This window comes from Nitrosomonas sp. Nm58, assembly GCF_900107335.1.
In the GTDB taxonomy this organism is placed as follows: domain Bacteria; phylum Pseudomonadota; class Gammaproteobacteria; order Burkholderiales; family Nitrosomonadaceae; genus Nitrosomonas.
The window spans coordinates 1-57671 of record NZ_FNPQ01000018.1 but is presented as its reverse complement, the minus strand read 5'-3'; the positions used below and the strand labels follow the sequence as shown (position 1 = coordinate 57671).

51 protein-coding genes and 3 pseudogenes (1 of these 54 running past the window's edge) are annotated in these 57671 nt (G+C 45.2%); 26 read left to right on the top strand and 28 right to left on the bottom strand.

Annotated elements, in window-relative coordinates:
- Nucleotides 1-327: the 5' portion of a GMC oxidoreductase gene (locus BLW34_RS08680; protein ID WP_218138816.1), read on the bottom strand. The gene continues 1875 nt to the left of window position 1, outside the view; 327 of the gene's 2202 nt are visible here — the first part of the coding sequence; it begins with the start codon at nucleotides 325-327; its stop codon lies off the left edge, out of view.
- 286 nt (nucleotides 328-613) lie between these two features.
- On the opposite strand from BLW34_RS08680, the gene ligA reads away from it, so the two are divergent.
- Genes ligA through def form a run of 4 tightly spaced genes read left to right on the top strand, consistent with a single transcriptional unit; the run spans nucleotide 614 to nucleotide 4492 of the window.
- The gene (ligA, locus tag BLW34_RS08675) at nucleotides 614-2656 is read left to right on the top strand and encodes an NAD-dependent DNA ligase LigA (protein ID WP_090578320.1); all 2043 of its coding nucleotides are present in this window, start codon (nucleotides 614-616) and stop codon (nucleotides 2654-2656) included.
- Between the two features lie 7 nt (nucleotides 2657-2663).
- Nucleotides 2664-3209, top strand: coding sequence for a hypoxanthine-guanine phosphoribosyltransferase (locus BLW34_RS08670; RefSeq protein WP_090578317.1), 546 nt, complete (start codon nucleotides 2664-2666; stop codon nucleotides 3207-3209).
- A 13-nt stretch (nucleotides 3210-3222) separates the two neighbouring features.
- Entirely contained in the window at nucleotides 3223-3969 is a 747-nt protein-coding gene (locus BLW34_RS08665) for an S-methyl-5'-thioinosine phosphorylase (RefSeq protein WP_090542439.1), read from the top strand.
- Entirely contained in the window at nucleotides 3959-4492 is a 534-nt protein-coding gene (gene def / locus BLW34_RS08660; protein WP_090578314.1) for a peptide deformylase, read from the top strand. Before BLW34_RS08665 ends, def begins: the two co-directional genes overlap by 11 nt.
- A 23-nt stretch (nucleotides 4493-4515) precedes the next feature.
- Here def and BLW34_RS08655 read toward each other — a convergent pair whose 3' ends face one another.
- Nucleotides 4516-4929 (bottom strand): CopD family protein, encoded by a 414-nt coding sequence (locus BLW34_RS08655; RefSeq protein WP_090542443.1) that lies wholly within the window; start codon nucleotides 4927-4929, stop codon nucleotides 4516-4518.
- 291 nt (nucleotides 4930-5220) lie between these two features.
- Here BLW34_RS08655 and BLW34_RS08650 point away from each other — a divergent pair, with 291 nt between their 5' ends.
- Together BLW34_RS08650 and BLW34_RS08645 are read left to right on the top strand one after the other, a co-directional pair.
- A complete protein-coding gene (locus BLW34_RS08650) occupies nucleotides 5221-7386 on the top strand; it encodes a VanZ family protein (RefSeq protein WP_090578311.1) in 2166 nt (721 codons plus the stop codon).
- Nucleotides 7387-7511: 125 nt separating this feature from the next.
- Entirely contained in the window at nucleotides 7512-8948 is a 1437-nt protein-coding gene (locus BLW34_RS08645; protein ID WP_090578308.1) for a lipopolysaccharide biosynthesis protein, read from the top strand.
- Nucleotides 8949-9173: 225 nt separating this feature from the next.
- Here the strand turns inward: BLW34_RS08645 and BLW34_RS08640 are convergent, their stop codons facing one another.
- The 4 genes from BLW34_RS08640 to BLW34_RS08625 all read right to left on the bottom strand — a co-directional run bounded on the left by BLW34_RS08640 (nucleotide 9174) and on the right by BLW34_RS08625 (nucleotide 12877).
- Nucleotides 9174-9908: a class I SAM-dependent methyltransferase gene (locus BLW34_RS08640; protein ID WP_090578306.1), complete on the bottom strand. Its 735-nt coding sequence runs from the start codon at nucleotides 9906-9908 to the stop codon at nucleotides 9174-9176.
- A gap of 107 nt (nucleotides 9909-10015) precedes the next feature.
- Nucleotides 10016-10663: a hypothetical protein gene (locus BLW34_RS08635; protein WP_090578303.1), complete on the bottom strand. Its 648-nt coding sequence runs from the start codon at nucleotides 10661-10663 to the stop codon at nucleotides 10016-10018.
- Between the two features lie 123 nt (nucleotides 10664-10786).
- Nucleotides 10787-11866 carry a hypothetical protein gene (locus BLW34_RS08630; RefSeq protein ID WP_143037895.1) on the bottom strand — a complete coding sequence of 360 codons (1080 nt, stop codon included), beginning with the start codon at nucleotides 11864-11866 and terminating at the stop codon, nucleotides 10787-10789.
- A gap of 45 nt (nucleotides 11867-11911) precedes the next feature.
- Nucleotides 11912-12877, bottom strand: coding sequence for a GNAT family N-acetyltransferase (locus BLW34_RS08625; RefSeq protein ID WP_090578298.1), 966 nt, complete (start codon nucleotides 12875-12877; stop codon nucleotides 11912-11914).
- Between the two features lie 419 nt (nucleotides 12878-13296).
- On the opposite strand from BLW34_RS08625, the gene BLW34_RS08620 reads away from it, so the two are divergent.
- Genes BLW34_RS08620 through BLW34_RS08605 form a run of 4 tightly spaced genes read left to right on the top strand, consistent with a single transcriptional unit; the run spans nucleotide 13297 to nucleotide 17687 of the window.
- Complete coding sequence (locus BLW34_RS08620) at nucleotides 13297-14562, top strand: glycoside hydrolase family protein (RefSeq protein WP_090578295.1); 1266 nt, start codon at nucleotides 13297-13299, stop codon at nucleotides 14560-14562.
- A 54-nt stretch (nucleotides 14563-14616) separates the two neighbouring features.
- A complete protein-coding gene (locus BLW34_RS08615) occupies nucleotides 14617-15975 on the top strand; it encodes a putative O-glycosylation ligase, exosortase A system-associated (RefSeq protein ID WP_090578292.1) in 1359 nt (452 codons plus the stop codon).
- Nucleotides 15947-16726 carry a class I SAM-dependent methyltransferase gene (locus BLW34_RS08610; RefSeq protein WP_090578289.1) on the top strand — a complete coding sequence of 260 codons (780 nt, stop codon included), beginning with the start codon at nucleotides 15947-15949 and terminating at the stop codon, nucleotides 16724-16726. Before BLW34_RS08615 ends, BLW34_RS08610 begins: the two co-directional genes overlap by 29 nt.
- Nucleotides 16727-16736: 10 nt before the next feature.
- The gene (locus tag BLW34_RS08605) at nucleotides 16737-17687 is read left to right on the top strand and encodes a polysaccharide deacetylase family protein (RefSeq protein WP_090578286.1); all 951 of its coding nucleotides are present in this window, start codon (nucleotides 16737-16739) and stop codon (nucleotides 17685-17687) included.
- An 89-nt stretch (nucleotides 17688-17776) separates the two neighbouring features.
- Here BLW34_RS08605 and BLW34_RS08600 read toward each other — a convergent pair whose 3' ends face one another.
- Nucleotides 17777-18301 (bottom strand): protein tyrosine phosphatase family protein, encoded by a 525-nt coding sequence (locus BLW34_RS08600; protein ID WP_090578282.1) that lies wholly within the window; start codon nucleotides 18299-18301, stop codon nucleotides 17777-17779.
- 77 nt (nucleotides 18302-18378) lie between these two features.
- Here BLW34_RS08600 and BLW34_RS08595 point away from each other — a divergent pair, with 77 nt between their 5' ends.
- Nucleotides 18379-21096, top strand: a complete 2718-nt coding sequence (locus tag BLW34_RS08595) for a cation-transporting P-type ATPase (protein ID WP_256203702.1) — start codon at nucleotides 18379-18381, stop codon at nucleotides 21094-21096.
- A 268-nt stretch (nucleotides 21097-21364) separates the two neighbouring features.
- Here the strand turns inward: BLW34_RS08595 and rffA are convergent, their stop codons facing one another.
- Genes rffA through BLW34_RS08560 form a run of 7 tightly spaced genes read right to left on the bottom strand, consistent with a single transcriptional unit; the run spans nucleotide 21365 to nucleotide 27867 of the window.
- Nucleotides 21365-22489 carry a dTDP-4-amino-4,6-dideoxygalactose transaminase gene (gene rffA, locus BLW34_RS08590; protein WP_090578276.1) on the bottom strand — a complete coding sequence of 375 codons (1125 nt, stop codon included), beginning with the start codon at nucleotides 22487-22489 and terminating at the stop codon, nucleotides 21365-21367.
- Nucleotides 22473-23366 carry a class I SAM-dependent methyltransferase gene (locus BLW34_RS08585; RefSeq protein ID WP_090578274.1) on the bottom strand — a complete coding sequence of 298 codons (894 nt, stop codon included), beginning with the start codon at nucleotides 23364-23366 and terminating at the stop codon, nucleotides 22473-22475. The genes rffA and BLW34_RS08585 overlap by 17 nt, the downstream gene beginning before the upstream one ends.
- Nucleotides 23363-23728: an EamA family transporter gene (locus tag BLW34_RS08580; RefSeq protein ID WP_218138815.1), complete on the bottom strand. Its 366-nt coding sequence runs from the start codon at nucleotides 23726-23728 to the stop codon at nucleotides 23363-23365. The genes BLW34_RS08585 and BLW34_RS08580 overlap by 4 nt, the downstream gene beginning before the upstream one ends.
- Complete coding sequence (locus tag BLW34_RS08575) at nucleotides 23725-24465, bottom strand: WbqC family protein (RefSeq protein WP_090578271.1); 741 nt, start codon at nucleotides 24463-24465, stop codon at nucleotides 23725-23727. The genes BLW34_RS08580 and BLW34_RS08575 overlap by 4 nt, the downstream gene beginning before the upstream one ends.
- On the bottom strand, nucleotides 24462-26141 hold the full coding sequence (locus BLW34_RS08570) for an HAD-IA family hydrolase (protein ID WP_090578268.1): 1680 nt from the start codon (nucleotides 26139-26141) through the stop codon (nucleotides 24462-24464). Before BLW34_RS08570 ends, BLW34_RS08575 begins: the two co-directional genes overlap by 4 nt.
- Nucleotides 26138-26899 (bottom strand): class I SAM-dependent methyltransferase, encoded by a 762-nt coding sequence (locus tag BLW34_RS08565; protein WP_090578265.1) that lies wholly within the window; start codon nucleotides 26897-26899, stop codon nucleotides 26138-26140. The genes BLW34_RS08570 and BLW34_RS08565 overlap by 4 nt, the downstream gene beginning before the upstream one ends.
- 11 nt (nucleotides 26900-26910) lie before the next feature.
- Complete coding sequence (locus BLW34_RS08560; RefSeq protein WP_090578262.1) at nucleotides 26911-27867, bottom strand: glycosyltransferase family 2 protein; 957 nt, start codon at nucleotides 27865-27867, stop codon at nucleotides 26911-26913.
- Between the two features lie 1156 nt (nucleotides 27868-29023).
- Between BLW34_RS08560 and BLW34_RS08555 the strand changes: the two genes are divergently transcribed.
- The 4 genes and pseudogenes from BLW34_RS08555 to BLW34_RS08545 all read left to right on the top strand — a co-directional run.
- Nucleotides 29024-30589 (top strand): hypothetical protein, encoded by a 1566-nt coding sequence (locus BLW34_RS08555; protein WP_090578259.1) that lies wholly within the window; start codon nucleotides 29024-29026, stop codon nucleotides 30587-30589.
- A 59-nt stretch (nucleotides 30590-30648) separates the two neighbouring features.
- A complete protein-coding gene (locus BLW34_RS15590; protein ID WP_143037894.1) occupies nucleotides 30649-30867 on the top strand; it encodes a hypothetical protein in 219 nt (72 codons plus the stop codon).
- A gap of 13 nt (nucleotides 30868-30880) precedes the next feature.
- On the top strand, nucleotides 30881-31426 hold the full coding sequence (locus BLW34_RS08550) for an endonuclease V (protein ID WP_090578256.1): 546 nt from the start codon (nucleotides 30881-30883) through the stop codon (nucleotides 31424-31426).
- 64 nt (nucleotides 31427-31490) lie between these two features.
- Nucleotides 31491-31592 (top strand): annotated as a pseudogene (locus BLW34_RS08545) (PhnA domain-containing protein); the annotation flags it as partial.
- Between the two features lie 33 nt (nucleotides 31593-31625).
- Here BLW34_RS08545 and BLW34_RS08540 read toward each other — a convergent pair.
- Together BLW34_RS08540 and BLW34_RS08535 are read right to left on the bottom strand one after the other, a co-directional pair.
- A complete protein-coding gene (locus BLW34_RS08540) occupies nucleotides 31626-32429 on the bottom strand; it encodes a hypothetical protein (protein ID WP_090578253.1) in 804 nt (267 codons plus the stop codon).
- Between the two features lie 242 nt (nucleotides 32430-32671).
- Entirely contained in the window at nucleotides 32672-33631 is a 960-nt protein-coding gene (locus BLW34_RS08535) for a 2-hydroxyacid dehydrogenase (protein WP_090578250.1), read from the bottom strand.
- Between the two features lie 651 nt (nucleotides 33632-34282).
- Between BLW34_RS08535 and BLW34_RS08530 the strand changes: the two genes are divergently transcribed.
- Nucleotides 34283-34777, top strand: a complete 495-nt coding sequence (locus BLW34_RS08530; RefSeq protein ID WP_177165992.1) for an SRPBCC family protein — start codon at nucleotides 34283-34285, stop codon at nucleotides 34775-34777.
- Here BLW34_RS08530 and BLW34_RS08525 read toward each other — a convergent pair.
- Nucleotides 34769-36751 (bottom strand): DNA repair helicase YoaA, encoded by a 1983-nt coding sequence (locus BLW34_RS08525; protein ID WP_090578248.1) that lies wholly within the window; start codon nucleotides 36749-36751, stop codon nucleotides 34769-34771. The genes BLW34_RS08530 and BLW34_RS08525 overlap by 9 nt on opposite strands.
- Before the next feature lie 289 nt (nucleotides 36752-37040).
- Here BLW34_RS08525 and BLW34_RS08520 point away from each other — a divergent pair, with 289 nt between their 5' ends.
- Genes BLW34_RS08520 through rsmA form a run of 4 tightly spaced genes read left to right on the top strand, consistent with a single transcriptional unit; the run spans nucleotide 37041 to nucleotide 42536 of the window.
- Nucleotides 37041-39296, top strand: coding sequence for an LPS-assembly protein LptD (locus tag BLW34_RS08520; RefSeq protein WP_090578245.1), 2256 nt, complete (start codon nucleotides 37041-37043; stop codon nucleotides 39294-39296).
- 41 nt (nucleotides 39297-39337) lie between these two features.
- Nucleotides 39338-40702, top strand: a complete 1365-nt coding sequence (locus BLW34_RS08515) for a peptidylprolyl isomerase (protein ID WP_256203701.1) — start codon at nucleotides 39338-39340, stop codon at nucleotides 40700-40702.
- A complete protein-coding gene (gene pdxA / locus BLW34_RS08510) occupies nucleotides 40668-41708 on the top strand; it encodes a 4-hydroxythreonine-4-phosphate dehydrogenase PdxA (RefSeq protein ID WP_090578242.1) in 1041 nt (346 codons plus the stop codon). The genes BLW34_RS08515 and pdxA overlap by 35 nt, the downstream gene beginning before the upstream one ends.
- Nucleotides 41709-41762: 54 nt before the next feature.
- A complete protein-coding gene (rsmA, locus tag BLW34_RS08505) occupies nucleotides 41763-42536 on the top strand; it encodes a 16S rRNA (adenine(1518)-N(6)/adenine(1519)-N(6))-dimethyltransferase RsmA (RefSeq protein WP_177165991.1) in 774 nt (257 codons plus the stop codon).
- A 261-nt stretch (nucleotides 42537-42797) separates the two neighbouring features.
- Here the strand turns inward: rsmA and hemF are convergent, their stop codons facing one another.
- Nucleotides 42798-43694: an oxygen-dependent coproporphyrinogen oxidase gene (hemF, locus tag BLW34_RS08500; RefSeq protein WP_090578236.1), complete on the bottom strand. Its 897-nt coding sequence runs from the start codon at nucleotides 43692-43694 to the stop codon at nucleotides 42798-42800.
- A gap of 200 nt (nucleotides 43695-43894) precedes the next feature.
- Here hemF and aroC point away from each other — a divergent pair, with 200 nt between their 5' ends.
- Entirely contained in the window at nucleotides 43895-45067 is a 1173-nt protein-coding gene (gene aroC, locus BLW34_RS08495; RefSeq protein WP_090578233.1) for a chorismate synthase, read from the top strand.
- Between the two features lie 13 nt (nucleotides 45068-45080).
- Here the strand turns inward: aroC and BLW34_RS08490 are convergent, their stop codons facing one another.
- The 4 genes and pseudogenes from BLW34_RS08490 to BLW34_RS08475 form a co-directional block, all read right to left on the bottom strand.
- Complete coding sequence (locus BLW34_RS08490) at nucleotides 45081-45884, bottom strand: TrmH family RNA methyltransferase (protein ID WP_090578229.1); 804 nt, start codon at nucleotides 45882-45884, stop codon at nucleotides 45081-45083.
- A gap of 22 nt (nucleotides 45885-45906) precedes the next feature.
- Nucleotides 45907-46719 (bottom strand): annotated as a pseudogene (locus BLW34_RS08485) (IS982 family transposase).
- A gap of 170 nt (nucleotides 46720-46889) precedes the next feature.
- Complete coding sequence (gene murU / locus BLW34_RS08480) at nucleotides 46890-47576, bottom strand: N-acetylmuramate alpha-1-phosphate uridylyltransferase MurU (RefSeq protein WP_090578338.1); 687 nt, start codon at nucleotides 47574-47576, stop codon at nucleotides 46890-46892.
- A gap of 27 nt (nucleotides 47577-47603) precedes the next feature.
- A complete protein-coding gene (locus tag BLW34_RS08475) occupies nucleotides 47604-48605 on the bottom strand; it encodes an aminoglycoside phosphotransferase family protein (protein ID WP_090578335.1) in 1002 nt (333 codons plus the stop codon).
- Nucleotides 48606-48790: 185 nt separating this feature from the next.
- Between BLW34_RS08475 and BLW34_RS08470 the strand changes: the two genes are divergently transcribed.
- Complete coding sequence (locus BLW34_RS08470; protein WP_090578227.1) at nucleotides 48791-49072, top strand: accessory factor UbiK family protein; 282 nt, start codon at nucleotides 48791-48793, stop codon at nucleotides 49070-49072.
- Nucleotides 49073-49185: 113 nt separating this feature from the next.
- Entirely contained in the window at nucleotides 49186-50700 is a 1515-nt protein-coding gene (locus tag BLW34_RS08465) for a YifB family Mg chelatase-like AAA ATPase (RefSeq protein ID WP_090578223.1), read from the top strand.
- Nucleotides 50701-50743: 43 nt separating this feature from the next.
- Here the strand turns inward: BLW34_RS08465 and dnaB are convergent, their stop codons facing one another.
- The 5 genes from dnaB to rpsF all read right to left on the bottom strand — a co-directional run bounded on the left by dnaB (nucleotide 50744) and on the right by rpsF (nucleotide 53767).
- The gene (gene dnaB / locus BLW34_RS08460; RefSeq protein WP_090543156.1) at nucleotides 50744-52138 is read right to left on the bottom strand and encodes a replicative DNA helicase; all 1395 of its coding nucleotides are present in this window, start codon (nucleotides 52136-52138) and stop codon (nucleotides 50744-50746) included.
- A gap of 108 nt (nucleotides 52139-52246) precedes the next feature.
- On the bottom strand, nucleotides 52247-52702 hold the full coding sequence (gene rplI / locus BLW34_RS08455) for a 50S ribosomal protein L9 (RefSeq protein WP_090543154.1): 456 nt from the start codon (nucleotides 52700-52702) through the stop codon (nucleotides 52247-52249).
- 18 nt (nucleotides 52703-52720) lie between these two features.
- A complete protein-coding gene (gene rpsR / locus BLW34_RS08450; RefSeq protein ID WP_090543152.1) occupies nucleotides 52721-52999 on the bottom strand; it encodes a 30S ribosomal protein S18 in 279 nt (92 codons plus the stop codon).
- Nucleotides 53000-53024: 25 nt separating this feature from the next.
- The gene (gene priB, locus BLW34_RS08445; protein WP_090578220.1) at nucleotides 53025-53321 is read right to left on the bottom strand and encodes a primosomal replication protein N; all 297 of its coding nucleotides are present in this window, start codon (nucleotides 53319-53321) and stop codon (nucleotides 53025-53027) included.
- Between the two features lie 14 nt (nucleotides 53322-53335).
- A complete protein-coding gene (gene rpsF, locus BLW34_RS08440) occupies nucleotides 53336-53767 on the bottom strand; it encodes a 30S ribosomal protein S6 (protein WP_090578217.1) in 432 nt (143 codons plus the stop codon).
- Between the two features lie 532 nt (nucleotides 53768-54299).
- On the opposite strand from rpsF, the gene hemE reads away from it, so the two are divergent.
- The 3 genes from hemE to BLW34_RS08425 are packed head-to-tail and all read left to right on the top strand — an operon-like array spanning nucleotide 54300 to nucleotide 57392.
- Nucleotides 54300-55367, top strand: coding sequence for a uroporphyrinogen decarboxylase (gene hemE, locus BLW34_RS08435; protein ID WP_090543146.1), 1068 nt, complete (start codon nucleotides 54300-54302; stop codon nucleotides 55365-55367).
- A gap of 41 nt (nucleotides 55368-55408) precedes the next feature.
- Nucleotides 55409-56092, top strand: a complete 684-nt coding sequence (locus BLW34_RS08430) for a response regulator transcription factor (protein WP_090578215.1) — start codon at nucleotides 55409-55411, stop codon at nucleotides 56090-56092.
- A complete protein-coding gene (locus BLW34_RS08425) occupies nucleotides 56079-57392 on the top strand; it encodes a sensor histidine kinase (protein ID WP_090578212.1) in 1314 nt (437 codons plus the stop codon). Before BLW34_RS08430 ends, BLW34_RS08425 begins: the two co-directional genes overlap by 14 nt.
- 48 nt (nucleotides 57393-57440) lie before the next feature.
- Here BLW34_RS08425 and BLW34_RS08420 read toward each other — a convergent pair.
- A pseudogene (locus BLW34_RS08420) lies at nucleotides 57441-57671 on the bottom strand (hypothetical protein); the annotation flags it as partial.

Here is a 57671-nt window from a genome sequence, read left to right as displayed (position 1 = left end):
ACCAGCTAAATAATAATCTTGCCCTTTATGCTGAAACGCTAGCTCATAGACCATATAGGTCATGTCGGGGTCATCGGTAGGTTTGAACAGGTTGAATACCCCGGAGCTCGCTGCGATTCCGGCTCCAAAGGGGAGGAAATCTATGGTGCCAGTCAATGATCCTAGATGGTTCGGGTCACTTAAGAAGCGATCCAGGTTATCTAGGCTGACCTTGGCGTGCATCGCCAGCTGAGTACTGTTTTGTTTACCTACATTGGCTCCTTCAACCGGATCAGTTACCCCGAGGGCAAAATAACCCGACATCGTTTCTTTGAACGTCAAAGACATATTGATAACCCTTTTCCAGCTTGGGAATTAAAAGATTTAAATTTCAATGAGTTTAATAACAGATTCTCGCCAAATAGTGCTTTTCGAATAAATTGCTATCAAGTGATGGTTTATTCCAATAACGAAAACATAAGCTTGCTAGAAGTACTTAGGCATTCCAGAGAAAATCGCTATTCTAGGCTTATGATTAATGGGAAAATGCTTCAAATAAATATAATTCGTACTGCTATTTGTAACTTGACTTGATACAGAAAATACTATTACACGCGAATATCTCAGAATTGATATGAATCAGCCGCCCGAAACAATTCAGCAACAAGTGAAAGCATTGCGTGAAGCGATTGATATGCACAATTATCGTTATTATGTCCTGGATGCACCGATCATCCCGGATGTTGAATACGACCGGATGTTTCGCGAATTGCAGCAGTTCGAGCAGCATTATCCTCAGCTGGTCACACCTGATTCGCCTACTCAGCGTGTGGGCGCCGCGCCTCTGAAAGAGTTTATCCAGGTGACGCACCGTACTCCCATGCTTTCACTTAATAATGCGTTTGAAGATACCGAAGTGGAAGCATTTGACCGCCGGATACGAGAGGAACTCAAGGCCGATAGCGTCGAATATACGGTAGAACCTAAATTCGATGGGCTAGCTGTTGGTTTAACCTACGAGAATGGCGTATTGACGAGTGGCGCGACGCGGGGCGATGGTTACACAGGTGAAGATATCATGCTCAATTTGCGTACCATTAAATCGATTCCATTGCGGTTGCCCATTGAGCATTCTCCTGCGCTGCTCGAGGTGCGGGGCGAAGTGCTGATATTGAAGGCGGATTTTGAGAAGCTTAATCTGGAACAGCAGAACAAAGGTGAGAAGATCTTTGCCAATTCACGCAATGCCGCTGCGGGTTCGCTCAGACAACTAGACCCGGGTATTACAGCGAAGCGCAGGCTGACTTTTTTTGCTTATGGTGTGGGTGTTCATGAAGGTGGAGTTACTCCTTATACCCGACACAGTGAAATTATCGCCTACCTGACTTCATTGCATTTCCCGGTAGCGCGAGAGCATAAAGTGGTTACCGGTGTCACAGCATTACTGGCTTACTACCGCCAGATGGCCATTTTGCGTGATAAGCTGCCTTACGATACCGATGGTATCGTTTATAAAGTGAACGATTTAGCGCAACAGGAAAAACTGGGTTTCGTTTCGCGCGCTCCTCGTTTTGCAATTGCGCATAAATTCCCTGCGCAGGAAGCGATGACCGAATTACTGGGAATCGATGTGCAAGTCGGCAGAACAGGGGCATTAACACCGGTTGCGCGATTGGCGCCGGTTTTTGTTGGCGGCGTAACCGTGACCAATGCAACCTTGCATAACGAAGATGAAATCAAGCGTAAGCAAATTATGATTGGCGACAAGGTCATCGTGCGTCGAGCGGGAGATGTCATTCCAGAGGTGGTGGCGGTTATCCCTGAGCAACGGCCACTTCACGTAAAATCTTTTTTAATGCCTGATCACTGTCCAGTTTGCGGTGCCCGTGCAGTGCGCCTGCCGGGAGAAACAGTCATGCGTTGTACCGGCGGGTTGTTTTGTCCTGCGCAGCGAAAGCAAGCGGTTTTACATTTTGCTTCGCGCCGCGCCATGGATATCGAGGGGTTGGGTGAAAAACTGGTAGATCAATTGGTGGATCACTCTGTCGTGCGTACCCCTGCTGATCTTTATAAGTTGGGTATTACAGCGTTGGTCAATTTGGAGCGTATGGCCGAAAAATCTGCGAATAATGTACTGCTGGCGATTGAAAAAAGTAAGCAGACCACGCTCGCCCGCTTTATTTACGCACTGGGTATTCGTCATGTGGGCGAATCTACGGCCAAAGAACTGGCACGTCATTTTGGTCAACTCGATCGATTAATGACTACCAATATGGAACAATTGCAGCAGGTATCCGATATCGGTCCAGTGGTTGCTCAGAGTATTGCCGACTTTTTTGCCGAACAACACAATCGCGAAGTGATCGAGCAATTACGTAGCTGTGGCGTCAGATGGGAAGAAAGCTCAGAAGTGGTTACACCTGTTAGTAGCTCCATTCATGGCAAGACTTTTGTTCTGACTGGGACATTACCCAACATGGCACGCGAGCAAGCAAAGGAAAAAATCGAGCATCTGGGGGGTAAAGTCACGAGTAGTGTTTCCTCAAAAACCGATTACGTAGTGGTGGGTGTCGATCCAGGCAGCAAATATGACAAGGCTGTCGAGTTGGATATCACGATACTGGATGAAGCAGGGCTGGTGAAATTGCTGCAGGATAGCGCCGGATTCAGTATTTGATATTTACATGTTAACCGCTAACGAAGCAGAACAACTCCTGAAGAATGCAGAGTTGATCGTTTCCGCTCAAGTACTGATGGAAACGATAGAACGTATGGCTAAAGAGATTACGCTGGCATTATCGGGTCAATATCCATTGGTATTCTGTGTGATGGGCGGTGCCGTGGTCTTTACTGGACAATTACTGCCCTTGCTTCATTTTCCGCTGGATTTCGATTATCTGCACGTGAGTCGCTATAATCGTACCCTTCGAGGCGGGCGCATTGACTGGAAAGTGCCGCCCCAAATTGATTTAAAGGAAAGAGTCGTGCTGGTTCTGGATGATGTACTGGATGAAGGTGTTACACTTGCCGCGATTCGTGAGCGCATGATGGAAGGAAAAGCAAAAGCATTTTATAGTGCCGTACTCGCAGATAAAGCTATTGGTCAAGCAAAACCGATTCGTGCAGATTTTATAGGCATGACATTGCCAGATCGGTATGTATTTGGTTATGGCATGGATATACAGGGGTTATGGCGAAATTTACCCGCAATCTATGCCATTAAGGAATGAGGTAGAAAGAAATATGCTCGCAATTATTGGTGGAAGCGGAATGACTAAGCTTGCTTGCCTGGAAATATCACATCGCCAGATCGTGAGAACGCCTTATGGTGAGCCATCTGGACCCTTAACCTTTGGCAAAATCCAGGATCAGGAGATCGTGTTCCTGGCACGACATGGTCATGGCCATACCATTCCACCACATGCTGTCAATTACCAAGCTAATCTTTGGGCACTGCATTTATTTAAACCAAAACGAATTATCGCGGTCGTATCGGTAGGTGGCATCCGTGCAGATTTGATACCTGGCAGGTTGGTTGTGCCGGATCAAATCATTGATTATACCTATGATCGGAAATTCACTTATTTTGATAAAACCGATAGACCCATTACGTATACTGATTTTACCCATCCCTTTTGTCTGGAAACGCGCAGCCATCTTTTGTCAGCAGCGAAACAGGCGAACGAGAACATTATCGATGGGGGAGTTTATGCGGTGACTCAAGGGCCGCGGCTTGAAACGGCTGCAGAAGTGAATCGATTGGAGCGAGATGGGGCAGATATGATAGGCATGACGGGTATGCCGGAAGCTGTGCTCGCGAAGGAACTAGGGCTGCCTTATGCTGCAATTGCGGCTGTTGCGAACTATGCGGCAGGGCGTGGTGCAAGCGCACATGCAATTCCACTAAAGGAAGTTTACGCTGTTTTGGAAGAAACCATGATAAGCGTACGAAACATATTAGAACATTTGGTAAAAATAAATGACGATTAGAACTGTTTTGAAAATGGGCGATCCACGTCTGCTGCAAGTAGCGAAGAAAGTGGGCAAATTCAATACACCCGAACTTGAAGCACTGATTCAGGATATGCAGGATACGATGGCAGCGCTCAATGGTGCGGGCTTGGCTGCACCGCAAATTGGTGTTGATCAGCAAGTGGTTATATTTGGCGTGGAATATAATCCACGCTATCCAAGGGCGGAAACAGTCCCTTTCACTGTATTGATCAATCCTGTTTTGACGCCATTGACAAAAAAAATGGAAGAAGACTGGGAAGGGTGTTTAAGTGTTCCCGGGCTGCGCGGTATAGTACCGCGCTATACCCAGCTACGTTATCAGGGGGTCGATCAGTTCGGTAATGTAATCGATCGGAGTGTGGACGGTTTTCATGCGCGTGTGGTGCAACATGAATGTGACCACCTGCAAGGAATACTCTACCCAATGCGTATTACTGATCTTCGCAAGTTTGGCTTTACAGAAGTGCTGTTTCCTGGTGAAGAAGTCATGGATGAGTAAATTACGCCCGAAAATGGGTGACATTACCAGGGTTTGACCACGACGAGCATGACTACTGCAAATAAAATAATGACGGGGATCTCATTGAACCAGCGATAATAAACATGACCGTGTTGATTGCGATCATGTTTGAAATCGATCAGTAATTTGCCGCAGTATATATGGTAGGCAATCAACAGGATGACCAGAGCTAATTTAGCATGCAGCCAGATCCCAGAGAAACCGTAACCGAGCCATAACCAGATTCCAAATAGCAGCGTCAATAGCGCGCCAGGTGTCATGATACCGTAGAAGAGTTTACGTTCCATCACTTTGAAACGATCAATCCCAGCTTGATCAGTACACATGGCGTGGTAAACAAACAACCGGGGTAAATAAAATAGGCCAGCAAACCAGGTAACCATAAAAATAATATGTAATGATTTTATCCAGAGCATAGGGTGATCCTTATTTTTGAGAAAAATAAAAGCTGGCGAGGCACCATTAATAGATGCGATCAGGCTATTTAAAAAATGATCGCATTCTTGTGTAATTATAATATAACCATTGGTTAGCTAGATTTAACTAGCTAGGCATAGGACTTTTCATATTATTGGTTACGTCTACAGTTTTTGCTGGAAAAAAATCTATATAGAAAACTTAAGTACCTACTGCACAAAGTTAAGAATGCTTTAGCCTGGTGATCATCTTCACTAACTGATAAAAGTATAAAATTTTGATGGAATGAAATGCGAATACTCTTGGTGATAGCACTACTCATCATTTATGGGTCACTTTACCCAGGAAATTTTTCTCAACCTGAGCCAGGTGTATTGGAGAACTTTTTTTCTGATTGGCGTTGGATGACTTCTCTAAGCGATATGCTTGGCAACGTTGTGTTGTTTATCCCATTTGGTCTTGCCAGCGGATTGGTTACGGGAATCGGCCGCAATACGGTCGCTCGTATGCTTGGGTTATTTGTTCTCGGTTTATTGCTTGCTTTTATCCTTCAGCTAGCACAAGTATGGTTACCTTCTCGATCAGCAGCACTCGCTGACGTTGTCTGGAACGTGGTTGGTATGCTATTGGGGATTGTAATAGCACTTTTGATGAAGAAATGTTTGCGAGCAGGCGTGCTGCCATCATTTGATTCCAAACTAATTGTTCCTTCTGCAATACTGGTTTTGTGGCTGCTGACCGAGTTATTGCCGTTAGTTCCTACATTGGATTTGCAAAAATTCAAAGATGCCATAAAGCCGCTTTTATTGCAGTTCGATTTTTCCCTTTCTGGCCTAATATTACATGCTGCAGGTGTTGTGGCTGCCGGCGCTGTTGTTTACGTGTTGAGTAAAAAGCCATTAATTTGGCTAACAAGCCTGATGTTGGTTGTTCTTGCCGGCAAAGTCGCCATAGTTAATCTGGTATTAGATACAACGGTTATATTGGGGTTATTGGCAGGTTATTTAACTTGTGTATTTTTACTGCGACAGAATGCGGAGAAATTATTTGATGTAAGCTTCTGGTCACTGCTCTTGGCTTGGACGATCGAGAGGATAACACCTTTTATAGTCGCATCAGATGGAGCTATCAACCTGATTCCCTTTGCCACCATGCTGGAGGGGTCAATGCAAACCAATGTAACTGGCTTGGCTCAATCGCTCTTTATTTATACTGCTTTACTATGGCTTGCGCAGGGAATGGGGGGTAATTTGAGAGGGATAGCAACAGGGGTGATTGCCTGGTCGATTCTACTCGAATTGACGCAAATGATCCTCTTGGGCCGCACAGCTGATATTACCGAGCCATTGCTCGTTCTCCTGGTTGCATGGGCATTATCAGAAACTCAAAGCTACTTGCAGCACACCCAATCACAATCTGCCTCGGAAAAGCATAAACCATCTATTGAGGCGGCGCCATTAGCGACCAGGGATATCAGTACCCTTCGAGCAAGCTGGGTTATTCCACTATTACTAATGATAGGGATGACGGGATTACTTTGGTTGATGCTCCGTTTGCCTAGCATTCCTTATAACCTTAGAGAATTATTTTTAGGTGATGGTCATTTTTTGATCATATTTATTTTTGTGTTGGCCTTGCTCTGGGTTGGTGCTGGGGCAGTATGGGTAAGTAATAAAATTGTATCCAGCAGAGTACCTTATTTAGTGTTTCCTGCATGGATATTTGCTGCGAGTCTTATTAGTCTTGTATTACTTTCTATGAGTGTAACTCAAGAGAGTATTGCCGATATTGCTGGTTCTAACAATTTATACTGGTATGTTATCAACCGTGATATCTGGGGCGAGAGCTGGCGACACATCTTTGAATGGATTGGACCGAATATGGTCATGATACTGGAGCGGCCAGTGCGTTATGCTGCCCTATATACGCCATTGATCGTTTTTCTGACATGGATCGTAAGCTTCTTTAACTTTTATGAACATAATAGACTGGCTATTCGCCATATTTTTCCGATTATCATCGGCGCTTTGCCCTGGTTGTGGCTGGCAAAAGCAATTGTCTTTGACTGGTCATCCACTGATAACCTGAACGAATTGATTGCTCGTGACGGGCCAATGGGCTGGGGCGGTGGTGGGTATCTCTATGGTCTGCTGGCAATCGTTTGTTTCAATGCGGTCATTCTGGCGAATGCCCTTAGCCATATTAAACAGCTAGCGTTTGTCGTGTTGTTCTCTATTGCGATGCTGCCGATTGGATGGTGGCTGTTGTCTCAGGGACTGGAGTCTGAAGTGGAAAAATATGGACATATATTCTCGGGTACGCAATTTCTGCTCGGACCTGACCGTCAGCATCTGTTATCAGAAATCGAATTATTCTTGCGATGGTGCCTGGTCCAGGCAGGCTTCGTCATAATGACGAGTATCGGGATACGCTGTTTCCAGCAGCTCAGATTCTGAGAATCTGGATTTAGCACTATAAAGAGACTGAATAAGTGAAAAAAGCTAAGACTCGGTTCACACTTCCTACGTCAAGCATATATAAATATAAATACATAAAACTCTAAGCGGTAATCAACACTTTCATGACAATACGGGAACAAGCATTAACAGGTCTCAAGTGGACAGCAGGTGGAAAACTGGCTGCGCAAATCATTACCTGGGGTATCACTCTTATCGTAATACGTTTACTGACACCTGAGGATTATGGCTTGCTAGCAATGGCGACAGTATTTGTTGCTTTCATGCTCTTATTGGCTGAAGCGGGACTTGCGCCAGCACTTGTTCAGAAACAGGAGCTAGATGAAGCTTCATTACGGCAGGTTTTTGCCATTATTATTTTGGTTAACCTGATTCTCCTGGCGATATTGAACTTGCTTGCGCCTGCCATTGCCGGTTTTTTTGGCGATGAGCGTTTGATTCCGATCCTGCACGTTTTATCGTTGCAGTTTCTGATCACTACTGCGGCTACCATTCCGGAAGTATTGCTTTATCGTGAGCTTAAATTCAAAAATCTTTCGCTGATTCAACTGACAGCCTCGATTGCTGGTAGCGTATTAACGCTTGCCATGGCTTTTGCCGGTTATGGAGTATGGGCACTCGTTTTCGGTAATCTTTTTGGGGCTATTTGGAAGGCGGTCGTGCTTAATGCGTTGGCGCCATTTCATTTGCTCCCCAAATTCTCCTTGCGAGGTATGCGAAATTTTTTATCCTTTGGAGGAAATATTACGCTATCGCGCTTGCTCTGGTTCTTCTTAACCCAGATCGATGTGATCATTGTCGGTAAATTGCTTGGCAAGGAGATGCTTGGCTTTTATTCGGTCGCGATGCACTTGGCCTCACTGCCGGTGCAGCGGGTTTCAGTTATTGTAAGCGAGGTTGCATTTCCGGTATTTAGTAAGATTCAAAATGATCGCGAGCTATTTCGCAGCTTTGTACTCAAGGCTATACGGGTATTAAGCCTGATCGCTTTTCCAGTGCTATGGGGAATTTCCAGTATAGCCAATGAAATAGTTCTCCTGTTTCTAGGGCAAAAATGGCAAAGTGCGGTCTTGCCGTTACAGCTGCTGACATTGATGATGCCATTCCGCATGATTGCAAATTTCCTGCCTTCTGCTATCAATGCACTGAGTCGGCCTGACATTGGTGTGAAGAATGCATTTTTGGCTTCGATTGTTATGCCAATTGCTTTCTTGATTGGGAGTCAATGGGGGATAGTTGGGGTGGCGCTGGCTTGGGTTACAGTATACCCAGTAGTACTTTCCATTAATATTCATCGCATGCTGTGTGCTATGGAATTACAATTACGCGATCTTTTTCATGCCATTACGCCAGCAGTAAGTTCAGCAACAGGAATGTATCTGGCCGTCTGGATGATGGGTTTGTTACTTGGGGAAGATATCAATCAATGGGCAAAACTGTTAATCATGATTGCTACGGGTGTGATGGCATATGGCGGTCTTACCTTATTTTTTAACAGGCAGGGCTATCAAGAAGTGATGAACCTGGTTTGGCAGAAATAGTGTGTGTGATATTCCTTATCAAAATGCATCGGACGTGTCTATGCTGCGGTTACCCAGCCAGGGAGAATCACCAGATACAAGAGGAGTTTGAAGGTGTCGAATGTGACGATACAAACCATGGAGATGTAGTCGGAGCGACCGCGTATTAGCCTGTGGAGAAGCGGTGCGGTCAGATTCTTCCAAGAGCCAGGAATCCACCGAAGTACGTAAGGCTTGCGTCTTGCCTCAGTAGGAATCTCCCGCCTTTAGGCGAGGAGGACTGTCAAGAGTAGCTAGAGAAATTATATCGGTAAGTTTCTCATGAGAATATTCTCCAATTTTATTTCGAGCGTATGCAAATAAAACAGGCATATCGAAATTTTCATCTTTCATGCTTTCAACAAATACCGATTGGAAACAAGATGAAAGCTCCCTCATCAGACTCTTCCTGGTAAATTTAATAACATGGCTGGGCTCGTCTATTGGCCCCAGACAATTGTCAGGAACAAAAATGATTAATGAGCCCGAAGGCTTAAGAATTTGCTGTAATCCACGCAGGAATTTTTGCCGCCTAATGATATGTTCAAGTACCTGAGATGCAATTACAACATCGTATTGTTGATCAAGTGGCGGGAGATTAGGTAGTTTGGCATGATGCATCGTAATCCCATGTTTTCCGAGAACTTCGACAGCACGCTTTGAAATCTCGAGACCCTCAAGATTTTTATAGTCGTGCTCTTTTAGATATCGAAGTAGTGTACCAGTACCGCAACCAACATCCAGTATGCGATCTGCTGGTGATGTCAGCGCTTTTATTAACCTGTTCTTGGTTGGCCAGTCACGACTTCCAGCTTGCCAGCTCACATCAAAAGCATAATCCCAGTATTCTTCTGATTTATGCTCAGCATGCATGTTTGCCAACAAGTGGTAACCAAGCGGGAAATGTTCAGAGAAAAAGGCTTTGATACGCCAGGGGATCATATTGTTACTCCGTGGTTATTTCTCAGAAAAGATCTACATCTATTTTGCAATTTATAGATTGGATTGCACCTGATTTCATTTTCACTTTTTTGATCTTATAAAATAAGCTAGATGTTTTTGTTTTGATACCGCCGATAATAAATGCTCTTACTTGACGTTGCCGGAATGCGGATGTAGATGACCTGACCCAGATGTTTTAATCCGGCCTTGATTATTCCACGTTGCGATGCAAGGTTTTTATGGTCCGCCATCATGTAAATACGCTCTATCCCGCTTTGAAAGAGTAAATGTGATAAAAATTGGATCATATAAGGATACACTCCAAGACCTCTGCATTTTTCTAGTGTAAAGCAATTAACAATTTCTACTTCATGATCTTTGAGAACCAATCGTTGAAAAGGCTCTTTTGAATATTCGCTGGCGGTATATACCCAGCTGATATGGACCAATTCTCCATCCTTGTAAGCGCCATAGGCAGTTTCAATTCCACGCGTTACATAATATAGCTTTGCCTGCTCCGAGAATCTCCCAGTATCAAGTGTGAGCGCTATTAAATCTTTACCGGTTAGCTTTTTAACAATCAGATCGGATCGGGGATTAAAAGGTATCATCTCACTATAGTTGCAACCGAATAGCTCTAATCTGTTAAAGTCAATAATAAAGCCAGAAAAGTTTTGTTTTGCCCGCATAAGATACCCTAAAGCGGATTTGGTAAGGGTAATTATCTTTTTGGGGAGCGCCTGTATTATCAACATAGGATTACCTAGTGGAAATAGGGGTATGCTTGGTATCAAGAATCATAACGAAGCAGTTTACGCTAGATAATTTGAACAGAAATGGAAATCTTCATTAAATTTTACTGGTTCTTTAATGGATACTTAATCTGTGGTCGGGGCATCAGCAAGATTAATCCACTCAATACCTAAGTCAATTTGTCGGCGAAATAGGGGTGGAATTTCAGCATTCCAGCCAATGGCCCTTAATTTGTTTTCTCTATACTCAAGTAGTGGCGTGGATGCCAGCATAGATTGAGCTATCGGTGATGCTAAGTTGATTTTTATACCCACGAAATAATTCATCATGTGGGTCTGACCGTGTTCAATCTCAGAATCCGGCGTGACTAGGTTGGCGCCTAATTTAAGTTTGAAATTAAGCGGGCCATCGTTTACAAATGGATTACTTGAGCCTAGATTGACATATTTAAAATTATTTTCTTGCGCCCAAATGAAAGATTGATTGTACAAAGCTGTTACAACACCTTTTTTTAGCCAAGTAATATCACCATTTCGCCAGCCAATATTAGCTATGCGAACAGTATCCGCACTTTCCAGTGCAAGTAAAATAGCACCAATCCAATGATCTCCCAGATATGCACCTATAAGAAAACCATTCTGGTATGTATGTTCGATATTTTCCCATTTCGATAAGAATGCCCGATCTTCATGCCGTGTTTTGACAGTTGGAATAAGCATTTGATGAAAAAATTCGTGAATCGCTTTGTCGTTTCTCAATAGTGTAAATTGATATCCTATACGGCGTGCTATACGCAAATCATCCTTTGCTCCTTTGCTGGTAATGATTTCCGTAATTGGTTTATTCAAGTTAATACGGCAATTTACAAATAAGGGAATAATATGCCATCCGCGGGAGGCATATAATGGTAGAGTCAGGGGATTCAGAGGGCATAGTGATATATCAGCAGCTAATGTTTTATTTCTCCCTCTCAGTATCTGGAGAAGTGAAAATTTACCTACTGGAAGGGGTTCAATCACATGACCCAATAGTTTGTGTGTCCAAGATGCATACTGAGGTTTATTTCCATAATAAATGATAGTACCTTCTCCTTCGTTAGATGGGATAGGCGCGTGTATGCGGTAAGCGGGTATGGACCAATTTTGCAGGGTATCCTGAATGCTTATTGTTGCAACATCTATCGGATAGCGAAAATTGGCTGGCAAGGCAGCATGCAATTCCCGAAGTAAGGATTTGAGTGAATGCAAGTTTTATTTCCTCATGGAGGATAACATGCGTTGGAGAAAGCCAGAGATAACGCCATTTGGTATAAATCTAGCTGCTTGAAGTTCTATCTGCTCTGTTGCGGCACCAAAACCCGTTTTAAACTTGACTAATCCGGATTCAGGATTGGGATCATCAGTTCCTCCTAGATTGAATGATTCCTTACCTTCATCACGAAGCGTAGAAGCAATTTCATGAATGAGAAAGTGAGCTGCGCCACATTCCATTCCTTCCAGACTGGTTCCCTGGGTATGACTGTAGCCGGTTTTTTCAGCTAACAATATGATGTTCGAGGAAAGTATTTGATCGGCGGCGACTGCGCAAAAAATTTCAGCAGCACCAGAATCAATGAGCTTAGAAAAATTTTCTATTGAGACCGAGGTATGGACATTCTCCCCACGTTCTTTGCGTCGCTGCATAGAAGCGCTAATTAAACGGGCATGTGTTGCAATCGCTTCTTGATCTTTTCTGCGTTGCATTTCTACGCCTGTTTTTTTTGCGCGTTTTATCCTGTAAGCGTGCCCTTTAGACATTTTTTTCAGTATGTCTGGATGCTTTAGGTTTAATGCAAACTCCCATCTGGTTTTACGTTCTATTTCATGCACTAGATTTGGAATTATTCCACCCGGAGAGCAAAAGCTGTTTACTGATAAAGCAGTAACCCCATTATTGTGACAAAAATTTATTAGATTCTGCCAGAATGGTTCATCAGCCGGAATATCGGGCACAGAGGGAATTTCTACTGAGCGTCTCAACCGCCCGGTTTTCATAAATGCAAGGCAGTAAGTTTTTGATTGGGTAAGATTATTGCTTAGTAACCAGGGTGTAAATCCCTGGAGGCGCCGATAGGCAATATATTCGCTTGTATAGAATGGATTATGTGAATTAAGCGTGACCACTTCTTGAATCTGAGGTGATGTTGTATCGATTGCCGTTGCAAATATTTCAGTCATTTTATTTATAAAAGATGAATTCGAGAGTGTCACCAAATAATATTTTACGGAAAATCAAGAAGTATCAATCAATCTTTTTCAAAACCAAAGAGAAAAAAAACCTAATCTTGTTTATTTTTTAGATAAAGATTTTAAGTTTGTTTATGGTAGGCTGTTACTAAATGAAACAGTGCTCTCATTGCACCAGAAAATTGGAGCTTGAAGCGCGCGCTTACTATTACGATACGATAGAGTGCAATTAAAGAAGCATCAATTTTCTATTTGTTTGCGCCCATGAGGCCCAAAAGTATATATTCCAGTTGATTGAATTCGATCAAATGATGAAGTGAAATAGATATCTATGCTTAGTGTTTTATCGGGTTTCTTTAGGTTAGGATTATTCAGGCTTGAGTTCTACATAATGGAAAGAAGGTGAGAAATTGAAGTTTACTACAGCCATACGTTTTTTGCGTGATAGCAAAGCAGGTCCACGTCAAAAATACTGGGAGATCAGGAGCCTGGCAAGTGAGGTGCTGCGATTATTTGAGCGCAGCAATCGAGAATTTATGCAACATGTTTTACAAGATCTATGGCGTTATATTACCTCCTCGATTCGTTCTGACAGTGATAAATCCTCTCTTCGAATTCAGTCGGCAGTTGATTGGCTGCTGCGAGCGCAGCGGGAGACACCTGATGATGGCGTGTCGCTTGGCTATTTTCCTTGCCGTAGCGAACCAGAAAAGTGGATGCCGTCTTATCCTGAAACAACAGGTTATATTATTACCACGCTACTGTCCTATGCCGAGCGTTTTGAGGATGCCCGTGTTCGAGACGCTGCGCTTAGAATGGCGTATTGGGAAGTCGCGATTCAAATGCCATCGGGAGCAGTGCAGGGTGGGCCGGTTTGTCCACCGGAGCAACAAACTCCGGCAGCATTTAATACCGGTATGGTGCTAGACGGGTGGTGTTCTGCGTATAGTGCAACAGGTAATAAAATTTTTCTGGAAGCTGCCGGTCGAGCGGCTGATTTTTTGATGGCCGATATTAACGAAGCAGGTTACTTTCGAACTAATGGCCATTATGTAAGTACTGATGAAATTAAAACCTATACTTGCTTGTGTGCTTGGGCAATGTATCGTTTTGGAGCCCTCTCAGGGAAGCAGCGCTATCAGCAGGCTGCAGTAAAGGTAATTGAAGCGGCAGTAAGTCAACAACATTCAAATGGTTGGTTTGCACATAATTGCCTGACGATATCTACAGCGCCACTTACCCATACAATAGGCTATACCTTGCAGGGCATACTTGAGGTAGGGATACTTGCCCAACGCTCAGATTTCATTGCTGCTGCAAAAGCCGGGGTTGATCCGTTGATAGTATGTATTGATCGTTGTGGCCTGCTGCCAGGCCGCTTTTATGCTGATTGGGTGCCTGCAGTGCGATCATCTTGCTTGACAGGCAATGCTCAGATAGCAGTTGTCTGCTTCCGTCTTTATGAGGTGACTGGCCTGATGCACTATAAGCAAGCTGCAGATTTGCTCGTAAATGCTCTAAAAGCGCTACAAGTGATTAATTCACCCAATTCAGCATTCAATGGTGCAATTGCCGGTTCATTTCCCATTTTTGGCGGATACATGCGAGCAGGCTATCCAAACTGGGCCACCAAGTATTTTATTGATGCCTTGTTATTGCAGCATCAATGTAGTTAATGAGTACTAACATATCAATTCGATTTCTTATTAAGAATTAGGAGATCATTCCACATGAGAGATTTGTTGGTCGCTGGCATAGTCTTTGGTGCGCTACCATTTGTGCTTTCTAATCCTCATATCGGTGTGCTTCTTTGGTCATGGATTGGCTACATGAATCCCCATCGGCTGGGATGGGGATTTGCCTATAATTTTCCTTTTGCCCTGATTATCGCAGGAACGGTCATAGTGTCCTTGCTTGTTTCCAGAAAGAAACTGGATTTTTTCTGGACACCTGCTATTGGCTGGCTTTTATTGCTAAATATTTGGTTTCTCATCACCACGATTTTTTCTCTACAACCTGAGGAATCATGGGTTCAGTGGAATAAGGTAATAAAAATTCAATTTTTCGTTTTTGTTACTTTGTGGGTGATGGGCGATAGAAAAAAGATCGAAAGTTTGATATGGATTATCGTGATTTCAATCGGTTTCTATGGCGTAAAGGGGGGAATTTTTACACTTGCTACCGGAGGCGCTCATCACGTACTGGGTCCGGCAACGAGCTTCATCTCAGGCAATACTGAGATTGGTTTGGCATTAGTCATGATTGTCCCTTTGGTTTGGTACTTGTTCCTTCATACCGCCAATAAATGGATTCGTTTTGGATTAATTGTCGCTATGCTGCTTATATCAATAGCTATTTTGGGTACACAATCGCGCGGTGCGCTTTTGGCTATTGCGGCTATTGCTTTTTTTCTTTGGTTGAAAAGCCGGAAGAAGCTTGTTCCACTGATGGCAATACTTTTCATGATTCCCTTTGTTTTCATGTTCATGCCCCAGCAATGGCATGAACGCATGGAGACAATTAAGAACTATGAAGAGGATGGCTCCGCAATGGGGAGAATTACGGCCTGGACGTTTGCCTATAAACTGGCCAGTGCACGGCCATTAACTGGGGGAGGGTTCGAAAGTTTTAACGAAGCGAATTATGAATATTATGCACCTGGTTTAGTAAATACCAGTGTGAGTTTACACTATCCTGATGTACATAGTATTTATTTTGAAATGCTGGGTGAGCAAGGCTTTGTTGGTCTGGCCATTTTTCTGATTTTGGGATTGATTGCCTGGAGAACTGCCAACAAAATAATGGGATTAACTAAGCAATCTGCTGCCGATCACAGATGGGCATATGATCTTGCTTCAATGATTCAGGTAGGTCTGGTAGGTTATGCTGTAGGCGGAGCATTTCTAGGTTTGTCGTACTTCGATCTTCCTTATCATTTTTTGGTTATACTTATCCTGACATCGCGGATTGTGCAGCAACAGTTTGCTACAAATCATCAACAAAGCCGGATATCTGGAATCGCTTATCAAGCAGCTATCAATCCTAGAAGACGAATGGTTAATGAGGCAAGAAAAGTACAAAATACCTAAACTAAACACCAGACATCGATTTGAGGAAAATTGGCGCAGAAATTTTGAGAAATTTGCGGTTTGTTCAGATGATGATGCAGGGATAGCAGGTTGGTCATCTACTGGACTGGAAGCGCGATTACGCTATTTCATCCATTTCTGGGATAAGAATCATCATGATCCTGGCTTGTGGCTAGATCTGGGATGTGGTGCGGGCACCTACTCAAGGTTTATTGCTGAACGAGGTATGCGCGTGATCGGCCTGGATTATTCTTTTCCAACTCTACAAAAAGCTAAAGTGAGAGGAAATTCCTCAATAAACTGGTGTGCAGCCGACGCTTCTAGGCTTCCCATAAAGCCAGAATCTTTTAATGGCGCTATTTGTTTCGGTGTGACGCAGGCGCTTGAGAATTCATCGGCAGTCACTAATGAGCTTGTGAATGCAGTAATGCCCGGAGGGCAGATATGGATCGATGCATTGAATGGTGCCTGTATACCTCATCTTTGGGAGCGATGTTACCGCAGGCTTAGTAATCGTCCTATGCATTTGCGTTATGAATCATGGCGTCGCATCAAAGCTATTATGAAAGCTAATGGTTTGGTTAACATTCAATTATATTGGTTGCCGATACTGCCTTCGCGTTGGGTTCGCTTCCAATGGTTGTTGGAAACTTCATTAGCCAGATGGATTTTTTACTATCTACCAGGGTTAGGCCTTTTGTTTAGTCATTCATTTATAGTGTATGGCGAACGGCCTTTACAAAAACTTTAATGCTAATCCTATGAAGATGCTGCCTCTCTTGTTTTCCCCTGCCGGTAAGAACGCAAGATTATCCATCGTTATTTACCACCGTGTCTTGCCTAAGCCGGATCCTTTGCTGGGTGGAAGTGATGTGGAAAGCTTTGAGACAGAGCTAAAGTATTTGACCAAAAACTTCAATATTCTTCCCTTATCTGAGGCCGTGAAAAGGCTGCGTAGCGGCACGCTGCCAAGTCGCGCTGTCAGCATTACTTTTGACGATGGTTATGCAGATAATGCTGAAATCGCTTTGCCGATTCTTCTGAAATATGGGATTACGGCAACATTTTTTGTGGCTTCTGGCTTTCTTGATGGTGGAAGAATGTGGAATGACACAGTGATTGAGTCAATACGTCAGGTGCAGGGGGAAGTGCTTGATCTTAATGAAATTGACCTGGGTACTCATGCAATGACCTCACTTGATGAGCGTAGACGGGCTCTTTCTTTCCTGATTGGAGCACTCAAGTATTTGCCGCAAGAAGCAAGGCAATCCCAGGTAGAGAAAGTAAGGGCTTTGATTTCTGCAGATTTGCCTGACAATCTTATGATGACTTCAGATCAGGTTAGACAATTACATCATGCTGGAATGGAAATAGGAGGACATACTATCAATCACCCCATTCTGACCAGCATTGGAAATGCTGCCGCGCGTACTGAAATTGCTGAGGGTAAAGAAATACTCGAAGGAATTATACGCGCCCCTGTTCGACTCTTTGCCTACCCGAATGGTAAGCCAGGTAAAGATTATCAGGTAGATCATGTCAACATGGTCAGACAGTTGGGATTCGATGCGGCTGTTTCTACAGCATGGGGTGCTGCAAGAGATAGTGATGATTGCTTTCAACTGCCGCGCTTTACACCATGGGACAAAAGTGAATTCTTTTATGTGTCACGTATGGTACGGAATATATTCCACAAGATTGAAGTCGCTTAAGTGATCGTCACTGGCAGATGCATGAGCCAGGAGCATCCAAGTAATTCGGTTGGGATTGAAAACCCCGTCAAGATTAATTAATCTGATCTTTAGCACAGGTTTTTCATACGACACATGGTTTTGATTTTTTCTTCCATACTGATTTGCATGCCGGCGGTACGGCCTTCCTCAAAAGCAATATCTGGCGCAACCCCTTTGCTAAGGCGATAAGCCGTCCACATCGCGCCGGCACGATTACCTGATGCGCAGTGAAGCAACACTGGCGTGGCAGCTTGCTCAATCGCACCGGTAAAAGTAACCAACTGCTCATCGTTAATACCGGCGCTGGTTATGGGGATATTGATATAACGCATACCAGCTGCTTCGGCAGCCAGTTTTTCTGCAAGTATGCCTTCAGCTTCGGTACGTAAATCAATAATCGTTCTGAAACCCTGTCCAGCGAGCTCCTGCACACCTCCCTCACTCAATATGCCAGCAGTGGCGACTTGTGTCGTGGCGCGATTGTAATTGGTGACAGCTTTTATCTGATTACCAAATGGCGTTTGATTGGCGGCATGGGTAATGCTTGTGAGCAAGATAAGCAACCATGCAATGATGTAATGTGTCGAATTCATTATGACTTCGTATAATGGTTTTAGAGTGAATAATTGTTTAAGGTAGCACAAACTGAAGAGCAATTTAACTGTAAAAGGTGAAACATTTGGCGACTTCCAATTCTAATTCAGACACCGCATGGCATAGCCAATCAGCAGATGAAGTGATGGCAATCCTTCAAACCAACCGTAGTGGTCTTTCTCAGGTAGAAGCGGAGCAGCGGCTCAGACAGTATGGATCTAACCGGCTGAAGCCTCCTCGGCAGCGCAGCGCATGGATACGGTTTTTGCTGCAATTTCATAATGTGTTGATTTATGTGTTGCTAGTTTCTGCGATGATTACTGCATGGCTTGACCATTGGGTCGATACGGCTGTAATCGTGGGCGTGGTAGTCATCAATGCATTGATCGGCTTCATCCAAGAAGGTAAGGCAGAAAAAGCATTGAATGCCATCCGCCGGATGCTCTCGCTGGATGCCATTGTTTTGCGTGATAGTAAACGCCAGCAGATTCCTGCGGAACAATTGGTTCCTGGTGATGTTGTGTGGCTGCAATCTGGACATAAGGTACCTGCCGATCTGCGTTTACTCAGTGTCAAAAATTTGCGTATTGAAGAAGCTGCCCTGACCGGAGAATCCGAGGCGGTAGAAAAAATAATTGAAACAGTGCCGGCGCAAGTCACTATTGGGGATCGCCTTTGTATGGCTTATTCGAGTACGCTGGTTGTCTATGGTCAAGGAACAGGTATTGTGGTGGCGACGAGTGATCAGACCGAAATAGGACGAATCAGCACGTTGCTCGAGCGCGTCGATACCATAGAAACGCCGTTACTTAGACAGTTGACGACATTTGGACACTGGTTGACTGGTGTGATCATGGTTGTGGCGGTCTGCATGCTGATCTATGGTTTGCTTCAGGGTAATTATGGCCTGAGTGAGATATTTCTGTCCGCGGTCAGTATGGCTGTCGCAGCTATTCCGGAAGGATTACCTGCCATTATGACTATCACACTCGCGCTAGGGGTGCAAAAGATGGCCAGGCGGCATGCTATTATTCGCCGCCTGCCAGCAGTGGAAACTTTGGGTGCGGTAACGGTTATTTGTACCGATAAGACAGGAACGTTGACACGTAACGAGATGACTGTGCAGTGCATTATCACAGCTGATCACCAATTGGAAGTCAGTGGGGCAGGTTACGCGCCTATTGGGGGATTCGGTTTGCAAGGTCGTGAGATTCTCATGAATGAGCATGCGGAGATACTCGATCTCGTTCGAGCTGGAGTGCTGTGTAATGATGCTCAATTACGTGAGTATGAGGGCAACTGGATAGTTGAGGGGGATCCAACGGAAGGTGCATTGATTACGCTCGCTTTGAAAGCGGGGTTGGATCCATTATTCGAACATGAATCACTGCCACGTACCGATGCCATTCCTTTTGAATCTGAACATCGTTTTATGGCTACCCTGCATCATGATCATGCAGGGCATGGCTATATTTATCTCAAAGGGGCACCTGAAGAAGTTTTGGCTATGTGCACAAGGGAGTGGAGTGCAGCTGTGGACCGTCCGCTGGATAGCAGCTATTGGTTGACAAAAATGCAGGAAGCGGCTGCATTGGGACAACGGATACTTGCCATTGCGGTCAAGACTGCTGAAAGTGGTCAGATGACCCTGAGTTTCAGTCATGTTCGTACTGATTTCACATTGCTTGGCTTAGTCGGAATCATCGATCCGCCGAGGGAGGAAGCGATTGAGGCTGTGCTGCGATGTCGATCAGCCGGGATACGCGTCAAGATGATTACGGGTGATCATATTGCAACAGCGCGTGCGATTGGTAGGCAAATCGGGATTGAGGATGGTCGGGCGGCACTGAGTGGGATTGACCTAGATCGAATGGATGATGTCCAATTGCGAGAGGAAGTTACGAAGACGGATGTCTTCGCACGTGCCAGCCCAGAACACAAGTTGAGATTGGTGAAGGCACTACAGGCCAATGGTGAGATCGTTGCCATGACCGGTGATGGCGTGAATGATGCACCTGCCCTGAAACGAGCGGATATCGGTGTGGCGATGGGTAATAAAGGTACCGAAGTGGCTAAGGAAGCATCTGGAATGGTCATTGCTGATGATAATTTTGCCTCGATTACGCATGCGGTGGAGGAAGGTCGCACGGTTTACGATAACATCAGAAAAACGATTATTTATATCATGCCAACCAGCGGTGGGGAAGCAGGCATGCTGGTCATCGCCATTCTCCTGGGGATAACGCTGCCAATTTCTCCCGTGCAGATTTTGTGGGTCAATATGGTTACTGCGATTACGCTTTCATTGTCACTTGCCTTTGAGAAGGCAGAACCAGGCATCATGCAGCGGCCGCCCCGCGACCCAGATGAGCCTATCCTGTCACGGTTTATGCTGTGGCGCATTGTGTTTGTGTCCCTGCTGCTTACCAGCGGTGCGCTGGGGTTATTTTTATGGGAACAAGCCCAGGGCGGCAGTATTCAGGCCTGCCGAACGATCGCAGTCAATGCGCTGGTGATGGGGGAGATCTGGTATTTACTCAATTGCCGTTACCTGTTGTCTCCTGCATTATCCTATAAAGGATTACTGGGAAGTCCTTATGTACTGCTTGCCATTAGTGTACTGATAGTGATTCAGCTTTTGTTTACTTACAACCCCTTGATGCAGCAATTGTTTGGTACGGTGGCGATTGATACGGTTGCATGGACTAAAATAGTGTCATTTGGGGTACTGCTTTTTCTGGTGATTGAGGTTGAGAAGTATTTGATTGGTCGTTACCAGATTACCCGATTGTAATGCTTTCATCGGCAGTGTATGGAGGTATTCTGAATTTTGTGTAAACGGAGTTTAAGTTAATGGTTAGGCATTCGCTCCTCAAACAAGATCGTAAATCGATTCAAGGCAGCCGGAAGCTTTTGAAGCTAAAAAGGTCGCTTAGTGGAGCGCCCACAAAATCGGGCAAGATCAGTCACTCATATACCCAAAAGATAGTTCAGGAAATGATTTAAACAGCCAAATACCATAACTTCATTTCATTGGTTCTATCAACAATTCTATCAACAAATTACAATTCGGCAATAATATGCTGGATGACTTCATTTTGGTATTCTTCCAACCCGAGCCATAAGGGAAGTCTTACCAGTTTGTCACTGAGCAGTTGTGTTTCATGTAATTCTCCAGATTTCCGGCCATATTTTTCTCCCATGGGAGAACTGTGAAGGGGTATATAGTGGAAAACCGCCCAAATCAAAATTTTCTTGAGAGCAGTGATAAAAGCAGTGCGTCTGTCCAGATTCGGCAATAACAAATAATACATATGTGCATTGTGAATACAATCAACTGGGATGATCGGTCGGCGAATTCTACCTTGCTGCTCCAAGAGCTCGAAATTTTGATGATATGTATCCCAAATACTCAAACGACGTTTTGTAATGATATCAGCATCCTCCATTTGAGCCCATAGGAAAGCAGCGATCAGCTCGCTGGGAAGGTAGGAGGAACCCAAATCCACCCAAGTATATTTATCTACTTGGCCACGAAAAAAACGACTCCGGTTGGTACCTTTTTCTCTAATTATTTCTGCCTGTTCCACAAAAGTGGAATCATTTACCAACAGAGCCCCGCCTTCTCCAGAAATAATATTTTTGGTTTCATGGAAGCTCAAGGCTGCGAGATGTCCGATACTCCCGAGCGGTCGACCTTTGTAGGTTGACATGATGCCCTGAGCAGCATCTTCGATAACTAGTAAATTATGTTTTTCTGCAATCGCCATGATGGTATCCATTTCGCAGCTTACTCCTGCGTAGTGTACAACCACAATTGCTTTGGTTTTAGGTGTGATCGCAGCTTCGATCAGGGCTTCATCGATATTGAGCGTGTCTGGCCGGATATCAACAAATACTGGCACTCCCCCCCGAAGCACGAAGGCATTTGCCGTAGAGACGAAGGTGTAGGAAGGCATGATGATTTCATCTCCAGGCTTGACATTAATCAGAATCGCTGCTATTTCCAAGGCTGCTGTGCAGGAATGCGTCAGTAATGCCTTTTTGCATCCGATGTGTTGTTCAAGCCATGTACTGCACTTTTTGGTAAAAACGCCATCCCCAGCAAGATGTCCATTGGCGTGAGCTTGGCTGATGTACCACAGTTCTTTCCCCGTCATAAAGGGCTTATTAAACGGTATGTTCATACACTCCTAGTGGTTTCCGAGCAATCACTAATCGAGATCCGCCAGCAGGAAAAGAGATCCCCGCCTGGATTATGAAACGTTCAAAGTTGAGTATTGTTTCGAGTACCTTATTAGCTATTCCATTTATTCTGAGTTCCTGAGTTGCGTCATAGTTCTCAACAGGTCTTCGCTTGGATAGTCGCGACATGAACATCAATGGCAATAGCAAGGATACAAATGATGTGGCTCTCTCCACTTGAAATCCTGCCTGTTCAATTTTGCTTTGCAGTTCTTGTGCTTCGTACCGGCGCACGTGGCATGCGTACTCATCTTGCTGGCTCCACAAAAAACGGTGTTGAGGAACTGTCAGAATTATTCCTCCACCAGGTGATAGGGCATTAAACATTTGTGCCAAAACTTTATTATCCTCTTCAATGTGTTCAAGCACATCGAACGCACCTATTACATCGAATTCGTTTTCAAATGGAATATTACGGGCATCCATTTGAAACAATGTGGCATGTTTAACACGATCAGTTGCATAGCTCAGTCCTGCCGAATGGATCTCGCTTCCGCTGACTTCCAACTGCGGATTCGCATCGGCCACGCCCGACAGCACAAAGCCGGTGCCGCATCCGATCTCCAGGAAATTCTTCGCCTCTGGAAAGAAGCGCTCCAACACCCAGATTATGAGCCGGTTACGTGAGCGAAACCAGAAGTTTCCCGATTCGGCATGCGCCAGTTCTGCAAAGTGATGAGGTTGGAATCCTTCACTGGATTGCGCTAATTCTGGAGAAAAACTTAGGTGCCCTCCTATCTGCTGTGGGCTGAAGGAGCAGTATGGACACTTCCAATCGGTATTTGCAAACTTTGCCTTGCACGAAATGCAGATTTTCAACCTTTGCTCCCAACCACGATACCCAGGATAATTAAGCCTAGGCCGATAAGTTTTAGCGGGGTGATTGTTTCGTGAAATAACAGGCTGCTCAAAATGATAACAAATACAAAATTAAGACTCATGAAGGGATAAGCATGGCTTAATTCCAGCTTCGTCATTGCAGCCATCCACGCCAGCGAAGCAAGGAAGGCCGCAAAGAAACCACTAATAACCCATAGATTGGCTAGAAGTTGTATCAAAAAAATTATCTTGTCAGAAGAACTTTCTGGAAAATCCCCCGCGTCATTAACTTGCCATTTCAGCACAATTTGCCCGTATACGGTTAGGATGATAGTGAGGAAAATATAAAAATAACTCATCATTTGCCAGGTATCGAGCTAATATTACTCCGCCATCCCCATATGTAGTAAGCTGCCTCGGGTCCGACATGGAATAGCAGGTCGAGGATAGTTACGCTATGTTCGAAAGGTGGGTAAAACTGGGGGTATACAGGATAGCCGCTATAATCCTTCCATATCAATTCTATGCCTGTTTGCGCGAATCTCACCTCGTCAATATAGTCTCGTGCCGACGGCCCGGAGATGTAAAGCGTTGCACCGGCCTTGGTCGCTATATCGATAATAAGTTCCTGTTTTGCTTCAACCGCTTGATATTGACGGGAATCAGCAAACACTGTGGAAATACCCAGGAATTGACGCGAAATTTGTTCGATGAGGTATTGATTCAATTCAGAGAGATATCTCCATTCTCGTCCCAGATAAACGTCTTCCAGAAATGTGCGATAGCGCTCAAAGTAGCGCGCCTTGCCATAATTATGACGCAGTGTCTGCCAGTGTTTCAACTGCCACTTGGTGTCGGGGAATTCGACCTCGTGAATCCGGTGTTGCCGGGTGCCATTGGTAGGGGCTGTTAGCCATTCAAGGCCGTTTGGCGTTTTGATCTTGTTACGGTTTCGCCAGTCTCTCTGGGTGTACTGAACATCGTCCAGAAAAATGAATAAATCAACGTCATGGATGATATCAAAGTAACCTTTCCACGGAATGTAGTTAGATTGGATTATCGCTACCTTTCTAGATGGTCTGAGTAATTGCTGTGTCATGGTGTTGCAACTCCGGTCAGATGCCAGAAAAGCTCATTTAAGTTGGTAATCGTTGTGCATGTTAGCATTACGCTGCTGACACGCAACGCCAGGTTTGGATTAAAATTGAAAAACGCACCAGCTCTCTGTACATGAAAGGAATGCCTGTAACCCGCGTCAAATGAACCCCGCATATCTCGGAATAGGTTGTCGCCTACCATGACAATCTGATCAGGCGGCAATTCGAGCAATCGGGTGCATTCTATGAAAGCATGGGGATCGGGTTTTTGTGTCCCCAGTTCAGCGGTTAACACTAGTGTATCAATCAGTGGCAACAAGCCGCAGACATCCAGTTTCTGCCGCTGTGAAACCGGCGGATTATCTGATAGTATTGCGATGCGGTATCCAAGCTTGCGGAGTTGATACAAAGTAGATGGCACATCACTATACAGAGGAATGTCTTCGGGTCTAGCTTTACGATAAGTTTCAATCAACCGTAAACGGATAGTGTCATCCAAACCCAATTGCAAACATAGAGCATCGAAAAGATAGGCACGATTGCCTTCCTCAATAATCTGTAGAGCCATGGAAAGGAACACTGCCCGCTCGGGCAGGACTGCTCTTTCCTCATGCCATGTCAGTTCCAGTTTACTAATCATCCAGGCTTTCTGATCCAAGAGAGTGTCATCCAAATCAAACACTATGCCCCTTACCTCGTTAAGCTGCAAATCGGGAATGCTGCGCTCTTCAAGGTAGCGCAATGTTCTTGCACGAGAGCCCTGTACCGACGAGTGATTACTAAAATTAGAATCAACGGCGCCATCGGTGAGTAAGAAAGCTAAAGGATTGAGACCAATAGCAAGGCTTAAAGGCATGGAAGTACCTGCCCGAGGATTAAGATCAGATACCCAGCATGTATCATCGTAAGCTCGCAAAATCTGCAGATTCATGGGTCCACGTGCGCCCAATGGAATAAGATGTTCAATAGTCAGCCGGGCAATGCTCTGGATATTTTCTGGCGCGTAGGGTTCGCAAAGAATCGCAAAACCACCTAGCGAGCGTATCCGGCGCCTGAATGCAAGGGGGGAAATGTTGCCCATGACATTGATCGAAAAATCAATGGAATATTCGTCAAAATCTTTCAGGCACGGCTGCCAAACGAGGTCTTCGTTTTCCTCGATCGAAATTGCCGAAGTAGTCTCGCGGTCGGCCAGGATATGCAGACCACGACTACCCCAGCCATGCCGAGGCTTGCCAATTAAGGGAAAGGCCGCATTTGTATCTTGATGCGTAGTATAACAGGGCAAACAGGGCAGGCCTTCCCTCAACAGCCATCGATAAAACAATAGCTTGTCGTTAGCTAATTCCAACAGTGGTATATTTGAAACATAGACCGTGACGTTCTGTGCTGCGAAGGTGTCTCGGTGACGCGCCAGTAACTCCAATTCATAGTCTGTGGATGCAAAGATTGCATTCACGCTTTCCCGTTCGCACAGATCAAGGACAAAATTCAGGAAAGCCTGCTCCTCTTTTATCAGTGGTAGCAGGAAGAAAGCATCCGAAAAATAGCGCGCAACATTTTCTGCATAGCAGTCCCCTACCAATATACGTGTTCCAGTCACTGCACGAAGTGCCTTGATTAGGCCAAGTCCCTGAAACCCTCCGCCGGAGATAACAAGAATATTGCGCAAACTCATTCAGTTACTTCAAGATAAATAGCATTGGAAATCTCCGGGTAGTCAGCGGAGATATTAACCAGCGCCTGCCAGACAGAGGGAGGGAGATTCAGAGTGTTCAGTTGATGGGTAGTAAAGGGTTTTAGCATGAGGCCTTCGGTGTTGACGATCTTAAAACCCGCTTCACGTACCAGTGCTGAGATTGTATCTAAGTCGAAATAGCGTTTGTGTCCAAGAGCTAGATCGGATGGGCTCAAAACATACAAGTCGTCCAGGAGGCCGGCCATATTTCCAAGCAAGCGATGTAGCGAGCGTGCATTGGGCACGGCAATAAAGATACGCCCACCAGGTGCTAGAAACTGGTGCAATCTGCTAAGCACAAAAGCAGGGTCATCTACATGCTCCAAAATGAATCCCGCTTCAATAACATCGAATCGTCCTGATGTTGTAAAGGTTTCAAAATATCCCTCGATCAACTCCAACCCTTCAGGCGCGGGTTCAAGCGAATGGCGAAAGTCCTCTATAATTTGGGGCGCCCCATCCACAATCACGTATCGCTCCAGCGTCCCGTTTGTCAGTTGCTGAAGGATAGGCTGAGCCACTACGGTATGACCGACACCCAGGCTCATTGCTGTACGCAAACCATGCGATTGTATATATTGGCCGATATGCTTCCCATAAACCATATGTATAATAAGATTTTCCTCAAAATAAGGAAAAGCGGTTGTGTACGACTGCTTGTAGCTATCCAGTTTTTCCAGTTTTTCCAATTTTTGCATGATTTTCTTCGCTATCGATAAATATCTTTAACTATGTAGGTTGGGCGGTTTTGCACTTGATTGAATATCTTTCCCAGGTAAATACCGACGATTCCCATTGCTGTGGTCAGAATACCAAGGCTAAGCGTTATCATGGTCATTATGGAAGTGAAGCCCATTAGAGTATCATCAAAGAATATCTTCCGCAGCACTAGATAAAGAGCGAAGGAGAAACTAAGCAAAGTAATGGTTATTCCTAGGTTGAACAGCCAGACCAGTGGCTGAGCCGAGAACGAGCTTACCGCATTGACCATCAGACTGATACGTCGCGCAAGTGTGTAGCTACTCCGCCCTTCACGTTGTTTCTTGACCACGGGCAGGCCGATCTGGTGGAATCCGGCCCAGCTCATCATACCGGCAAGAAACAGATTGCGGTCACCCATTTGTAACAGTGCTTCGACGAAGCGACGCGTCATGATTCGCTCTGTAACAATATTTTCCTGAATCTTGACGTCGCTGAGAAAGTTGAATCCCTTCCAGAACAGTCCGCCGCTGATCTGCTCGAATCGGCTACCTTTGCGCGCTTCTTGATAACCAAAGACCATATCACAGTGCGACTCGCAAAGTTTGTGGTGAAAATCCGATAACACAAGAGGGGAAATTTCCAGATCGCAATCGATGAGAAATATGAATTTTCCACGGGCATGCTGCAATCCAGCCTGAGCAGCATGGTGGTGGCCAAAATTGCGCGAAAGATCGACTACTACTAATTGAGGAATATCTAACCGGCGTTCCAGCGCATATGTTAGAGAATCATCCGGAGACCCATCATTTACCAGTAATATCTCGAAATGAAGGCACCCCATGTCGGAAAGAACCTTGAGACACTCATCTAAAAACTGCTCCAGAAAGGGGCGTGACTTGTACATCGTGGAAACGATACTGATTTCGGGTTGAGTAGTATTGGTACCCTCAGAACTATTCGTCATATTTGTCACCCCTTACGGTTGTACCTATAAACTACACCAGGATTTGATTCAGGATCACGCACATTGGTTGCATAGCATATTCAAATTTCACTCCGACAAGTTGCTGGGCTGCTAGCAAGTTAGTAAGATTCATTTATAACTTCATATTCGGTAGTTGATCACTTGTTATATTTTAACGGAAATCCTAATACATACTCGAGTGCGAATAAGAAAATAAATAAATCTAACAATAAGATTTACAAAAAATTGAATACCTAGTGGATCGTTCCAGTAAAACCATTACCGTTCGCGGTGAGCTTGTCAAACCGCTAAGCAACTGACATCGGCCCTCGACAGGCTCAGGCCGAACGGCGTTTTCTGTAACCGTTATGCTGGAACGGTCTACTAGTCAAGTATTGATGCTGCATGTATAGAGGAAAATAAGCTTCCAGACTTATAAAAATGATCTGTCCTCTTTTTTATAATTTCCAAGGAGAGTGTAATTTTTACTGAATTATACCCACAGCTAATCCGCTTGTTTTTTTACTAAGAATTTACATAATCTTCCAGGATCTATCATTCATTGCAATATGTCACCTTGGAGTAAGTGTTGATGAAGGTTTGCTGATAAATACGTCCAACACCTTTCAAATTCCCCACATAGAGAGACCTTTGCAGGGCAGAAAGCAAGTCATATTTGGTTAGATGTTATAATTGTTATTAATAAAGATGTTATGTTTTTGTTATGAGTTTCTCGGATTTTTATGTCACTCACCCTATCAGTAACATATGGTGTTGGATCAATAAGAAAAAATGCTATGATAAAAAATTAATCATATGAACTAATTATTTGAGCTGATCAGCCAAGCTAGCTTGGCTCGGATTTTGGCTATTCAACCGTTCTCGAATTAATGGACTGACCTGATCCAGGCATTCTTTCCGGACTGAGAGGCTGTGAATAAACTACCAAGACAGTGCCACAATCAATCCAGAAGGTCTCTTCACCAATACTTGGGGCATAATAATCGAACCTGGGCCGTTCTGAAGACTCGAGAATTTAGTTGTCTAGTCATTTTTCCCGAGAATATTTTATTTCTCCCAAATTCTAATTTATTCACAGCCTCTGATTTGAATTTGACGAACCAAGTTCAATCGCTATTTGAAATCCCAAAATATTATGAAACCAGTGACATTGACTGTTAATTCGTATCGCACAAACTTTTCCTTGGCGGCAGTGGTTGCGCTTGGTATTTCAGGGCTATGGTTCTGGCTCACATGGCGATACGATTTTGATTTGGCCGATGAAGGTTTTTACTGGTATGGGGCGCAACGTGTGCTGCAGGGAGAAGTGCCGCTACGCGATTTTATGTCTTATGACATCGGTAGATATTACTGGACTGCGGCTTTCATGTATCTCATGGGAGATGACGGAATTTTCGCGGCGCGTGTGAGTGCTGCCGTCTATCAAGCTTTTGGGGTCCTGCTGGGAGTGTTCATCTGCTTGTTGGCCTTGCAGCGAGAAGGCGCTGTACGATGGCTATTCGCGCTGCTGACGGCCTGTATTCTTACCATTTGGGTGAAACCGTATTACAAGGCATACGATCACGCTACCAGCATTGCGATAGTCGCAATGCTGGTGCTCATGCTGAAAACTACCAAACCTGCTGCGTGGCTGTTCGCTGGCATATGTCTTGGCATTGCAGCCATTGTAGGTCGAAATCACGGTCTATATGGCGCGATGGCATCCATTTTTGTTCTATCGGTGATTTTGTTAAAAGCGCCATCGCGGAAGGCTGTGGCTGGCTTGTATGGTTATTTTATTTTGGGCGTTTTGATTGGATTTTCGCCGACGCTGATTATGATGCTTGCCATTGATGGTTTTGCGGCAGCATTCATAGACAGCATCACCCTGATGTTTAAGTATGGAGCGACCAATATTTCCCTGCCAGTTCCCTGGCCTTGGTCTGTGAGAGTGGGGGAAATTGGAATTTTGATGTCTGTAGTAGAACTGGCTATCGGAATTGGTTTTGTATTTTTACTGGTTTTCCCTCTGATTGGAATTCTGGTGCTGGCATTTGGCCGGTTTGATTTGAGCAGCGATGCGCGAAAGGTTTTGGTGGCGGCGATTGCTGCCGCCATTCCCTATGCGCACTATGCCTTTTCCCGATCAGACCTGGTCCACCTCACGCTAGGGATATATCCAGCCTTGATCGGCCTATTGGCTGCAGGTGGATTAATGAAAGAGTTGCGTCCTCTGGTGCTGGCCGTTAGCTTGCTCATGGTATCGTTGGTTACCGTTCCCAAAGGGTACCTGCTGCACAGTGTATTAAAAGAGGATTATGTGAAAACTGATATTGCTGGTGAGCAACTGTGGATAAAACGAAGTCTGTCCGAGAAATTGCAGTTGATAGCCAAGAAGGTACAAGAGCTAACGCACAATTCAGTCAGTTTTCTGGCCTTGCCCAATATGCCGAGCATTCACGCAATTTTTCGTACCCAGATGGCAATTTGGGAAATTTATCCTCTAATACCAAGAAATAGTGATTTTGAAATCAGAGAAATTAGGCGGCTGGAATCATCTTTACCAGAACGGATATTTCTATCAGACCATGCCTTGGACGGAAATCCAGAGTTTCGATATAGCCGCATGCACCCGCTAACTTACGGATGGCTCACCTCCAGATACGAGCTTTCAGATAGCAATGAGATACGTGGAATCAAGATTTATTCGCTCAAGCACTAGGCATATTTCATACAAAGGGCGACTCGGAGCACCTTACCACTTAGCGCCAAGCTGGCCACTTGCATCAACCGCTTCGGGCAACCCGGGGGCGTGACCATCAAACAGATGTGTGCTGGTCATTGCCATTCCTTCCTTCCGAGGATGGCGCGGTCAATATCTCTCGCACAGATTTTGTGGGTCAAACCAGAGGTACGCTTGGGCTGTTTTTTTTATGGGAACAAGCACAAGGCGGCAGGGCAGTATGGAAGCTTGCCGGTAGATCGCTTCTGGAGGATTAGATGTAAAAATTGCATGGAATTTGAAGGATTGGGCTATTCTTTGATATTAGCTATAGATGTTCAATACGACAAAACTAATGGTTTGGTTGCAGGGATTGTCCTTAAAAGCTGGACTGATGACAGTCCAAGCAATATTTACGTCAGTAAGATTGATAATGTCGATGACTACCTTCCTGGGCAGTTTTATCAGCGAGAGCTTCCCTGCATTCTCAAGCTGTTGAATGAGCACAGTTTGAAACCAGAGTACATTGTGGTGGATGGTTACGTTTATTTAGATGGTTGTTCAAAGTCAGGCTTGGGTAAGCATCTGTACGATGCATTGCATGGCAAGGTGAAGGTTATTGGTGTTGCAAAGAGGTCGTATGTTGGAATTAGTGAAGAATATGCGATCTTTAGAGGGTCCAGCAAGAAACCACTCTACATTACAAGCGCCGGTGAAACACTCTCTGCCGCAAAATTGCATATTATGTCCATGCATGGCGTGCATAGAATTCCAACCATGCTAAAAAAAGCTGATCAATTATGCCGTTTAAACGGATCAACGCCCATACCCGGATAAATCATTTGCTGAGCGCTTAATTTACCGCTGAGTGCATCCTTCAATCAGGTAATGTCGGAGCTAAATCAAAAACATTCGCCTAGTCGAGGGTAATCATGACATAGACTGTAAGATTGATGGTATTGAGGCAATGAAGCTGAAAGCAGAGTTTGTAAAGAAGATGTAGATTAGGGTTTTCTGATTTTTACTTCTTTTTTTGTCACCTTAACCACTGCTGTCTGATTTCCATCAACAGCTCGCCCAGTTGCCTGATGCGTACAGGTTTGTGTGCATGATGATGTTGCTCAAAGTGAATAAGGCTATTTTCGATTTCCAGGAAGTGAATGCCCGCATCCTCCACATCATGGCGTAGCTTTTCCAATGCAGTATCGGTGGTTGCAGCAGATTGATCCGGAAATTCCGCAAGTAAACGAATAACTTCCTGCATCGCGGGCAAATCGAGGCGCTTGGTGTGTGAAGCAATTACAGCCAGTGCTTTCCACAGCGAATCATGCCGGTCGTGGTGATGTAAGTAGGGTACGTCGAGTGTTCCACGCAGCAATGCAGCAATGCGATAAAGCCATGAGATGGGTGGCGAGATTGTTTCGAATGCCTTCATCGGCTCATGGACGATGTGCACGCCAAATTCATTGCCGTGCCGGATTTCTACCAGCACGAGCAGCGCTAGACTTCTTGCCAAATTGCAGCCAGGCAGTACATCATTCGACCGTGCACTCCCTCCTGTGGCATACAGATCGATAAACAAATCTGCCAGCGGTGGAGTGATTGACCATAGTATCCGTGCCAGCCGTGTTGCCGGCTGTGGTCCACGCAGTGTGTGCCAATGTGCTTCACAAAGTTCAATCAGCACAGCTTGCAGTGCTTGATGCTGTGACTCGGGTAATCGCCTGATCAGCTCTTGGGCTTCTGTTTCGATTAACGAGAGGCTTGTCATGTCAGTGTTTTTGTAAAAAAGGATGCATTGTTTGAGGAGTGAACGGAAATTGGGGGCAACAACATGCATGGTGCCATAGCGCCTCCTGTTATGAAACAGATCAGCAATAGCAATAGCAATAGCAATAGATATGACCGCTGGAGCATCCTGGTCATAAGGTCGCAGGTACGATAGCCAGCCGTGATCAGTGCGTAATGCTAATTTGGAGTATTGAGCCAGTCAGTTAGTGCAATCAATCAATCAACCAAGGAAATGAACGTGCCCCCTATCGCGGGGCAGTTATTCCATTGAGTCTGCATAGTGGACCGGATTTAAGCGTCCTTGACTTGGCTGAATGGTTGGTTCTGGAGAAAATTCTGAATATTGTTCGCAGTCTGATCAAGTACGCGTTGCCTGGATTCCTTGCTGGCCCAGGCGATATGCGGAGTAACAATCAGATTGGGTTGCGGGTATTCCAATAGTAAATTGCCATTAACAGGCGGTTCTTTTTGCAAAACATCAGTGGCAGCCCCGGCGATGCGGCCGGAGGACAAGCTATGCAGCAGATCCGCTTCATTCACCAGTCCGCCACGTGCAGTGTTAATGAGATAGGCTGAGGGTTTCATCAGCTCAAATTCCCTTCGACTGATCAGGTCGCGGGTTTCCTCTGAGAGCGGGCAGTGCAGAGTAATAAAATCTGCCTGTCGGATGACTTCATCAAAGGCTATTCGCCCAGGGCGAGCGGGCATGCCCTTATGGTCGGCAATCAATAATTGCATGCCGAATGCCTTGGCTATTTCAGCTACTGCTTTACCCAACTCGCCGTATCCGATGATGCCCAGGGTTTTGCCTGATAATTCCTCAATACTGAAATCGAGGGGACAAAAATGGATACTCGTCTGCCAGCCGCCATTTTTTACCAGCTGCTGATATTCTACAAAACGGCGCGAAAGATTCAGTATGAGCATGAACACATGCTGCACGACGGAATTTGTGGCATAACCCCGTACATTACAGACAGGAATATTGCGTTCAGCCGCTGCGATGAGGTCAACATTGTTATAGCCAGTAGCGGCAATGCAAATTAATTTCAGGCGGTTCGCAGCAAATATTGCTGCACGATCCAGTGATATCTTATTGCTGACCACCACCTCTGCTTCCTTAATTCTCTCTGCAACCTGTTCCATGGTGGTCTCATCATAATAGCGCCAAGGCGAGATAGCCTGCTCCAGCATCGTACAATCCATATCACCACGGGTGACGGAACCAAAATCAAGAAAAACTGCACGCATATGATTGCCTTTGGTGAGTAGAGGAATAATTCATGCCTTGACGAAATGTAATGAAAGCCCGATGGGTTGTCAAACGCTTGGAAGTGGGAGGCAGGTCTAAAATAGTTGCTAACGACTTCATTCCTTAGGGTTTAGTAGCACATATAACTTACGTGAGCAGCCAGAAAGCTTTGACTAGAAATGAATTCTCTTATAATAGTTTCTAACAAAAGGTATACAGATGCAATAATTTCGCTAAGATAGAAGAAAGACAATCCAGTACAGATTCGAGAGCCGGTCAGTCGGCCTTGCAGATTAACCCGAATATTTCATAAATTGGCACGTGCCCTCACTTGTCTTTTGATTAATAAGAAAGATTTTGCTCAGTCGGGTGTATGAGTCACTACACCCCTCTTTCTCAAAACTTCCCTATTAATCAAAATCCTGCGTGATCATCACGCGAATTTATGAAATATTCGGGTTAATGTGAAGGGGAGGGTGGTTTTAGTGTCGGTGCTGTATCACGGTGCCAGCCATAATTAGATATGGCGACTGGTTTTCCGCCTAAGGTGATGAGTTACAAGGCAGATGGCAGTTTTATTGAGGTGGTTGAGATGTCGGAATATCAAATTAATTCGGAGTTTCCCATGGGTTTTTTTGATCAATAAGGTGATGGTGACAGAATTTAATTTTGTTACGGAATGGCGCATTGGTGCGCCTTTATCCCAGGTGTACGATGTTATTTCCGATTGCTTGGATTGGCCCAAATGGTGGAGAGGGGTTGAGAAGGTGGAAAAGCTTTTTCCTGGTGATGCGGATGGAGTAGAGAGTGTGCATCGCTTTACCTGGAGGGGACGAATTCCTTACCAGTTTACTTTCGATATGCGTGTGACGCGTGTTGTGCCGCTTACCCTAATAGAAGGGCAGGCCAGCGGTGAAGTGATTGGAATCGGGCGGTGGAATTTTTCTTATGAGGGCGCTATGACTGTGGTGCGCTATGAGTGGCGGGTACGTACCAATCGACTGTGGATGAATTTGATTGCCCCGATTGCACGGCCTGTGTTCAGTTGGAATCATCATCAGGTGATGCGGCAAGGTGCAGAGGGGGTAGCGCGCTTGTTGAATGCCAGATTGGAGTCCGTTCACACTTCGACACACTCAATGTGAATGACGCTCAGTGTGAATGGCGTTATTAAGACATTGCTGCTTGTTTCCAGCAAAAAAATTTTCTACGTCAGCTAGATTCCGGGTGCGTTTCATGGGTGGCAGGCTTTGCCAGATGCGCTTGCCATAGGATTGGGTAATCAGACGCGGATCACAAATCATCAGCACCCCCCGGTCATTCTCATCTCGAATGAGGCGTCCGGCACCTTGCTTCAGGTTGATGATAGCGCGAGGCAATTGATATTCCATGAAGGCATTGCGGCCTTCTTTATTGATTTTTTCGATACGCGCTGACAGTACTGGATCATCCGGCGAGGCGAATGGCAATTTGTCGATGATGACCAATGAGAGCGTTTCACCCCGCACATCAACGCCTTCCCAGAAGGATTGGCTGCCGATGAGGATAGCATTGCCCAGCTCGCGAAAACGCTCCAGCATGGTGGTGCGTGATCCCTGGCCTTGCAGTAATAATGGGAAATCAAGTCGTTCCTGTTCAAACGTTGCTTGTAATAGCTCATAGACCTGCTGCATGGCGCGCAAGCTGGTACATAAAAAGAATGCGCGCCCGTGACTGGCTCGCAATACCGGCAGCGCGGCCTTGACCATACATTCGGTATAGCTGCGGTCATTGGGATTAGGGAGGTGGGTGGGAACATAAAGCAGTGCCTGCTGAGAAAAATCAAATGGGCTGCTCCAGCTGATTGATTGGGCAGTTGCTAATCCCATCGCCTGGTTGTAATGGGAGAAATCGTTTTTGACTGCTAGGGTTGCCGAGGTAAATATCCAGGCGCGCGGCGAAGCATTTAACTGTTTATTGAATATTTCAGCGATAGACAAAGGGGTGGCATTGAGCTGCAAGGCATGGCTGAACGTCTCCACCCAGCGAACATAGCCTTCGTCTTCGATTTGCTCGCACCAGCGTTTGATGCTGGCAAGAATGGCAGTAGCGCGGCGCCAGCAGCTTTCCAGCCCTTGTGAGCGAACCGCCTGATTTTCAAGTAGGCTGACGAGTTGCGTGAGTTTTTCCTGCAGAATGGTTAATGTATCCTTGAAGTCAGGATTTTGCATCACTGTGGTGGATGGCAGGCGGGAGTTTTCTCCAGCAATGGTTAAACGTAAATCACGGGTTGCTTTTTCCATGGCAGCCACTGCTTCGGGGAGTGGAACGAAGTCCTTGGCATTGAGCAATGCCTCTGCCTCGGTATCGCGCGCGAGCTCCAACAACCGACTGGTGCTGACTGATTCGCCAAAAAACAGGCTGGCGACTTCCGGTAGCTGATGCGCTTCATCAAAGATGACCGTATTGCAGGCAGGTAGCAACTCGGATAGTCCTTCATCGCGTAATATCACATCAGCAAAGAATAAATGATGATTGACCACGACAATATCGGCTGAGAGCGCGCGTTTGCGCGCCTCCATGACAAAGCATTGCTTGTAATTCGGACATTCTGAGCCGAGGCAGTTATCGCGAGTGGAAGTTACATGCTGCCATATGGCCGCATTCTCCGGAACTTTGCTGAGCCCGCTTTTATCCCCATGCCGACTGGTATTGGCATAGCGTTCGATCAGTCCTAGATATTTGGTTTCATCACGGGATGCGAAACTGAGACGATCGGATTGTAATGTTCTTTCCAGATGATAATGACAGATATAATTGGCACGGCCTTTCAGCAGCGCAACCGTAACCGGGGTTTTCAGTGCTGCGCGTACGGTCGGAATATCCCGGTTAAATAGCTGATCTTGCAATGTTTTAGTGCCAGTGGAGAGAATTACTTTGCCACCCATGAGTAGAGCGGGCACCAGATAAGCAAATGTTTTTCCAGTGCCAGTACCGGCTTCTGCTACGAGCACACCATGATGCGCAATCGTATCTGCTATGGCCTGCGCCATTTGCAATTGCTGGGTACGGGCACGATAGCCCGGTATGGTATGGGCCAGCAGGCCATCCTCAGAAAAAATAGTAGCAAGATCAGACATGGAAAAATTTTTGTCAGCTAAAATAACGCCTTCATGGAATGAGTGGTAGGTAGAGCAAATTGGTTTAATTTAATTCTGCATACTTTAAGCAGATCCTGAAAATCGATATTGAACGGGTTGATTGCTTTTATTTGTTGAAATTGAATTGAGAACTTTCGCTCAGTGCTCGTTAATATGAAATGATAGTTTTTATCTCACTTTTATATCATTCCTATCATATCGGTAGGGTGAAAACCTGACTATAGCAACCATCACCTGAAAAAAGATTTTCAGGATGACTATACGCGTAATGAACAATTTTTTTATTCAAGTTTTCGTTTTTTTCATTTTAATTGGTTCATCTGCTGTCGCAATCGCGACTGAACAGCCTAATCAACCGAAAAATGAACAGCCGGTGTACATTGAGGCAGACCAAATAGAAGGTTATCCTCAACGAGAAGTAGAAGCTACAGGAAAGGCCAAGTTGCGGCGCGGCGATCAGGTAATATCAGCCGAGCATATGAAGTATTTTCCTGCTACTCAAGATGCCGTAATTGAGGATAAGGTACATCTTGAACGAGAAAAAGATGTGGTGGAAGGAACGCATCTCAGGTTCAATCTGGAAAGTAAAACCGGGGAACTGCATCAGCCCAGTTATTATTTAAAAGAAGGAGGTGGGCGTGGAGACGGGAATTTGTTTTTATTTGAAGGAGAAGATCATTATCGGATAAAAAAGGGGAACTATACGACTTGCCCGGTCGGAAACAATGATTGGTTCATACGAGCAGAAGACCTGGAAATCGATCATGAGGAGCAAATAGCGACTGCGCGTCATGTCAGTGTTTCATTCAAGAATGTTCCCATTCTCTATTCGCCATGGTTGAATTTTTCCTATAGCGGGAAACGAAAAACAGGCCTTCTTGCACCCATTATGGGGAATACGGCGAGAAGTGGCGTGGAAGTATCGTTGCCTTTTTACTGGAACATCGCGCCTAACTACGATGCAACGATCACACCGCGAGCCATGAGCAAGCGCGGCATCATGCTCAATAACGAATTCCGCTATATGGGTGAGACACTGGGTGGGCATGCGATGTTCGATATATTGCCTGATGATCTGATAACCAATGATACTCGCTATGGTTTGTTCTTGAACCATACTCAGTATCTGGGTAGAGGCTGGACGGGTAATCTTGACTACAATCTGGTTTCTGATCGTGACTTTTTCCGTGATCTGGGCAATAACGTTGCCCTTACATCCAGAACCAACCTGTTGCAGCAGGTAGTTACCTCTTATAACGGTAGTTTGGGTCATAATAACGCGATAAACTTTACTACGCTCGTTCAGAATTTCCAAACGCTTCAGGATCCCAGGAACCTCATTACACCTCCTTACAAGCGTTTACCCCAGTTCTCCTTGACAGCGTCCCAACGGAATATCTATGGAATTGATCTTGATTTTACCAGTATCTGGACGAACTTTTATTTCGAAAGCCAACGTTTGCCAGATGGACAAAAATTAAGCTTGGCCGATGGGTTGCGCTTGGTGCTGTTCCCCAGTGTCAGCGTGCCTTTGCAAACGTCGTTTGGTTATATCAAACCCAAGGTAAGTTTGCATCACACCCGATATAATTTGAATGAGCCGGTGAGCGCAAAGGGAGATACCAATCTCGATCGTACCGTACCGATATTCAGTCTCGATAGTGGCATTGTATTTGAACGGGATACGATGTTCAGGAATGAAAAGTTTGTGCAAACGCTCGAGCCACGTGTTTATTATCTCTATGTCCCATTCCGGAATCAGGATGGTCTTGTTTTTCCCAATTTTGAATCAGCCGAGATGGATTTCAGCTTCGCACAGATTTTTACTGAGAACCGGTTCAGTGGCCATGACCGGATCAATGATGCCAATGAAATTACGTTTGCTTTAACTTCTCGTCTCATTGAATCAACAACAGGTAATGAGCGATTACGGCTAGCAGCAGGTCAGCGGATACGTTTTGCAGACCGGAACGTAGTGCTAAGTACACAACAAACCACCAGTAATAAATCAGATTTTATTGCGGCTATTTCAGGACGTATTACGCCTGTGATTACGACTGATACGAGTGTTCAGCTTGATGAAAGTGAATTCCGCACAGAAAAAATTCGTACTGGCGTAAGCTATCACCCACAGCCAGGCAAGGTGTTCAATATTGGCTATCGTTATACTCGGGGGATACCTGGTTTGGTACAAACCAATCCATTTTTCCTACCGCCAGGAGTGGGTCTGGAGCAGGTGGACGCATCAACTCAATGGCCATTCCTGAAAAATTGGCAAGGAATGGCAAGTATTAACTATTCATTGAAGGATGATAAGCTTTTGGCTGGACTGGTAGGATTGGAATACAATTCATGCTGCTGGTCATTGCGCATGGTGCTTAACCGATTTATTACGGCAACGGAGAAAACTTCTACCGCATTTTTTGTCCAACTTGAGTTAAACGGCTTGATGCGAATGGGGAATAATCCGATACGAGTGTTACGGCAGGGAATTCCGGGCTATGCGCGAACAAGCGAACAGTAAGCAAATTAGATTAATACAAATAATCGGAATAAGTGGGTATTGTGAAGAATATAGTCGAGATAGCTAACTATCTCATTAATAAGGCAGGATTTTCTTGTCAAATTGTATTGATGCTAACCATCATGGCAGTGGCGGGAAAAGCCATTGCAGAACAGACCGTTGCTCCCAATCAGGTGATTCCAGTCGATCATATTGTTGCTGTCGTTAATGAGGAAATCATTACCCGCAATGAACTCAATGATGTAATTCAGAATACCACCAGACAACTGCAGAAACAGAGAGTACAACTTCCACCTTCGGACGTGCTGGAGAAACAATTATTGGAACGTCTTATTCTTACGCGGATACAGTTGCAGCGTGCGAAGGAGCTGGGCATATCCGTTAGCGATACTGAGCTTGACAAAACGATTCGCAATATCGCCAAGGAGAATAATCTATCGATGGGAGAATTCTATGCCGCGCTCCAACAGGATGGCATCGGTTTGAGTCAATTTCGGGATGAGATACACAATGAAATCATAGTGACGCGATTAAAGGAACGGGAAGTAAGCAGTCGTATCAATGTGACAGAAGGTGAAATAGACAATTTTCTACGTACCCAGGAAACCTCATCGATCGGTAATGATGAATATCATGTGGCACATATTCTGGTTCAGATCCTAGAACAAATGGATGCAACTCAGGTTGAAGCAAAACATCAACGCGCTGAAGCTGCTTTGAGAAAATTGCAAGAGGGTGTTGAATTTGCACAAGTTTCAGCAGAATTTTCTGATGCGCCCAATGCCATGCAGGGTGGAGACCTTGGATGGCGGCCTATCATGCAAATGGGGCCTACTTTTGCTGAAATGCTGGTTACCATGCAACCCGGTGAAGTGACACCCCTCATTCAGAGTCCTGTAGGCTTTCATATTCTCAAGTTACTGGGTCGACGCCCGCAAGAAACCCCTGTGGTCATCATCAATCAAACGCACGCCCGGCATATTCTTATTAAAATCAGCGAGCTGATATCAGAAGATGATGCACATCGTATGATTTTGCAGATCAAAGATCGCATTGATAAAGGGGCTAATTTTGCAGAAACGGCGAAGGCTTATTCTGAAGATGCCAGCGCCTCATCGGAGGGTGATCTCGGGTGGCTTTCTCCCGGTGATACTGTTCGTGAGTTTGAACAAGCCATGGATGCGCTTTTACCTGGCCAAATTAGCACACCTGTAAGAACCCAGTTTGGTTGGCACTTGATTCAGGTAATCGAGCGCCGATCACAAGATGTGAGTGAGCAGCAGCAGCGCCAAACTGCACGTAAGGCGATCCACGCACGGAAGGCTGAAATGGTAATGCAGGAATGGTTGCAGCAGCTACGCGATCAGGTTTATGTGGAATACCGGTCTGAAGATACTCAGCGGTAGCCTTGAGTTGAAATACATGCCCATCCTTGCATTGACGGCTGGCGAGCCAGCGGGTATTGGTCCCGATTTGTGTGTTCAAATTGCGCAGGAAGCTTTATCTTGTCGACTCGTGGTCATTGCTGATCGTGACATGTTGCAACAGCGCGCAGCATTGTTACGGTTGCCCCTGGAAATAATTGAGAGGCCCGCTGCTTATTTCAGTGAGCATGAACCTGGTAGTCTGCAAATCGCGCATACACCGGTCAACGTACCGGTTTCTCCCGGTAAACTCGATTCGGCGAATGCGAGCTATGTACTTAGAACGCTGCAATATGCGGTACAAGGATGTCAAAATGGAATGTTTGATGCCATGGTGACGGCTCCTGTTCACAAAGGAATCATCACTGAAGCAGGCATACCTTTTACGGGGCATACCGAGTACCTGGCAGAAATGACACACAGCCAGGTGGTCATGATGTTGGTGGGCGGTAGCATGCGCGTAACGCTTGCTACCACGCATTTGCCATTGAAAGAGGTTGCTACGGCGATTACGGCTGAGAGGCTGGAACAAAAATTACGCATTATCCACCATGAGTTGGTTGACCGCTTTTTTATCCAGAATCCCTGTATTGTCGTTGCAGGACTCAATCCTCATGCGGGGGAGTCTGGTCATATGGGGCGTGAAGAGATCGATATCATCATTCCGGTACTGAACAAACTTCGTGCTGAAGGCATGAATTTGCTTGGGCCCTTGCCGGCTGATACGTTGTTCAATCCAGCACGATTGAAGGATTATGATTGTATTCTTGCCATGTATCATGATCAAGGACTGTCTGTGCTCAAGTATGCAAGTTTCGGGACGGGGGTCAATGTTACGTTGGGGCTTCCGATTATTCGAACGTCGGTGGACCATGGCACCGCCATTGATTTGGTGGGAACAGGACAGGCTAATCCAGGCAGTTTACGAGCGGCCATAGAATTGGCAATCGCGCTGGCTCAAAAGCAGCATGCTTCGCAGCAATCCTGAGATTCCATAAGCCACCCCCGTTAGATCAGCCTAAGCCTACTTATTGATTAGATAGTGAAGCATATTCCTCGCAAGCGTTTTGGTCAGAATTTTCTGGTTGATTCCCAGATTATTGCTGAAATCATTCAAGCCATCCGACCGTCGAGGGGAGATCGGCTTGTTGAGATCGGTCCTGGATTAGGCGCATTGACGCGTCCATTGCTGCAAATGCTGGATCATCTTGAAGTCATAGAAGTTGACCGGGATATCGTTGAGCGGTTGCGCCGGGAATTTACTGAAGATGAATTAACCATCCATTCAGCAGATGCACTGAAGTTCGACTTTTCTCAATTGGGCAGCTCATTACGCATCATTGGTAACTTGCCTTACAATATTTCTACACCCCTTCTGTTTCACCTCAATCAATTCTGCTCTCATATTCTCGACATGCATTTCATGTTGCAGAAGGAAGTCGTCGAGCGCATGGTGGCTATCCCCTCCACCCCAGATTATGGACGCTTATCGGTCATGCTGCAGAATCGTTTTGAGATGGAACAAATCCTGACTGTTCCGGCAGAATCGTTCCGTCCTATCCCAAAAGTACAGTCAGCCATTGTGCGCATGCTTCCGCTGATGCAACCTATCGTTCCTGTTAAGGAGGAACCGTTATTTGCCAAAGTTGTATCAGTCGCCTTCTCGCAGCGACGCAAAACATTGCGCAATACCTTGCGTGATTATCTGAAGCCCGCTGATTTTGATGGGTTAGGCTTGGATTCCGGCTTGCGGGCAGAGAATTTATCCGTGGAGCAATTTGCAGCTATCGCCAATTATGTAAAAGGAATGAAATGACGGTCAATGTTGATTTCATGCATAGAGCGCTTAGCTGTGAACAATCTTGGTAAAGGCGGAACATGCGAGGTTCGTACTGCACCTATAACGGTTGTTCATGAATGGATAGATGCAAGAACAGGCAGCCATGTAATATGACTTTTCGATAAAACCCAACCACTTGTAACGTCCTTTTGCAGTCAGACAGGCCCAAAGTTATTCTTGTGAGGGTTAGTTTCTATGGCGCTCAGTGATAATTCTTAGATAATAATAATAACTAAACTACACCCAATCCTTGCCAATCAGAAAATCAGAGTAGAGCGCAGCTTCTGCACTGCCTGCTGAAGGTGTCCAGTTATACCGCCATTTGACGATCGGCGGCAGTGACATCAGGATAGATTCGGTGCGTCCGCCTGTTTGCAAGCCAAAAAGCGTTCCCCGATCCCAAACCAGATTGAATTCGACATAGCGTCCGCGACGATAAGCCTGGAAGTCACGCTCACGTTCCCCATACGGTATATTGAGACGTCTTTCCAGAATCGGAACATATGCGGATATAAAATGATCTCCTACACCTTGCATTAAGTTAAAACAAGTTGCGAAATCGGGTTGATTGAGATCATCGAAAAAAATACCGCCAATACCGCGTGGCTCCTTGCGGTGTTTTAAGTAGAAATACTCATCACACCATTTTTTGAAGCGAGGATAGTAGTCATCACCAAAAGGTTGGAGCGCGCTTTTACAGGTTTGGTGAAAATGAATAGCATCTTCTTCAAAGCCATAATAGGGTGTCAAATCCATCCCGCCACCAAACCACCAAACAGACTCTGAACCTTCTTTTTTGGCTTCAAAAAAACGGATATTCATATGCACAGTGGGGGCATAAGGATTACGAGGATGCAAGACCAGTGATACGCCAGCGGCTTCAAATGAACGACCCGCTAATTCAGGTCGCGCGGCAGTGGCTGAGGCAGGTAAACCGCTACCATGGACATGAGAAAAATTAACTCCCCCTCGCTCAAATATATTACCCTCTTCAATCACGCAGCTTAGTCCACCGCCTCCTTCCGGGCGTTCCCAGGCGTCATGCAGGAAAGGCTTACCATCTACCTGCTCTAATCCTGCAACGATTCTTTTTTGTAAATCAGTGAGAAACGCTTTGACTTCCGCTGTATTCATGATTGCTCCTTTTTCAGCTCAGTAACATCAATTAGATAATGACTTTTAATCGTAGGTATCATTCTACCTATAGGCACACGGCTAGGAAAGAAATTCGGTCACAATCACATGTTTGAAAATGTTCTCTGGCGAACCACAGTGAGAAAATCCGTATCGGCATATGTTAGACTTGAGCTACTGATATAACGAGAAAAAATAGAATGTCTGGTAATACGCTTGGAAAACTTTTTTGTGTCACATCGTTTGGTGAATCGCATGGCCCGGCGATTGGTTGCGTAGTGGATGGATGTCCGCCGGGAATGGCCTTATCAGAAGAAGATATTCAACGAGAACTGGATCGGCGCAAACCGGGAACCTCGCGCCATGTTACGCAGCGGCGTGAAGCCGACAGCGTCGAGATTCTTTCGGGTGTATTTGAAGGTAAAACGACGGGTACACCCATCGCCTTGTTGATTCGCAACGAAGATCAGCGCAGCAAGGATTACAGCAAAATCATGGATGTATTTCGCCCCGGACATGCCGATTATACTTATTGGCAAAAATATGGTATTCGCGATTATCGTGGTGGCGGACGTGCTTCCGCGCGTGAAACTGCGGTACGGGTTGCAGCGGCGGCTATCGCCAGGAAATGGCTGCATGAAACCTATGGCATTATCATTCGAGGCTATATGGCGCAGTTGGGGTCTGTCATCATGCCATTCAAACAGTGGGATGATGTGAACCAGAATCCATTTTTTGCTGCGGATAACAGTATCGTCTCTGAGCTTGAAGACTTCATGGATTGCCTGCGCAAATCCGGCGATTCAGTGGGTGCAAAAATCAGCGTCGTCGCCGAGGGAGTGCCAGTGGGCTGGGGAGAGCCCGTATATGATCGGCTGGATGCAGAAATCGCTTATGCCATGATGAGCATTAACGCTGTTAAAGGTGTGGAGATTGGGGCGGGATTTGCCAGTGTCAGTCAAAAGGGAACAGAGCATTCGGATGAGATGACCCCTGAGGGGTTTTTGAGCAATAACGCTGGCGGCATTCTAGGTGGCATTTCTACGGGTCAACCCATTACTGTCAATGTGGCGATCAAGCCGACATCGAGCATACGCCTGGAGAGAAGATCCATCGACAAGGCAGGTCATCCAGCGATTGTTGAAACCCATGGCAGGCATGATCCTTGTGTCGGCATACGCGCGACACCTATCGTCGAAGCTATGCTGGCATTGGTGCTGATGGACCATGCCTTGCGTCATCGCGCACAAAATGCTGATGTGGTATGCGAAACACCCCGCATCCCAGGAGCCATCGGAAGCAAGATCACGATAACTTCTTCATCAGAGTCAAGACCGCCATTGGCCGATGATCCGGAACCTGAGGAAGCCTGACCAAATTCGATGTTTAAACATTTGAGAAGGATTGCTGCCTGACTTTCTCAAAAAAACAAATCGCTGCAGCAGCAGCAGCATTGAGTGATTCCGTATTGTCCAACATGGGAATCATGACTTGCTCGCTGACCGCATGGAGTATTTCTTGCGACAATCCTGCACCCTCGTTGCCAAACACAAATGCAACCGGACCGTTGAGATCGGTCTCATAAAGATGCTGTGTAGCCTGTAAAGCGGTGGCAATGACTTTGCCGTGAAAATGCTGGGCTACCTGTACCAGATCGGATTGCTCATGAATGGTCAGCGAGAAGTGCGCTCCCATTGCCGCCCGCAGTGCTTTGGGAGACCAGGCATCCGCACAATCATCGGATAAATAAACATCACTGATGCCAGCCGCGGCAGCTGAACGCAGTATTGAACCCAGATTGCCGGGATCCTGTATCGCTTCCAGCAATGCACAAAATACCTGATTATCATTAACAGTATTAGGTTCGGATGGGGGGATAGCAATGAGTGCCAGGATGCCGGTCGGCGTTTTGACAGGGGATATCTGCCTAAACAAGGCATCACTGAAGGTCACGATATTGATTTCAGCGCGTTTACTAAATTCGCTCAACAAGTGTTTTATTTCTGCATGTTCGCATCTCGATTCATTCACGATCAGTTTGAGCGGTACTCGTTGTGCAGCATGATAGGCCTGAATGAGATGCGTACCATCGAGTAACGTCAAACGATCCAATCGCCGCTGCCGTGATGATTTTTCCAGCTTGACTAGCTGCTTGAAGAGAACATGTTCGCGGGAGGTAATGGAGTGCATGAACTTAGAGATGATTAGTTACTTAACGTGAGTTCGACATAAGGATTACATCAGCACGACTGGAAGAGCTTGTGAGGGTTTGATTAAGTGAGGGTTTTTTCTCACGGAATGTGTAAGCTACCAGTCCGGCTATCAGATTAACAAAAAAGTTAAATGGGCTGCGATGACGAGAATGCTCGATTTGCGAGATGTTTTTCAGTTGATCGTTGACAGTTTCCATGATCGAACGTTTACGCAACAAAAGTTTGCCAAACAGCGGCAGCAGCTTGCTTCTTATGTTTTTACGCAGCTTGGTGATGAGTTGTACGTTCTCCTCCCAGAGTTGCTCAAAGAGCGGCTGGGAGACATAGCCCCTGTCACCAAAGAGTTTTTCAAATAAGGAACGTGCCCGCTCTGGCACCGGGTCACGATCATCGACATTACCTGTCGTTATTCTCACGCTCAGTAATTCCCCCTGGTCATTAATGATTAAGTGCAGCTTGAATCCATAAAACCAATCTACGCGGGTCTTTTCTCTGGCAGCAAATGCTGCCATTACTTTATGTGACCAGATGGGGCGATTGTGACATGCACTGATCCCGGTCGAATCAATGAAGCTCATCCCACTGCCGCGCCTAAAACGGCTGATCAGAAAACAGCTCAACGGCACCAGCGTTACCTTGCAACAGCTCAACAAAGCGATTGTAACTCACCAGCCCTGGAAAATAAGGCCGCTCATTCCTCAATACCTGAAGGTAACAGTCCTTAGTCCGGTAACCCGACAGATGAAACCCCACCACGACTCAAACTCCTGGCAAAAATCGTCAATCGCACAAAAAATCGCTATAGTATCCATCGGAATCTGACTCCTCTCGTGATGAAGCTCTTTCCTAAAATCGTTTCATCATAAGGAATTCGGATTCCTTTTGCAGCTTTTCTTGCATCGAACTCACGTTACTTAATACCATCGATTGAAAGCCTGGCATAAATGGATGATTATTGAGGAATTCAGTAACGGAGTTACTTTCACAAAAGCTGTGCATGAAGCAATTGCAATCGTTCTGGTGTACCGATATCCATCCACATGCCTGGGTAATACTCCCCGCTCGCTTTGTCTGAAGTGATTACTTGGCGTAATAAAGGTGAAAGTTTGGTTGCGATGCCAGGCACGACCTGGTTGAAGAGTGTAGGGTGATACACACCAATGCCGCTAAAAGTGAGCTTGTGATGCCCCGATGTTGCGAGCCGACCCTGCTCTAGAAAAAAGTCACCGTCAGGATGATGAGGGGGGTTATCGACCAGGATTAAATGAGCAAGATCGCCATCAGGATTTGTCTGGAATCGCTGCAATACCGCTAGTAAGGTGCGGTAATCCATCTGGCAGAATATATCTGCATTGATGACCAGGAAAGGCTGGCTTGCTGAGAGATTAGTTAACAGGGGGAGCGCGTTGGCTATTCCACCAGCTGTTTCCAGTATGGTAGTCTCTTTTGAATAAGTAATAGTGAGTCCATAGCGCTGACCATCACCTAATGCCGATTCGATCTTGTAACCTAGATAAGCATGATTAATGACGATATCTATAAAACCAGCCTGTGCCAGATTTTGTAGATGATATTCGATCAGCATTCGATTTCCGGCACGAAGCAATGGCTTGGGTAACGTATCGGTCAGAGGACGCATGCGCTCGCCTCGGCCTGCTGCTAGAATCATGGCTTTAAATGAATGATCTAACATCTCTTAGAAGGTATAACCAATCTTTGTGGATTGAATGCCTTCAAGCTGATCCAATAGACCAAACAGTGGATGAAGTTCCCGATAGCGTTTGCATGCCTTGCGTAAATAATCCATAACCAGTGGCATATTTCTGAGATAGGCATCTTTATGATCTCGATGGTAAAGCCGTGCGAAAATACCCAGTACTTTGAGATGGCGTTGGATACCCATCCACTCAAAATCTCGATAAAAATCAGAGAAATTAGCCGTTACGGGGAGCCCTGCCTTGCGCGCTTTTTCCCAGTAACGGATGACCCAGTCCAATATTTGTGCTTCTTCCCAATGGATATAGGCATCTTTAAATAGAGAAACCAGATCGTAGGTAATCGGACCATGGACTGCATCCTGAAAATCAATAATACCTGGGTTGGGGGTGGTCATCATTAAATTGCGGGAGTGATAATCGCGATGAACAAATACCTGGGGTTGAGCAAGATTATTCTGAAGAATGCGTGAGAAGACGATGGTCATGTCATTGACCTGCTTTTGATTAAGTGTTACTTGTAAATGCCGGACAATGTACCACTCCGGAAATAAATCTAATTCTCTCCTGAGCAACGTTTCATCGTATTCAGGGAATGTATGCACCTGACTGATCAGCTGAATCTTAATCAGCGCATCGATTGCATCCTTATAAAGCTCATCTGCGGCGGCTGGATTTGTTTCCAGTGTTTGTAAGTAAGTGGTGCTTCCCAGGTCAGAGAGTAATAAAAAACCTTGCGTCAGGTTCTGTGCCAATATAGTAGGTACATGAACGTTTGCTGTGGCAAATACTTTAGCTGCATGGAGGAAAGGCGTACAGTTTTCCAGCTGCGGTGGCGCATCCATGGCAACCATGGTTTGTGTATCTATCGTGATACGAAAATAACGACGAAAACTGGCATCAGCAGAAGCAGGGGAAAGCTCGAAAGATTTACCAGGAAATTCTGCTTTTATCCAATTCTCCAGAAGTTGCAAACGTTCGATAGTCATGAATCAATATTGTATAAAAAAGAAAAGGATCATCGCACAGGATTTTGTTTTGTAACAGCCTTCGATACTCGTTTACTGGTTGCCTATTTGTTTGAAGTATGCGATTTTATCTTGTAAATGCTGTAACCAGGCTTATATAGTTGGTACTCGGTAATTAATCAATGCTAATGGAGAAAAAAATGATTAACAAAAACGTTCTGGATGAAATCGGCGCCAAGATCAGTGAAATTGTGGCGCAAAGTCCAGCTAAGGATATTGAAAGGAATATGCGCGCCATGCTGACAAGCATGCTTTCTCGCTTGGATGTGGTGACGCGTGAAGAGTTTGATGTGCAACAAGAAGTGCTTAAACGTACACGCGCAAAATTGACCGAGCTAGAAGAAAAAGTTGCGGCACTGGAGAATCAATTGAAGCCTACTACCTCAGATACTGTTGTAGGCGATGCAAATTATGAAGGCTAGAATTTAGAGTAAATATTTCCTGGTAGTTAGATTTCTGGTTGCCCGGTTTCCCTGGTGTGAGCTTATTAACTCGCTGATAACAGGAGATATTTCTATTACACTCCTTATTCTTCATGTCGCTGGCTATCCTTTATAGTCGTGCACTATCAGGTATGGAAGCGCCACTGGTCACCGTGGAGACCCATTTATCTAATGGTTTACCCAGTTTCACGATTGTTGGATTACCTGAGACGGAAGTAAAGGAAAGTAAAGATAGAGTGCGGGCTGCGCTACAAAATGGGCGATTCAAATTCCCAGCGCAGCGTGTTACAGTCAATCTTGCACCAGCGGATTTGCCCAAGGAAAGTGGTCGATTTGATTTGCCTATCGCACTTGGCATACTGGCTGCAACCGGACAAATACCTACTGATAAGCTCGATCAGTATGAATGGGTAGGTGAGCTTTCCTTAAGTGGGGCGTTGCGACCTATCCATGGTGCGTTAGCCATGACCTATGGCGCATTACGATCAGGGCGCAGCTTTGTGCTACCGCAGCACAATGCTGCAGAAGCTTCCCTGGTCAAGGAGGCGGTCGTTTATCCTGCAACATCTTTACTTCAGATCTGCGCACATTTAACCGGGCATGAGTCGTTACAGCAGCACGCAGCGCCTTCTGAAATTGATGTTATCAATGCGGATGATTTAGACCGTCACCCGGATCTAGTCGAAGTAAAAGGTCAGGCACATGCTAAGCGTGTCCTGGAGATTGCCGCTGCAGGTGGTCATAGTATTTTGATGATTGGACCACCGGGTACAGGAAAATCGATGTTGGCTGCACGCCTTCCTGGCATTCTTCCCGCTATGACGGAGCAAGAAGCGCTTGAGTTCGCTGCCATGCAGTCGCTTGCGAGCGGACACTTCGATATCACTAACTGGAAGCGTCGCCCTTTTCGTTCGCCTCATCATACCGCATCAGCCGTTGCCATGGTGGGGGGTGGCAGCGTTCCTCGCCCAGGAGAAATTTCTCTGGCAATGCATGGTGTGTTATTTCTGGATGAACTGCCGGAGTTTGACCGTAGAGTACTGGAGGTACTCCGCGAACCACTCGAGTCGGGTTATATCACAATTTCTCGAGCAGCACGGCAAGCTAATTTTCCTGCGAGATTTCAGTTAATCGCCGCGATGAATCCATGCCCTTGTGGTTATCTAGGTCATTATGGTGGGAAGTGCCGCTGTACGCCTGATCAGGTGGCGCGCTATCGTGGAAAAATATCTGGCCCGCTACTTGATCGTATCGATATGCAGATTGAAGTACCCGCGGTACCGCAACAGGATTTACTGCATCAAGGGAAAAGTGAATCAAGCCGCATGGTGAGGGCGCGTGTCGAGACTGCTCGTCAGTATCAACTCGCGCGGCAGAATGCTACGAATGCTGTTTTGAAGGTGCATGAGATAGATAAACATTGCAAACTGGATGAACAGGGTAAGCATTTATTGGAGCATGCATTTTCCCGTTTGAATATTTCTGCACGGGCGTATCATCGTATCTTAAAGCTGGCGCGCACTATCGCAGATTTGGCAGCAAGTGAGCAGATTAATAGCAGGCATATAGCAGAAGCCATACAATATCGACGATTGGATCGAGACTAGTAAATTTTTTACTGATCGAAGTGCGGACCAATCGGTTGCCCGCTCAATAATATTCAGGTCGGGCGCAATTCTCAAAGCGTGTATATTCCCCTAGAAAGGTTAAATCGACTTTTCCAATTGGGCCATTGCGTTGTTTGCCAATAATGATCTCGGCGATTCCTTTATCCTGGGTATCTGGGTTGTATACTTCATCTCGGTAAATGAACAGAATGACATCCGCATCTTGTTCTATGGCGCCTGATTCACGCAAATCGGACATAACCGGGCGTTTGTGCGGGTTGGGCCGCTGCTCCAGGCTACGATTAAGTTGTGACAACGCAATGACAGGTACTTGTAACTCTTTCGCCAAAGCTTTGAGGGATCGCGAAATCTCAGAAATTTCAGTAGCGCGGTTTTCACTTTGGGTATGAGAAGACATGAGCTGGAGGTAATCGACTACGATTAATCCCAGTTCTCCATGCTGACGATAAAGTCGTCGTGATCGGGCCCTAAGTTCCAGGGCATTTAATGCAGCGCTTTCATCAATAAAGATAGGTGCGTCATTCAATTTGCCCAATGCATGAGTGAGTTTTGGCCAATCTTCATCTTCCAAGCGTCCAGTGCGCACCTTGTGTTGATCAAGCCTGCCTATTGAGCCCAGCATACGCATCGCGAGTTGTGCGCCACCCATTTCCATACTAAATACAGCAGCTGGTTTATTGAGTGCTAATGCCACATGTTCTGCAATATTAAGGGCAAAAGCTGTTTTTCCCATAGATGGCCTACCTGCCACGATGATAAGGTCTCCAGGCTGAAAGCCTGAGGTTTTCTGGTCTAAATCATGAAAACCAGATGCAATGCCCGTGACATCACTCGGATTGTCGCGGCTATACAGCATTTCAATACGTTCTACGACCTGCTTTAATAGCGGCTGGATATCGATAAACCCCTGCTTGCCACGAGCACCAATTTCAGCAATCTCAAATATTTTGCTTTCCGCTTCGTCCAAGAGGTTTGATGCAGAACGTCCTGCCGGATTATAGGCAGAGTCGGCGATTTGTGTGCTGATCTGAGCAAGCTTACGCATAATGGAGCGTTCTCTCACTATTTCAGCATAGCGGCGGATATTAGCAGCTGTTGGCGTATTTTGTACTATCGAACCGATATAAGCCAGTCCTCCAACATTCTGTAATTCAGCTGTGTTTTCAAGTGATTCCGCTACAGTAATAACATCAGCAGGTTTATTTTGCTCTATTAGGTTGCAGATATGGTGATAGATGAGCTGATGATCTTGCCGATAAAAGTCGGTGTGAGTAATGATATCTGCTATTTTGTCCCATGCGTGATTATCCAGCATTAATCCACCTAATACCGATTGTTCGGCTTCAACTGAATGAGGTGGTGTCTTGTAAATTTCTAATAACTCATTATGAGCTATGCTAATTGGGGATTGAACCATAGGAATCCGATAGAATCTACAAACACTGATAGAAAAGATTCTATCATTGAATGATGAGAATAAAAAAAGGACTGTTGCCAGTCCTTTTCATAATAAAATTAGAAACGCTTAGGCAGTAGCTTCGCCCAGAACTGACACGGTAATATGTGCCGATACATCACTATGCAGAGCGATGGTAAGCGTATAATCGCCTACTTGTTTGAGTTGGCCTTCTGGCATACGAATCATTGATTTATCAATAGAATAGCCTTGATCTTTAAGTGCTTCAGCGATATTTGAATTGGTAACTGAGCCAAACAATTTACCATCCAACCCACTTTTCTGGGTAATTTGCACAAGCAATCCATCCAGTTTTGCTGCGAGCGCTTGAGCACTTGTCATGGCCTCTGCCTGTTTTTTCTCTAGCTCAGCACGCTTGGATTTAAAATCAGCGATCGCCGTTTCGGTAGCCCATTTAGCCTTGCCTTGTGGTATCAGGTAATTACGAGCATACCCTCTTTTAACGTTGACGATGTCACCCAATTGTCCGAGGCTTGCAATTTTCTCCATTAGTATTACTTGCATGATATTTCTCCTCAGCTCTCAATGTCGATCAGTATAGGGCAATAACGCAAGAAAACGCGCACGCTCTATCGCTGTATTTAACTGGCGCTGATAATATGCTTTTGTTCCGGTAATACGAGCAGGAATGATTTTGCCATTCTCACTGATAAAGTCTTTCAATATATCGATATCTTTATAGTCGATCGTTTTGATACCTTCTACTGTAAAGCGACAAAACTTTTTACGTTTAAATAATGGACGATTAGCCATTTTTTCCTTGGCTTTGATTTTACTATCTTTATTTCTTGTGAATCTCATCGTGATTTTCCTATTTCCTAAATATTTATATGGTATCGATATGCGTTACATGCAATGCTAGCTGGGTACTGATTTTATTTCTTTTTGCAAGAAATCCAGTTAGCTTAACGACGCTGCCAACTTCCATGCCAGAAATTGTTTTAGCCATATCAGCTAATGCTACAGCAAAAATTTCGCAAGTTACCCGACGCTGAATGCTTGCCTCAATCTTATTCGAGATATGGCTTATCTCGAATTCTATAATTGCTTTCCCCGCAGGGGTATAACGCAACTGGGCAAGCTTTACAATTTTCCCGCAAATGATAGTCTGATTACAATTCAATAGCTTACCTGATTCTAGACTTCAGCGCTGGTTTTTTCAGATATATCCTCTATCCCGGCTTCTGTGCTTTTTTGTGCGATTTCTGGATTATCTCCTACGTCATCACTAGCTGTAGATAGCTTGGCTTTATCTTCCTGCATCATGATTGATGGTGTGGTGATGGCCTGATCCATTTTGATTGTTAGGTGTCTAAGTACAGCATCACTGAACTTGAAAGCATGTTCAAGCTCGCCTAGCGTTTCCTGGTTACATTCGATATTCATTAGGACATAGTGCGCTTTGTGTACTTTCTGAATAAGGTAGGCAAGTTGACGGCGCCCCCAGTCTTCGACACGATGAATTTTTCCATCTTTTGATGTAACGATCCCGCGGTAGCGTTCAATCATCGCAGGTACTTGTTCACTTTGATCTGGGTGAACGATAAAAACAATTTCGTAATGTCTCATAATATCCCTATGGGTAAAGCTTCCCGCTAATATTGTATGTTTGCGATGAAGCAAGGTTTAAAAAAGTGCAGCCACAACACTATAGTAACGCAACGTATTTTACTGAATTAATTGGAAAACATCAAAATAACTTTACTATCCTAAGCTAGGATTAAGTGTGTCGAAGCTAAGAAGACTGGATGCGAGGCACTGGATATAATTACCTTATAAATTACTTGGCTAAAGCGTTTCTGAAGAAAGTCGTCAGGTCCGCGAAGCTTACCCTCGACTCTGGTCGGGGAAGGCGGGTATTCAGTCCGTTGATTTTTGGCCTTGTTATAATTTCGTTTTCTGGGTTCCCGGCCTGCATGGGAACAAGGAAATTGAACTTGTCCAAGAGTTCCTTAATTGAAATGTGTAAACCTAAAGCCAATCACTGGTAACATACGCAGTTAATTTGGAGACTAAATTGGAAAAATTTTCTACTGAATTAATTTTTTCTGTCAACCATTAATATTATTATATTATCGATAAAAATTAGATAGATCATTCAATGACAAAACTAAGAAATGATACCCTCATACGGGCATTACTACGTCAACCGACTGAATATACTCCTGTATGGCTGATGCGACAGGCTGGACGCTATTTGCCTGAATACAACCAGACACGTGCTCGTGCAGGCGATTTTCTATCGTTATGCAAGAATCCTAATTTTGCCACGGAAGTAACCATGCAGCCATTAGCCCGCTTTCCATTGGATGCTGCCATTTTATTTTCCGACATTCTTACCATACCTGATGCAATGGGATTGGGGTTATATTTTGCAGAAGGAGAGGGGCCACGATTTGAGCGACCTTTGCGTGAAGAATGGGAAATACGTTCTCTTATCGTGCCTGATCCTGATGTGCATTTGCGTTATGTTATCGATGCAGTTTCACAAATTCGTAAGGCATTGAGTGGCCAGGTTCCGCTCATCGGTTTTTCCGGCAGTCCATTTACACTTGCATGCTATATGGTGGAAGGATGTGGAGGCACCGATTTCCGTCAAATCAAGACCTTGCTATATCAACGCCCTGATCTGCTGCACCATATTCTCGATATCAATGCGCAGGCAGTCACAGCGTATTTGAATGCTCAAATTGAGGCGGGAGCCCAAGCTATCATGATATTTGATACTTGGGGTGGAGCGTTGTCGCATTCTGCTTACCTGGAGTTTTCTTTGAATTATATGACGCAAATTATTGCAGGGTTAAAGCGTGAGCAGGATGGGGTGCGTATTCCCAACATTATCTTTACTAAGGGTGGAGGGCTGTGGCTGGAAAAAATGGTCGATAGTCAATGTGATGCGATAGGGCTTGATTGGACAATAGATATTGGTGAAGCACGTCGCCGCGTGCATGATAGCGTTGCATTGCAAGGAAATCTTGATCCTGGGGTATTATTCGCCACAACAGATACGATTACTGCTGAGGTTGAAAAAGTTTTGGCTAGTTATGGTCGTGGTACCGGGCATGTATTTAATCTTGGTCATGGGATTTCTCAGTTTACTCCTCCCGAAAATGCATTGACTCTTGTGGAAGCTGTTCATACACTTAGTCGTAAGTATCATATGGATTAGTTTGTTGTCTCTAATACGATCACGATCAATATTTTTTGCATATGCGTATACTCATTATCGAAGATGACCAGGCGATAGCCACGAATCTTTATGATTACCTGGAATCGCGTGGTCATAGTGCTGATGCCGCGCTTGATGGGATGACAGGATTTCGTCTTGCAAGCACGCAATCGTTTGATGTCATCTTGCTCGATCTGAAATTACCTAAATTAGACGGTATGACGTTATGCCACAAGCTTCGTCATGAATGCGAAATTGATGTGCCAATATTAATGCTAACAGCGCGTGATACGTTAGAAGATAAGCTAATCGGTTTTGAGAATGGAGCGGATGATTATCTGGTTAAACCATTTGCACTTAAAGAAGTTGAAGCGCGCTTAACCGCGATGCATAAGCGATATAAAGGAAAAGTTGCTGTACGAAAATTGGAAGTGGGTGATCTTTCTTTTGACCCAAAAACGTTATCGATTCGTTTTAAGGATCATGATGTTAAATTGCCACCGAAGTGTATTCGGTTACTCGCGCTATTGATGAGTGAACCAGGGCGCGTCTTCAGTCGCAAGGAGCTGGAGCATGAAGCTTGGGAAGAAGAGCAGGAAACGAGTGATACGCTGCGTAGTCATATGCATGTACTGAGACGGGCTTTAACAAAAGCTGGCGGATATGATCCCATTGAAACGGTTCATGGTCTAGGTTACTGTCTGAGTTCTGGTGTTCAAGACTAAATACGGCATTCGTCTGCGTGGCATTCGCCTGCGTGTGACGCTGGCGCTTGCAATTTTCTCTATCATCACTGTCGGTGCGCTTGCTGTCAGTCTTTATTTTGCTTCTGATGATATTGAAGAAGCGCATATCACACAGATTATGAAGACTGAGATGAATCATGTGATTCATCACTACCGTCAGCATACCAGCTTTACGCCGCAAGTAGGATCCAGTCTTAGAAGTTACATGATACATAACGGTACCGATGATTCGCATTTGCCTGATTATCTGCAAAGACTGACCTCTGGGTCGCATAAAATATTCCATTATGGTGAGGAAATTCGTATTTTAGTTAGACATGCAGATGACGCAAAATTTATTGTTGCATACCAAATTGGACTTCATGAGCAGCGGCAGCGTGAGTTTAGGTTTCTCGTTGTCTTATCCTTGATTACAGTTGTTGCGATTGCCTTTTTGATAGGGTATTTGCTTGCTGGTTTGTTGGTAAAGCAGGTAACGGATCTGGCCGAACGAGTAAAGCGTTTGTTACCCGCCAATCATAATGCACAAGGTCTGGTCTCGAATAATATCCAGTGTGTGTCATTGAGTCAGCCTGGCCAGGATGAAGAAGTTGCGCAGCTTGCGCGCACACTGGAAGATTACCAGTACCGCATCGTGCGAATGCTGCAGCGTGAACAGGAGTTTACCGCCAATATTAGTCATGAACTTCGCACTCCAATTACAGCTATTTTGACTAGCTGTGAATTACTGCTTGCTGAACAAAATTTATCCAGTAAAGCGTACACTCGAATAAAAAATATCGAGGCGGTCTCTTTCCGTATGAGTGAGCAAGTACAAGCATTACTCTTTCTGGCGCGCGAGCAGGCTTTGGGTACGATGGAGCCTGTTGCTATTGCTGAGTGTGTTTATGATGCAGTTGAGCAATTTTGTGAGGAAATATATAAAAAAAATCTTGCGCTTGACGTGTCCATTAAACCAGGTCTTGTGCTGACTTTAAATAGACAGGCATTGTATACCGTCCTTGTTAATATACTACGAAATGCGGTCCAATATACTGAGCAGGGGTTTATTCGGATCAGCTTTAATAATAAGTGCTTATCAATTGCCGATTCAGGTATTGGTATTGAGCCTGCTTTCATGCCTTTTCTTTATGAACGCTTTTTTCGTGGATCTAAAAAAACGCAAGGATTAGGAATCGGGCTCGTGATTGTTAAACGTATTTGTGATTACTATGATTGGAAGATTGAAGTTGATAGCACCCCTGGAAATGGAGCAGTTTTTCATATCCTTTTTCCTTAAGGCATAAGAATTTCTAGTGTTGTAGGTATTTAGTCGGCCCTGCAAAATTCACCCGGCTGCTAATGTAGATTTAGCATGCCGAGTATTCACATCAACAGTCAGAAGTTCGCTCCTGATAGAATTGACCAGCTGAAGCAATAAAATGCGTAAAAAAGCCGTCTTCAGCCCCAGGCGAACCATTGCTCGCAGCAACCAGCGTAGGTTGTAACCCGTTGCACACAGTACTGCATGGAGCGCATCGCCCAGTTTTCCCTGTAACCAGCAACGATCCATTCGGTG

Coding starts and splice junctions, on each gene's coding strand:
- BLW34_RS08560 (WP_090578262.1), bottom strand. CDS start 27,867: ATGACGAATAGTTCTGAGGGTACCAATACTACTCAACCCGAAATCAGT.
- BLW34_RS08535 (WP_090578250.1), bottom strand. CDS start 33,631: ATGCGTGCAGTTTTTCTTGATTTTGGTTCCGTCACCCGTGGTGATATG.
- hemE (WP_090543146.1), top strand. CDS start 54,300: ATGACAAAACTAAGAAATGATACCCTCATACGGGCATTACTACGTCAA.
- BLW34_RS08645 (WP_090578308.1), top strand. CDS start 7,512: ATGACAATACGGGAACAAGCATTAACAGGTCTCAAGTGGACAGCAGGT.
- rpsR (WP_090543152.1), bottom strand. CDS start 52,999: ATGAGATTCACAAGAAATAAAGATAGTAAAATCAAAGCCAAGGAAAAA.
- BLW34_RS08465 (WP_090578223.1), top strand. CDS start 49,186: ATGTCGCTGGCTATCCTTTATAGTCGTGCACTATCAGGTATGGAAGCG.
- BLW34_RS08665 (WP_090542439.1), top strand. CDS start 3,223: ATGCTCGCAATTATTGGTGGAAGCGGAATGACTAAGCTTGCTTGCCTG.
- def (WP_090578314.1), top strand. CDS start 3,959: ATGACGATTAGAACTGTTTTGAAAATGGGCGATCCACGTCTGCTGCAA.
- BLW34_RS08565 (WP_090578265.1), bottom strand. CDS start 26,899: ATGCAAAAATTGGAAAAACTGGAAAAACTGGATAGCTACAAGCAGTCG.
- rpsF (WP_090578217.1), bottom strand. CDS start 53,767: ATGAGACATTACGAAATTGTTTTTATCGTTCACCCAGATCAAAGTGAA.
- hemF (WP_090578236.1), bottom strand. CDS start 43,694: ATGAATACAGCGGAAGTCAAAGCGTTTCTCACTGATTTACAAAAAAGA.
- dnaB (WP_090543156.1), bottom strand. CDS start 52,138: ATGGTTCAATCCCCAATTAGCATAGCTCATAATGAGTTATTAGAAATT.
- BLW34_RS08635 (WP_090578303.1), bottom strand. CDS start 10,663: ATGTTGATAATACAGGCGCTCCCCAAAAAGATAATTACCCTTACCAAA.
- BLW34_RS08470 (WP_090578227.1), top strand. CDS start 48,791: ATGATTAACAAAAACGTTCTGGATGAAATCGGCGCCAAGATCAGTGAA.
- ligA (WP_090578320.1), top strand. CDS start 614: ATGAATCAGCCGCCCGAAACAATTCAGCAACAAGTGAAAGCATTGCGT.
- BLW34_RS08530 (WP_177165992.1), top strand. CDS start 34,283: ATGGTGACAGAATTTAATTTTGTTACGGAATGGCGCATTGGTGCGCCT.
- aroC (WP_090578233.1), top strand. CDS start 43,895: ATGTCTGGTAATACGCTTGGAAAACTTTTTTGTGTCACATCGTTTGGT.
- BLW34_RS08670 (WP_090578317.1), top strand. CDS start 2,664: ATGTTAACCGCTAACGAAGCAGAACAACTCCTGAAGAATGCAGAGTTG.
- rffA (WP_090578276.1), bottom strand. CDS start 22,489: ATGAACATACCGTTTAATAAGCCCTTTATGACGGGGAAAGAACTGTGG.
- BLW34_RS08540 (WP_090578253.1), bottom strand. CDS start 32,429: ATGCATGTTGTTGCCCCCAATTTCCGTTCACTCCTCAAACAATGCATC.
- BLW34_RS08550 (WP_090578256.1), top strand. CDS start 30,881: ATGGAATTTGAAGGATTGGGCTATTCTTTGATATTAGCTATAGATGTT.
- BLW34_RS08580 (WP_218138815.1), bottom strand. CDS start 23,728: ATGATGAGTTATTTTTATATTTTCCTCACTATCATCCTAACCGTATAC.
- BLW34_RS08555 (WP_090578259.1), top strand. CDS start 29,024: ATGAAACCAGTGACATTGACTGTTAATTCGTATCGCACAAACTTTTCC.
- BLW34_RS08600 (WP_090578282.1), bottom strand. CDS start 18,301: ATGAATTCGACACATTACATCATTGCATGGTTGCTTATCTTGCTCACA.
- BLW34_RS08430 (WP_090578215.1), top strand. CDS start 55,409: ATGCGTATACTCATTATCGAAGATGACCAGGCGATAGCCACGAATCTT.
- BLW34_RS08655 (WP_090542443.1), bottom strand. CDS start 4,929: ATGCTCTGGATAAAATCATTACATATTATTTTTATGGTTACCTGGTTT.
- BLW34_RS08575 (WP_090578271.1), bottom strand. CDS start 24,465: ATGACACAGCAATTACTCAGACCATCTAGAAAGGTAGCGATAATCCAA.
- BLW34_RS08570 (WP_090578268.1), bottom strand. CDS start 26,141: ATGAGTTTGCGCAATATTCTTGTTATCTCCGGCGGAGGGTTTCAGGGA.
- rplI (WP_090543154.1), bottom strand. CDS start 52,702: ATGCAAGTAATACTAATGGAGAAAATTGCAAGCCTCGGACAATTGGGT.
- BLW34_RS08605 (WP_090578286.1), top strand. CDS start 16,737: ATGAAGATGCTGCCTCTCTTGTTTTCCCCTGCCGGTAAGAACGCAAGA.
- BLW34_RS08650 (WP_090578311.1), top strand. CDS start 5,221: ATGCGAATACTCTTGGTGATAGCACTACTCATCATTTATGGGTCACTT.
- BLW34_RS08520 (WP_090578245.1), top strand. CDS start 37,041: ATGAACAATTTTTTTATTCAAGTTTTCGTTTTTTTCATTTTAATTGGT.
- murU (WP_090578338.1), bottom strand. CDS start 47,576: ATGATTCTAGCAGCAGGCCGAGGCGAGCGCATGCGTCCTCTGACCGAT.
- BLW34_RS08525 (WP_090578248.1), bottom strand. CDS start 36,751: ATGTCTGATCTTGCTACTATTTTTTCTGAGGATGGCCTGCTGGCCCAT.
- pdxA (WP_090578242.1), top strand. CDS start 40,668: ATGTGGAATACCGGTCTGAAGATACTCAGCGGTAGCCTTGAGTTGAAA.
- BLW34_RS08610 (WP_090578289.1), top strand. CDS start 15,947: ATGAGGCAAGAAAAGTACAAAATACCTAAACTAAACACCAGACATCGA.
- BLW34_RS08640 (WP_090578306.1), bottom strand. CDS start 9,908: ATGATCCCCTGGCGTATCAAAGCCTTTTTCTCTGAACATTTCCCGCTT.
- BLW34_RS08490 (WP_090578229.1), bottom strand. CDS start 45,884: ATGCACTCCATTACCTCCCGCGAACATGTTCTCTTCAAGCAGCTAGTC.
- BLW34_RS08615 (WP_090578292.1), top strand. CDS start 14,617: ATGAGAGATTTGTTGGTCGCTGGCATAGTCTTTGGTGCGCTACCATTT.
- BLW34_RS08625 (WP_090578298.1), bottom strand. CDS start 12,877: ATGACTGAAATATTTGCAACGGCAATCGATACAACATCACCTCAGATT.